This is a genomic window from Paenibacillus vandeheii (genome assembly GCF_030433635.1).
Taxonomy (GTDB): Bacteria; Bacillota; Bacilli; order Paenibacillales; family Paenibacillaceae; genus Paenibacillus; species Paenibacillus vandeheii.
On record NZ_JAROCD010000010.1, the window covers coordinates 230,686 to 288,356 of the forward strand.

Here is a 57,671-nt window from a genome sequence, read left to right on the forward strand (position 1 = left end):
CTATTCACATCGGAGTCTGTAACTGAAGGACATCCGGATAAAATTTGCGATCAGATTTCGGACGCCGTGTTGGACGCGTTCCTGGCGAATGATCCAAACGCTCGTGTAGCGTGCGAAGTTTCCGTAGCTACAGGCCTTGTGCTTGTCATCGGTGAGATCAGTTCAGCGTCTGAATACGTGGACATACCGTCCATCGTTCGTAATACGATTAAGGAAATTGGGTACACTCGTGCCAAGTTTGGTTTCGATTATAATACTTGTGCAGTCCTGACTTCTTTGAATGAGCAGTCTGCTGACATCGCACAAGGCGTTAACGCAGCTCTGGAGAACCGTGACCCTGAACAAATGGCTCGCGAGACAGAGAACATTGGTGCTGGAGACCAAGGTCTGATGTTTGGTTTTGCAACCAACGAAACACCTGAACTCATGCCTTTGCCAATTGCATTATCCCACCGTATCGCTCGCCGTTTGGCTGAAGTGCGTAAAAACGGTACATTGGAATATCTTCGTCCGGATGGTAAAACTCAAGTAACGATTGAATACGACGGTGACAAACCGGTACGTGTTGATACAATCGTCGTGTCTACTCAGCATGCTGAAGAGACTACATTGGAGCAAATTCAAAAAGACATCAAAGAACATGTAATCCTGCCGGTCGTTCCAGCTGAATTGCTGGATGAGCAGACTAAATATTTCATCAACCCAACAGGGCGTTTCGTTATTGGCGGACCTCAAGGAGATGCGGGCTTGACTGGACGTAAAATCATCGTAGATACCTACGGCGGTTATGCACGTCACGGCGGTGGCGCGTTCTCCGGTAAAGATCCAACAAAAGTAGACCGTTCCGCAGCTTATGCAGCTCGTTATGTAGCGAAAAACCTTATTGCTGCAGGTCTTGCCGACAAAGTGGAAATCCAGCTCGCTTACGCGATTGGTGTGGCCAACCCGGTATCGATCAACGTAGATACATACGGAACAGGCAAAGTCAGCGAAGAGAAATTGGTTGAGCTTGTGCGTAACAACTTCGATCTTCGTCCGGCTGGTATTATCCGTATGCTGGATCTGCGTCGTCCAATTTACAAACAAACGGCTGCTTACGGTCACTTCGGCCGAACAGACCTGGATGTTCCTTGGGAACAAGTGGACAAAGCAGACGTTTTGAAAGAGCAAGCAGGTCTATAATTTAACAGTAATACCTGAGTGTGAATATGATATACATGAAGCCTTTGGTTCCTCCATGGAACCAGAGGCTTTTTTTGCATCTTTAACCAAAATAAACAACCTATAATTACCAAATGATTAAACGAAATCCCTTCTCTGACCGACATACATATAGAGGTCTGTATATCAGATATGTGGATAATGAAATGAGGAGGAAGGATGGGTGTTTGTGAATAAATGGGCCCGTAAGGGATTGGTTAGTCTTATGATTGTTATGTTAGTTGCACAAGGTTGGTTGACCGGATGGGTAGGAGGCAGTATTGCTTTTGCAGCTGACGATCTTACAGGGAAGGGAATTAGAGCGACGACTCCTGCTTTAAACGAACAACAGGCGAGTGGATCAGCACCACTAACAATTGAATTCATCAAACCGGTGAAAAAAGTCGCTGCTACGATAGAGAAAATCTCTGTACGCCGGGTACAGGATGACTCCATCGTTACAGAAGTTCCCGTAACGGATGCAGCAGTTACAGTCTTAGCAGATGATGCGGTTGCCGATGCAGATTTGGGGAGAAATGTACGTATTCAGCTTCCCGCATCTCTGCCTGGTGGATCATTCTATGTCATGATTGGCAGCCAATCGTTTGTTTACGGCGATGGTCAGCCGGTGGAGGGATTAAACAAGGAGTGGACATTTCGAACGGCTGGAGTTGGTTCTGCACAGGTAAAAGCTCAGTCTCCTCTTAATGCGGCTACGAATGTAACTGCCTCAGCTAATATTCAGCTCACATTTGACCGGGCGATGAAGGTCGGAGCAGGTAAGATGCAAATCTATCGTGGCAGTACACTAGTAGAAGAGATCGATGCCAATTCGTCACGGATTAGCTTCAATACGGACAGAAAGACGGTAACCGTCGATCCTGTGAACAATTGGGCGAGCAACAGTACGATTTACATAGAAGTGCCGGAAGGATTTTTGCGTGATGATCTGAACAATGATATGAGCACCATTCAGCGGACGACTTGGGGATTCAATGTCATATCTGACCCGACAGTACTAACAGTATCCAGCCTTTCGCCTTCGAATGGAGCAACGGGAGTATCGCTGTCCGGTGAATTCACCTTAACGTTCAACAAGGAGCTGGACCGAAATTTTACAAGCTCGGCTACGGTGAAAAACGCGAATGGCGGAATTGTGGCTTCCACTACGTTAATTAATACGTCCAACCTTAGACAATTGCGTATTATCCCGCAAACGAGTCTCACCAGCAATACAACGTATACCATTGATATTCCTGCCAATGTATTCCGGGATCAAGCGGGCAACCTGTTTACAGGCTTGAATGGAGCAGCATCGTGGACATTCAGAACTCTGACGGTAGATACAACGGCTCCTGTACTCAAGACAGCGAAAATGTATAGCAATTCAATCATTCGATTGACATATGATGAATTGCTCTCAAGCCTTGATCCGTTTGCTTCCAGCTTCACGGTTACAGTAAATGGGGAGAACCGGAATGTGAGTACCTCTTACGTTTCAGGAGATAGCGTTTATGTCGTATTGGATACCGGTGTAGCAGTTGGACAAGTGGTTAGAATTGCGTACGCTCCGGGAACAGGAACACGCAAAATTCAGGATTTATCTCTCAATGCAGCAGCAGCATTTTCAGCTAGAGATGTGGAGAATAGTCTAGATTCCATCATGTCCAAGCCTCGTGAAGGTAACGCTTATTACAATACCATTACCCTTTACTATCCAGAGACAGTCTATATAAGCTCCAGCGATGCGGTAAGACAATTCAGTGTGACAGCAGATGGATCAGGGGTGGGTATTAGCAGTATTTCTACCAATAACAGTTCGATAGTAACGCTAAATCTCAGCCGTTCGATCCAAAATGGTGAAGTGGTTCAAGTATCCTATGCACCAGGAACGTGGCCAGTGAAAGACAGTCGTGGTCAGGCCTTTGCTGGATTCAACGGGTTCTATGTACGCAACAGTATCGACACGAAACCACCTGAATTCAAGAGTGCAGAAGTAAGTGGTACGAAGATGTGGATCAGATACAACGAGCCGCTGAGCCGGAACAACAAACCGCTCAAGAGCCAATATTCGGTTTTGGTAGACGGAAAAGCCGTCTATGTCAATGATACAGATATAGAAGATGACCTGATAACTTTGACGCTGGCAAACACGGTTTCAAGTACTCAGAACGTTACGTTTTCTTATGTACCGGGTACCTTGCGGTTAACCGATCTGAACGGCAACCCTGCCGGCTATGTTAACTTGGCTCCGGTTACTTTCACCTATGGAAATGGCAAAATACTTTCGGCTACCCTGCAGGGAGACAAAGTATATATTAACTTCCGGGATACGCTTCAGGCACAAACAGCATTAACTGCTTCCCAGTTTAGCGTGCAGCTTGGAGGAACAACAACGAATGTTCTGAACGCTTCCATATCGGGTTCAATTGTGACTTTGAGCCTTTCGAGCTCGGCGACAGCGGGCCAGACAGGCACCGTCAGCTATACTCCAGGTGCCGTGCCATTACGGGATGCGTTAAATAACACGATTGCAGCATTTGGACCGCTTGCATTGCAGCAAAATGGCAGTTCCACAGGTAGCCAGACGACAAATAGTCGCCCTTCTTGGCTAACTGAACAGGATGCATCAAGCTATGGACAGGCATTGCTCGTCATGAGCAGTGATACGGCTGCTACTGCCTCCATGATGTCACGAAATAACCGTTCCACTCGTCAATTTAATGTGGATGCGACCAAGCTTTTGCAGGCCTTCCAGTACGCAGCAACATCTGGAAAAACGGCACAGCCTGTTGTATTTGAGGTCCCTGCCAGCGAATCTTCCGCCTATGTAGGATTTCCACTCAATACACTGGCTCAGGCTGCAACAAGTAATCGGACTGGTTCAATCGGTATCAAGTATGGGGATCGTCTGTGGACAGTTCCTTTGAACAATTTGAATGTATCCACAATGAGTCAAAGTGTAGGTGGGAATACAACCAGCACAGATGCCTCCTACTTGTATGTGCAGCTCGAAACCGTACCTGTATCAAATTCAGGAACCATAGATGGGATGTTGGCAAGTGCAGGGGCGCAGAAACTTGGAAATGTTACAGATATCTACCTATCTGCGTTTAACGGGAATACGAATCAGCGGGCAGAACAGAATTTTAAAAGCCAACTGTTGATGCAGCTACCTGTGAACACACCTACTGTGACATCCGGGTTTACTTATATTGATCCGATTACACTAATTCTCGCAAATGTACCTCATACGTTCGCAAATACGACAACAGGAGTAGTCATTAAAGGACAGATAAACGGTAATCAAACCGTGGTCCCTGTAACTCATGCCGTAAGCTATCAGGATACGGCCAGTCATTGGGCCGGTGCTGTTATTAAAGAGTTGTCGTCCAAATGGATTATCGGTGCAACGAATGGTTCCTTCTACGGACCCAATCAAACGATTACGCGTGCAGAATTTGCTGAATTGGTAGCCAAAGGACTTGGGTTAAAGGGAGATCAGACAGCTGCACGTCGTTTCCGCGATATTCGTGGTGGTGATCTTACAAGTGCCTATATAGGTGCTGCGGCAGAAGCAGGTATTATTACAGGAAATACCGATGGTACCTTCAAGCCGGATAGTGCGATTACCCGTGAACAGATGTCCATTATGATGGTTCGGGCCATGAATTATGGTGGAAAAACGGTATCACTGCAATCTTCAGCTGCCACCACATTATCGAAGTTCAAAGATAGCAACAAAATCCAATCCAAGGATTCTGTCGCCAAAGCAGTGCAAGAAGGAATCATTCAAGGTATGACGTCCAAAACATTTGTCCCTCAAGGTAATGCTACTCGTGCACAAGCAGCGGTGATGTTGAAGCGTGTACTGAACAAGTTGGGCTATCTATAAGAGACATTGTTGTTATAAGGAATTTATAAATAATTGAAGGACTTCAATAGTACAGGGCAACCTTGTGCTTCTGAAGTCTTTTTTCTATTGAAATGAGAAATTACACGTAAAACATAATCAGATACTCAACCAATAAATACCTGAATTCAGGCCCGGGGCGTAACTTTTCCCACTAAAAGTAGTCTATTAATAGAAGAGTATACTAGAAATCTCGCTATCTGCTGCCACGTGGTAGAGATCGTGATATCTAAGATTGATATACAAGATGGGAGAGACGTTTCAAACATGCTGGGGAAACAAGGGAAACGGCTGAACGACGTTAAGGGTAGCAAGGCGAAGAAATGGGCGATTGTGACGCTGGCGGGCGTGATCTGGATTGCACCGGTTCTGGGAGCGGGACAACAGGTCTGGTCGGGAAGTTCATGGCAGTCGGTGGCTGCAGCTGCCTCTACAACAACAAGCAAATTAAGTGAAGAAATTCTGACTTCGGGTGCGAAGTTGATGAAATACAGTTATACAACGACACGTTCCGGCTCAAAGGTGAACGTATTGGCTGACGTCATTCAAGTGGATTTGCAGAATCCCTATGTGAAGCTGGACGTCATGACAGGCAAGGGCGGCAATCTGAACAGTAAACAAAGCACGGGTGGCATGGCAAAGGAAAACGGAGCAGTAGCCGCCGTGAACGGCGACTATTTCAATGTATCCGGTGAGCTTGCTCCTATCGGTGGACAGGTCTCTGACGGGGTCCTCGTGTCTACACCATCGGAATTGTCAGGCATGTATGCTCTCACCGTGACCAAGGACGGCAAGCCGATGATTGATGAATATTCATTTGATGGCACGGTGAAGGCAGACGATGGTTCAACTTTTGCTTTGCGTGGGATAAATAAGGAGGATTACACGGTCGAATCGGGCTCGGTGAAGTACAGCCATGCCAATTCGATGTATATTTATACACCGGCTTGGACGTCCACGAAGCGGCCTAATGATCCTTCTACCACACCAACTGAGGTACTTGTGCAGAACGGTGTAATTACCCAGATTTCCGATAAAAAGGCGTTAGACATGACGGTGCCGGAAGATGGGTATATTTTGCGTGCGCATGGAACGGCAGCGACATGGATTATGACTCACCTCGCAGTTGGGCAGACGCTGAATGCGGATTACAAACTGAAAGCCAAAACAACTGGAGAATCCGTTGATCCGAGCAACCTGCAGATGATGATTGGTGGTCATACCATTCTGGTGAATGGTGGCAAGGCGGCTACGTTTTCCCGCGATATTGTAGCTTCCGGGATCGGTGGTGTTCGTGCCAGAACGGCAGTAGGGTATTCTCAGGATGGTCGATATGTCTACATTATTGCAGCGGAGAAAAACAGTAATAGCAGCGGCATGTCGCTGACTGAACTGCAATCCTTCATGACCAGCATTGGTGTATGGAAAGGCATGAATCTGGACGGAGGCGGCTCCACAACGATGGTAACTCGTCCGCTCGGCGAGGAGACAGCAGGACTTACGTTCAATACGGAGTACGGTACAGAGCAGCGTCAGGTCGTAAACACGCTGGGCGTGTTCTCTACGGCGCCAGAAGGTAAGCTGAAGGGCTTTGCCGTGAGTGGTAGCCAAACGTTGCTGGTAGGGCAAGAGGGCAAGTATACAGCCAAAGGATATGACACTTACTACAACCCGATTGCGACAGGCGATATCAAGATGACGTGGAAATCGAGCAACAACGGCATCGTGAGCGTGAGCAATGGAACGATCAAAGGCGTGAAGCCGGGTACGGCGACGCTGACTGCAACAAGCAATGGGGCTTCATCTTCTATTAAAGTTACCGTGCTGGGTGGCAGTGAACTGGCTTCACTGACAGCAGGATCTGGCTTGGGATCGCTCCAAGCGGGCACAACGATCTCCATTCCGGTGACGGCGAAGACCAAAGACGGACAAAGTGTAACGGTTCCTGCGGACTCGCTGACATGGGAATTTATCGGTTTCAAAGGTAAAGTGGCTGCAGACCAATTAACTGTATCCTCCGTGAATTCCGGTGCTCAAGTTGGTTATGCAATTGGTCGTTATGACGGCTACAGCACGGTGGTTGTGCTCTCCGCTGCGGCAAGTGAAACGATATGGGAGAATTTCGAAAATGTAAGCTACCCGGTCAACTTCACCACCAACGCAGCAGGTGTAACCGGATCGGCTTCCTTGACAGCTGGAACAGGTGAAAAAGCGGGCTCCAAGGTGCTGCAGCTGAGCTATGACATGACCGCGGGAATAGGTAAAATGTATGCTTATGCCCAACTGAACGGTTCCACTGGCAAAGAGGTATCTGCAACAGCAACATCCATGTCGATGGATGTTATGGGAGATAAGAGCTTGAACTGGCTGCGTGCTGAATTTACTGATGCCAGTGGCAAAACAGTTTATGCCGACCTCGCTAAAGCGATTGATTGGGACGGTTGGAAAAAGCTGAACGTGGACCTGAATGGGCTGAACATTGCTTATCCGGCGAAGCTGAAACGGGTTTATGTGGTGAATGTGGAAGAAGGTCAGGATGAGCGTGCGAAGACAGGCACGGTTGCTTTTGACAACATTGCTTTCACCATGCCATCCAAATCCAGTGAAGTAGGGTTGTCTTCAGGGACTGCTTCGCTGGTGCTTGGACAGAAATCCATGACGGTGAACGGAACGAAAAAGGCAATCGACGCCGCACCTGTACTGAAAAATGGAACAACTTATGTTCCAATCAAGCATGTATTGGATGCTTTTGGCGGACAGGCGAGTTGGGACAGCAAAAATCAACGGATTACTGTTGTGCGTGGCGGCAAGCTGATTGATCTGGTTGTAGGTCAGAAAGAATTCATTATAAATGGCAAAAGACAAAGTGCAACAGTCGCACCTTACGTATCTGGTGGTAGGACTTTAGTCCCTCTCAGACTCGTTTCGGAGCAGCTTGGACTGACTGTAAAATGGGAACAGAACACGAAGACCGTTACCATCTCATCGTGATATGGTATGATATATACCGGAAACGATAGAAATGGAGTCGAACAAACGTGGATTTACAAGCCGATGCCATAGACCGCGTCATAAAAAACGCCATTCAAGTCATGGAAAACAGTAAATATCAAATGTTTGAGATTATGGACTCAACCCGTAATGAGCTGAAAACGCTGAACGAGGAGTTGAAGTCGGTTCTGAAGGAGACGGCGGAAACGATCGAGAAAGTAGATCAATTGGAGCTGAACTACCGCCGCTCCCGGATCCGGCTAACTGAGGTTAGCCGTGACTTCGTCCGTTATTCCGAGCATGATATCAAGCAGGCGTATGAAAAAGCGACGCAGTTACAGCTGGATCTGATGATTTACCGTGAAAAGGAAATGTATCTGAAAGCCCGTCGGGATGATCTGCAGAAGCGTGCCAAAAATGTGGAAGCTTCGGTGGAGCGCGCCGAGACGATCGGTTCCCAGATGGGGGTTGTACTGGAGTATCTGTCGGGTGAGTTGGGTCAAGTGACCCGTATTATCGAATCCGCCAAAAATCGACAAATGATTGGTTTGAAAATAATTTTGGCCCAGGAAGAAGAGCGGAAACGCATTGCCCGTGAGATCCATGACGGACCTGCACAGATGCTCGCAAATCTAGTGCTTAGGACGGAAATTGTAGAAAGAATGCTCATAAAGCAGGATTTTAAGATGGTCCAGGCCGAAATAGTAGATTTGAAAGGCCAGGTTCGTTCGAGTCTTGGAGAAATGAGAAAAGTTATTTTCAATTTGCGTCCTATGGCACTGGATGACCTGGGATTGATTCCGACGCTTCGGAAGTACGTGCAGGATTTTGAAGAAAAAACAAAAATCCGCTCGCTTTTTGAAACGAGAGGCAAGGAACACCGTTTGTCTTCCGCAATGGAGGCAGCGATTTACCGCCTCGTGCAGGAAGGTCTGTCCAATGCTGCAAAGCATGCTTATCCCACTTATGTTGTAGTGGAAATTACATACCAGGCTCAGCTCGTCAAAATTGTCGTGCAGGACAATGGGCTTGGATTCAAACCGGAGCTTCTTGCGAAGAAGAGCAAGGATCATACCCACTTCGGTCTGATTGGGATGAGAGAGCGGGTTGAACTGTTAGAAGGAAGAATAGAGATCGAATCCGCGGAAAATCAAGGAACCAAAATAGTGATTCATATCCCGACAAACGTGGATAAGGGAAAGGAGTAGCAGGATGGAAAACCGTGATACTGGTAAAGCATCAATTAAAGTTCTTTTGGCTGATGATCATCAGCTGTTCCGTGAAGGTCTGAAACGCATTTTAAATATGGAGGACGACATTGAGGTCATCGGCGAATGCGGCGATGGAATTCAGGTGCTCGAATTCTGTAATCAGGATAAACCGGATATCGTATTGATGGACATCAACATGCCGGTAGAGAACGGGGTTGAGGCAACGGAGAAATTGCGTGAGCTGTTCCCGGATGTCAAAGTGATTATCTTGTCTATTCATGATGATGAGAGCTACGTGTTCGAGACGCTGCGCAAAGGCGCTAATGGATACTTGCTGAAAGATATGGAGGCCGAGTCACTGATTAATGCGATTCGTTCCGTTCATGAAGGGCATGCATTCATCCACCCTAAAGTAACGGGCAAACTGATCATGCAGCTGCGTCGGATGACGTATCTTAATGAGACAGGGGCAATGAGCGAGGGGGCTTCGAAAGAGGCAGGCGTTAAATTTGTCGCTGGCGACAACAATCCACTTACTCGTCGTGAGGCTGAGGTTTTGCGTCTGATGGCTGAAGGTAAGAGCAATAAAATGATTGGTGAGTTCCTGTTCATCAGTGAAAAGACAGTAAAAAACCATGTCAGCAGTATTCTGCAGAAGATGGAAGTGGACGATCGTACGCAAGCGGTTATCAACTCGATCAAATATGGTTGGGTTACGCTCTAATATACAATTGTAATTATGTAGTGTGTTGTTAACAAATATAGGCTTCTGTTTACTCGCGCCCATTCCAAGATATTGGACTGGTTAGCGGGTTAATGGACTTTATTACAGCAAATGATCAAAGTGTGAAGCTGTGTAGAACTTACGTTAGCTTCGGCATGAATGAGTGAACGACCTGGCCTGTCTTCTTCGTCCAGTGTCGATCAGAATGGAATATGAGCGTTCGGGATTTGCAAGTGTAACCCTTCAGGGGATGCAGCATATACTGCTGTATACAGGGATGTTCGCCATGGGTGAGCATGACCTTCCGAGGAGGTGCAGTTGCCATGGTTGCTCATCTGACTATGATTCTGCTCATATACTTCCTGGCGGCAATGGCCGTTCATGCCATGCACCAGCGCCATCTTTCTCGTCCGGACCCCGAAGGCTACGAGCAGATTTTGCTCATTCCTTCCAATCAGGAGCAGCGGATTGAAGGTATTGTAAGAGCGCTTTGCCGGGAATTATTTTACCGTGGAAAGAGCTTCACATTGACGGTTGTTGCTGATCGTACGGAAGCCGAAACGGTTCGAATCATTGAAAAGCTTATGCATAGGCAAGGAATGGAGTTATCCTACTTGTCTGCTGTCCCTTCCGATATAGAGCAGGGGAATCAGACAGGGAATCGTTCTATTCGCCTTATCGATTTGCGTGAGCCGAAGCAGTAGTGTTGCTTTTTTTACACCTATTGGATCATTAATCGTGCAAGCTGCTGAGACAGACTGGCTAAAGCATGTCATCAGTCAGAATGCACTTTAATGAAGTCATGCCAGCTTGCCAAGTTGAGCTTGGATTTCATAAGTTAGAGGTGGTTAAAGATTACAGCGTATGCTGTAGTCTTTTTTTGTCATTGTAGCCAAGCTTGCTGATAAATTAAATATGGGTTTTTATGCAATGTATGGTTATTGCAGGGTTTCTGTGCTTCTTTAGTTAACAATCAGAAGCTTTTTGAAATCAGAACTCTTAAGTTAAAAGTATAGACGGTACGGATTGGAAAAAGTTTCGCGGTTCAAAGAAAGATTATCGTTAATAAGAGAATTGGTAAAATGGTATGATGAGGAGGATTTGGAATTACAATAACTTGTAACACAACTCCACGATTGATATAGTGGTAGTACAAATGGATATGATTTGATTGGGATGAACATGAAGCACATGCTCCGACGAAAAGTCGGGTTGGCATGTGCTTTTTTTGCGTTTCGGGATATTGAAGCTGAGGGAGGAGAGCAGATGAAGGTTGGTTTATATGTGTGTCAAGTGAGAGAAGGGTGGAAGATGATTCTATCATTGGATATCCGAGTGGATGCGGCGTGGTGGCTAGAGGGTGTAAGCGGACAGCAGGTGTTGAGGTGGTTGCTGCTAGGCAGGGAGTTACCTTTAAGTCAGGCTTCATGGATGGTAGAGAATTTTGAATCGGAGAAGGAAATGAATCAGTGGGGCGAGCGTTATTGGCAGGCATATTTGCGGCGGAAACTGGAAGAGTACGAGCGGGCCTCCGGGGAACAGGATGCTAGGGGAGAGATGGCGGGCAATGTAGGGATTGCCGCTGAAAGAGGCGCGGGGGTGGGCGGGATGCCAGAGCCGTATCCCGCCGACGAGTGGGCTCAGCTGGAGCGGGGCGCGGCCCTGCTGGCTGAGCGGCTTCGCGGCCGCCAATTGCTGGCGGCCGAGGCAGAGGCGCTGCTGGCGGATACGGCGCCGCAGCTTGCCTCGGTTTGGCGCGCGGCTGCGCAGCTCGCGCACCTATGGGGGCGGCTGAGCATAGCAGCCGCCCTGGAGGGGCCTGCCAGGCGGCGGCGAAGCATCGCGTGGCTTGGTCGCGCGCACAGCGCGCCCCGCTGCCGCCGATGCGGCAGCTTTGCCGGGCATCGCGTGCCCTGCGCTGCCTGCGGCCTGGCGGCGTGCGCCTACTGCGAGGCTTGCCTCGCGCTCGGGCGCAGCCGTGCCTGTGCGCTGCTGCTGCGCAGCGCAGCGCCATGGGCCGTGCCACGACGCGGCGAAGCATCGCGTGGCACGGCCGTTGTCCCCACCGAGGGCGGACTTGCCCGGTGGGGGTTGAGCCCTGCGCAGAGCGCGGCGGCTGCCGCGGCGCTGGCGTTTTTGGCCCAGCCATCCGATGGGGATGGGCCGGGGCGGTTTTTGCTATGGGCTGTGACCGGGGCCGGTAAAACCGAGATGATATTTCCTTTGCTCCACTACATATTGGAGCGGGGTGGACGAGCACTTGTCGCTACGCCGAGGCGGGATGTCGTACTGGAGCTGGCTCCTCGTTTAGCGAAGGCGTTTCCCGACATCTCACTCGCTACGCTATACGGAGGCAGCACCGAGCGCTGGAAAGACGCGCAGCTCACACTCGCGACCACGCACCAACTGATGCGTTTTTATCAGGGATTCGATCTGGTCATTATTGACGAACTCGATGCCTTTCCCTATCACAACGATCCTATGCTCGCTCATGCCGCCGCGTCCTCGTGCAAGCCTGATGGACACTTTGTATACCTGTCTGCTACGCCGCCAGCTCGGCTGCAGAAGGAAGCCGCTCAGGGGAGGCTCACTCACGCCAGAGTGCCGGTGCGTTTTCATCGCCATCCTCTGCCTGTGCCGCACCTGATGAAAATGCCTACAGTCGCTGAATGTATTCGGAAGCAGGAGCTGCCCGCTCCATTAAAAAAGAGCATTCAGACTTCCTTGCTACGGGAAGCTCAGGTGTTTGTATTTGTGACACGGATCGCTCAGATTGAGGCGTTTATAACCCTCATGCGTCGCATGTATCCACAAATCCGTATTGAAGGTACTTCATCCCAAGATCCCGATCGTGCAAGCAAAGTTACATCCTTCCGTGAACGCAACATTCGATTGCTCGTGACCACCACTATCTTGGAGCGGGGAGTGACCATTCCGCGCAGCGATGTTTTTATTTTGGATGCGGATAACGGCCTCTTCGATGAAGCTTCTCTGGTACAGATGGCGGGTAGAGCAGGTCGCTCCATGGATGATCCGGCAGGAAGAGTCGTCTTTGCATCATCCCGTCGTACACGTTCTCAGGTCCGAGCATTGGCACAGATCCGAAAGATGAATACCATCGCCCGCCGCAAAGGATACCTGCACCCACCGTCTCATCCATAAATTCAACTTTGGAGGCTCACACTTATGACCATCTGGCTAAACGATTTAACCGATTATTTGCACCAGCTTACCCATCGTCTGCATAACCTGCTCGCCCCACCAGGAGCAACTTGCCTGACCTGTGGAACCCGAGCGATCCTTTCAACAATTTATCCAGAGGTATGTACCCGATGTGTGCAGCGAATTCCGTGGATTCGTACCATTCGCTGCTTGCGCTGTGGTCGAGGAATCGGCTGCCCGGACTGCGTCCGTCCACACATGCAAAACCGTTCTTTCATCCTCAACCGCAGCGCCGTTCAGTACAATGCTTTAATGAAGGAATGGATTGGCATGTACAAATTCAAAGGTCACGCGCGCTACGCGCCGCTACTAACATCTCTTCTGATTCAAGCATTTCAAGCAATGAGTGAGGAACTTAACCCTGTTTTGGCAAAAGAAACCCTGGCCCTCGCGGCTCATCCCGCCACCCCTGCTCAATCTCATATGGATACCAGTTCACATCCATGTAATTCGAGTGCGTCAACAAACGCACTCGTTCACCGACCAGGCGGGGGCGATTTAAACAACAATGCGCCCGTTCACCGACTTGGCTCGCGTCAATCAATCAGCACGCCTGTTCACTCACCAAACTTGTTTGCGCCCGCACATACACACGCGCAACTCAATAGCCACAGCCCCTTCGCGAGCTATACGCATGCTCATCCAGGAGCAGCACCACGCAACCGCCAGTCGCTGCTCCAAAACAACAAGCCGCGATGGCGGCCAGACGTGGTGACCTATGTCCCCGTCAGCAACGAACGCCTTGCCGAGCGCGGCTTCAATCAGGCCGAGCGGCTCGCATCAGGACTCGCCGCAGCCTGCCGGCTACCAGTTGTTGATCTTCTACAGCGCCGGATCAACACCACCAAACAAAGCTTCAAAACACGCGGCGAGCGCATCCAGACCATGCAGGATGCTTTCTCAATGCAGCCGGGTGGAACGGAGATGATGATTAAACTCTACCAAGCCAATTCTCAATTTACACACAACGATATGCATTCACAGCCAGCAAATTCATACACGATTGGCCAAGGAGCCTCTTCACATATCACACCTACAACACAAGGCTGGCCAATTTCTCCCTTACGCTTGCTGTTGATCGATGATATTTACACAACCGGTAGCACCTTGGATGCATGTGGACAGGTGATTTTAAAAGCTGGATTTTCTATGAACCTCCCAATTGAGATTTACACGCTGACTTTGGCCAGATCCTGAACCAAATATATGCATATTCAATTAATAGATGGCTATCTAAATGACTATTACAAGCAATATCGTGATAATATTTAATAGCTTTTATATACAAAAGGGAAAGTACGTTCTTGTATGTACAGAGTTATCACTTTTGTGGATTTTCATATACATACATATGATTTGTGTGTTGGTTGTTTAACGAAACTATAAACATAAATTAGACAAGAATATTTTTACATGTAAAAAAGAGGAATTTCTTCTGCCATGTAGAATAGATAGTTCTGCCGTTCATCATAGGTGACAGCATAGGGAGTGGCAAAACATATCTTTTTAAGGGGAGAACAACGGTGGTTGCAGGAAAAAGAAAAAATGGGTTTTACTTATGGACCGTCCGTTTACTGGTGCTGATGCTGGTATTCGGACAGTTTGGCGTGTACGGGGGGAACCGGGCGAATGCCGCAACAGGTAGTGGTATTGTCTCATCGAGTAATGACTTTCAGTATGTAATGACAAACAACAACGGTAAATTACAGGTGAACCAGAGGGATGTTAACCTCAGTTGGGTTAGATCCTACAACATTTCAACAACAGGTTACTCTTTTACAAGAAGGCAGTCTATCTTGGGATTTACCAGTGATATTACGAATATAAGCTTTGGATCGTATACCTCTAAATATACGGGGCAAATCGATAATGCATTTCTTATTGATTTAAGTAAAATTCGTGAATACTTCACTGAGATGACGTATAGGCAATCCGGCATGGAAGTGGGGCAATGGACCATTTCGAACTATAATGTTTTGGGTCAGCTTACACCGGTTGATGTATACAATTATGATGTAAGGCAGTTAAGTTTGGTTGTTAATGCGGATACGGGGGAGGTCGTAGATTTCTATTCTGAACTGAACCCATATTATACACGCAAAGCGGAACCAGCCTCTTTTACCAAACAGTTGGTGGCCCCAGTAACGATTGACAACATGCCAGCTATTCCAGCTGGGATCACAGGAAAACAAAGTGAAAATACAGTTAACTTGAACTGGCAGCATGCACAGCAGGCCGTGCAATATGAAATTGAGGAGAATGGAATCATTAAGGGACCTTATTATGGGACAACCTTTGTCAGCAACGGATTATTGCCAGATACGTTGTATTCCTATAGAGTGCGTTCTCTTAATTCAATAGGTACAAGTGAATGGAGCTCTTTGTACGAGATCAAAACCTTGCTCCAACAACCGGTGATTTCGGCAAGCTCCCAGGAAGGTAAAAATATTATCCAATGGAACGCGGTTGATCAAGCTAGTCATTATCAATTAAAGATTGATGATCAAACGCCTATTGAGCTTGGCAATGTGACATCGTATGAGCACGAGGGTCTCGCAGCAAACTCAAGTCATACGTATACGCTAAAAGCTCTGTCTTCGAACAATGAGAGCGATTGGAGTAAAACCATAACGCAACTGGTAGTTCCGGACTCCGTCAGTGGTTTGAAAGTAACAGAAGCAACATTTAATAAAGTTGCACTATCCTGGACCGCTGTAAAAGGTGCGACAGGTTACGATTTAGAGATTGACGGTAACATCGTCGCTGTGACAGGTACCACATACAGCAAAACAGGACTCATTCCTAATACAGAACATACTTTCCGGTTGAGACCAAAAAATACAGGCGGGGCAGGCAGTTGGTCTGATCTGTTAACCGTGTCCACTCAATTGAGTACACCCGTACTGAAATCAAGCCCTTCACAGGAAGAAATTATTCTCGTTTGGCCTTCTATTGAGGGTGCTATTTCATATGAAGTGGAAGCCGATGGAGTAATTGTTGGTAATGTTGTAGATCCGACATTTACGCATACCGGACTCACACCAGCTACAGCTCATAAATACCGTGTGCGTGCTTTGACAGATACCAATACAAGTGCGTGGACAGCCGTACTGACTCAAAATACGTTACCAGGTGCTGTTGCGGGATTAACAGTGAATTCTGTAACCAATACGGCTATAGCGTTAAAATGGACAACTGTAACTGGAGCCACCGGATACGATCTGGAAATCGACGGCACAGTTGTCGCTGTCACCGGCGTTGCCTACACGAAGAGTGGTCTTGTAGCAAACACGGATCACACTTTCCGCATCCGCTCGAAGAATGCAGCAGGAGTAGGGACATGGAGTGATTTGGTCAGCGGAACAACGCAATTGAACACACCAGTGTTGAAAGCGACCTCGGAAGAAACGACTATTAACCTGACATGGGCTGAAGTCGCCGACGCTACGAAATATGAAGTAGAAGCCGATGGCTTGGTAGTAGGGACAGTGGACGAACCTTCGTACATGCACAGCAGCTTGCTCACAGGTACAGCGCATAAGTACCGCGTACGTGCTTTGACTGAGACAAACACAAGTGCATGGACAGCCATTTTAACGCAAAGCACGTTGCCTGCTTCCGTTAGCGGATTGGCTCTTACCTCCGTAACGAATGTGTCGATTGCACTAAAATGGAACGCAGTAACCGGGGCTAGCGGATACGATCTGGAGATTGATGGCACCACAGTATCCACAACTGCTACTGCCTACACGAAGAGTGGTCTCGCAGCAAACACAGATCACACCTTCCGCATCCGCTCCAAGAATGCCGCGGGAGTGGGACCATGGAGTGATTCGATTAGTGGAACTACGCAATTGAATACCCCAGTGTTGAAAGCCACATCGGAAGAAACGGCTGTTAACCTGACATGGGCAGAAATTGCCGACGCTACGAAATATGAAGTAGAGGCTGATGGTGTGGTAGTGGCGACAGTGAACGAACCTTCATACACGCACAGCAGTCTACTCGCTGGAACAGCTCATAAATATCGCATGCGCGCTTTGACCGACACCAATACAAGTGCGTGGACAGCGATTTTAACGCAAAGTACAATTCCAGCTTCCGTCAGCGGACTGACTATTAACTCGGTAACGAATGTAGCAATAGCTTTGAAATGGAACGCAGTAACCGGAGCGACAGGTTACGATTTGGAGATCGACGGTACAGTCGTCGCTGCTACTGGCGTTGCCTACACGAAAAGTGGTCTTGCAGCAAACACTGATCACACATTCCGCATCCGCTCGAAGAATGCCGCAGGTGTAGGAACATGGAGTGAATTGATCAGCGGAACTACGCAATTGAACACTCCTGTATTGAAAGCGACGTCTGAAGAAACGGCTATTAACCTGACGTGGGCAGAAATCGCCGACGCTACGAAATATGAGGTGGAAGCCGATGGTGTGGTAGTAGCGACAGTGAACGAACCTTCGTACACGCACAGCAGCTTGCTCGCAGGAACAGCACATAAATATCGCGTACGTGCTCTGACCGACACCAACACCAGTGCGTGGACAGCCATTTTGACGCAAAGCACGTTGCCTGCTTCCGTTAGTGGATTGACTATTAGCTCGGTAACGAATGTGGCGATTGCACTAAAATGGAACGCAGTAACCGGAGCTACCGGATATGATCTGGAGATAGATGGCACCGTAGTATCCACAACTGTTACTGCCTACACGAAAAGTGGTTTTGCAGCCAACACAGATCACACCTTCCGCATCCGTTCTAAGAATGCCGCGGGAGTAGGAACATGGAGTGATTTAATCAGCGGAACCACGCAATTGAACACCCCAGTATTGAAAGCCACATCGGAAGAGACGGCTATTAATCTGACATGGGTAGAAATCGCCGACGCTACGAAATACGAAGTGGAAGCCGATGGTGTGGTAGTAGCAGTGAACGATCCTTCATACTCGCATAGTAGTCTGTTCGCAGGAACAGCACATAAATATCGCGTACGTGCTCTGACAGACACCAACACAAGTGCATGGACAGCCATTTTGACGCAAAGCACACTGCCTGCTTCCGTTACAGGATTAACAGTGAACTCCGTAACCAATGCGGCAATAGCCCTGAAATGGAACGCAGTAACTGGAGCTACTGGTTACGACCTGGAGATCGACGGTACAGTTGTCGCCGTTACTGGCGTTGCCTACACGAAGAGTGGTCTCGTAGCAAACACAGAGCATACCTTCCGTATTCGTTCCAAGAACGCCGCAGGAGTAGGGACATGGAGTGATTTGATTAGCGGAACCACGCAATTGAATACCCCAGTGTTGAAAGCCACATCGGAAGAAACGGCTATCAACCTGACATGGGCAGAAATCGCCGACGCTACCAAATATGAAGTAGAGGCTGATGGTGTGGTAGTAGGAACAGTGAACGAACCTTTATACACACACAGCAGTCTGCTCGCAGGAACATCACATAAATATCGTGTACGGGCTTTGACTGAGACCAACACAAGTGCATGGACAGCCATTTTAACGCAAAGCACACTGCCTGCTTCCGTTACAGGATTAACAGTGAACTCCGTAATCAATGCGGCAATAGCCCTGAAATGGAACGCAGTAACTGGAGCTACTGGTTACGACCTGGAGATCGACGGTACAGTTGTCGCCGTTACTGGCGTTGCCTACACGAAGAGTGGTCTTGCAGCCAACACAGATCACACCTTCCGTATTCGTTCCAAGAATGCAGCAGGAGTAGGGACATGGAGTGACTTAATCAGAGGAACAACACAATTGAATACACCTGTATTGAAAGCCACATCGGAAGAAACAGCTATTGACCTGACATGGGCAGAAATCGCCGACGCTACGAAATATGAAGTGGAAGCCGATGGTGTGGTAGTAGCGACAGTGAACGAACCTTCATACACGCATGGAAGCCAACTTCCTGGAACAGCACATAAATATCGCGTACGTGCTTTGACGGATACGAATACAAGTGCGTGGACCACCATTATAACGCAAAGCACACTGCCTGCTTCCGTTACAGGATTAACAGTGAACTCCGTAACGAATGTGGCGATTGCTTTAAAATGGAACGCGGTAACTGGAGCTACGGGTTACGATCTGGAGATCGACGGTACAGTGGTCGCTGTTACTGGCGTTGCCTACACGAAGAGTGGTCTTGCAGCCAACACAGATCACACCTTCCGCATCCGCTCGAAGAATGCTGCAGGAGTAGGAGCATGGAGTGATTTGATTAAAGGAACAACACAATTGAGCACCCCTGTATTGAAAGGGACCTCAGACAGAACCAATATTTTATTAACATGGGATGCAGTCATTGGTGCCTCTCTATATGAAATTGAAGCAGATGGTCAAGTCGTAGCGACTTTAAATGATACGACCTTTATTCATTCGGATCTGCTTCCATCAAGTCTTCATAAATATCGCATTCGTGCATTGAATGATCAAAATATAAGTGCATGGACTTCTGTATTAAGCATCAAAACATTGAATTAAGGATGTAGATCAGGGGTATAGGTTGCGCATACATGCACCCTATAGCCCTTTTTTATTCGCAAACAGGCTATGGACTTAAAGTGAGAAAATAAGGTAATGTATAGTTATTATCCATTCGGAATAGGAAGTTTGAGAGGGGCGTTTTAGCGATGAATCTGGGTAATTGTCCGCGTTGTGGCAAATTATATGCGTTGAATTTTCGGGATGTATGCTCGAACTGTATCAAGGAAATTGAACTGGAATACCAGACTTGTGTGGAATATCTGCGCGAAAACAAGGGCACTAACATACAGGAACTATCTGATGCAACAGACGTTTCAATTAAAAATATTACCAAGTTCATTCGTGAGGGACGGATTTCCATCGAAAACGCCCCAAATATGATGTATCCTTGTGAAGTGTGCGGAACCCTGATTCGTGAAGGACATATGTGCGACTCTTGCCGGAATCGTTTGACGAAAGATTTGGCTGGAGCGGCTCGAGAAGTAGGTCAGAAGGATAACGGCAGCATAGGCGGACGAACCTATAATGCTGTCGACAAACTACGGGATCTATAGGAACGAGGGCTTAAATACAAGTTTTGCTATAACAAATGTTTTGGAACGTACCGATAAACTTATTAAAGATTATCGGTTTTTTTTATTATCCTAATCGTTCGAGAACATAAAGATAATGTAAAAATCCTAAGGTGGAAGGAAGTGCAATTCGTATGAAAATCAATGAACCGAGTAGAATTGGTGCAATCAATTCATATCAGAGGAACGTTGAATCCAATCAGCAGGCTGATGCCAAAAAGAGCCGCCGTAAGGACGAGGTATCCATTTCTCCGGAGGCGATGAAGATGCTTGAGGAACAAGGTCGTACACAGGATGCAGGACGTATACAACGGATACAGGAACTGAAAGAACAGGTAAGTTCGGGAACTTACCAAGTGGACAGCAGCAAGCTTGCTGACAAGTTACTGCCGTACTTTAAGTCTTTTGATAAGGAATAGGTGATCACGTAATGGCAGCACTGGACAGATTAATTGCAGTTTTGCAGCAAATGGAACAAAGTCACTGCGAGATGCTGGCACTCAGCGAGATCAAGAGACAGGTCATTGTCAAAAACGATGTGGATCAACTCATTGCTGTAATGAATAAGGAATCCAAGTTTATGAAACAGCAGGAGCCACTTGAGAGCGAACGATTGAGTGCAGTTCATGAACTGCTTCAGGAGCGGGGCATCAAGTCGATGCTTAACCTGAATATCACAGAAATCTCCAAGCTGATCTTTGATCCGGCTGATAAACAGCGATTGCTTGAAGTCCAGAAGAAGCTTGCGGGAACATTGCAGGAATTGAAAGAAATTAATCAATTGAATCAAAAACTGATCGAGCAATCATTGATGTTTATTGATCTCTCAATGGACATATTTGCTTCTCGGCCGGAACAGGATGCCACATATCAGCATCCTGCTGATAAGAACGGTAATCCAGGGCGAATCGGTCTTTTTGATACACGTGCCTGATTAATAGGGGGAAACAAGGTGACATCTACTTTTCATTCAATCGAAACGGCTAAACGCAGCTTGTTCACGCAGACGACAGCGCTTAGCACAACAGGACATAACGTGGCAAATGCCAACACCGAAGGGTACTCCCGGCAAAAGGTAAACATGCAGGCGTCCATTCCTATGGAGCCGTTTGCATTTTTACATAGTACAACACCGGGACAACTAGGAACAGGGGTAGAGTTTGACTCCATTACCCGTGTTCGGGAGAAGTTCCTGGACGACCAATATCGTAATGAAAACACCAACTTCGGAAGCTGGTCCATTCAACGAGACACGCTTGAGAAACTTGAAGCTATTGTGAATGAACCATCCGACACCGGATTTCGGACCGTAATGGATAATTTCTATAAATCCTGGTCCGATCTGAGCAAAAATCCTGAGGATGTAACGGCACGTCGTATCGTAAAAGAGACAACACTGGCTCTGACAGATGCGATGAATCAGATTAGCCGCCAACTGGACAATCTTAGTCAGGATTTGGACAACAATATTGAAGTGAAAGCTAATGAAATCCAGGGTTATCTTGGTAATATCGCTAATCTCAATAGCGCTATTGTTAAAGTCGAATCGCTAGGCGATAATGCCAACGATTTGCGTGACCAACGGGATCTGATGGCGGACAAATTGTCTAAGATAATGAACATTACTGTAACAGATTCTCCGCAAGGATACTCCGTTCAGATGAACGGACAAGCGCTGGTTACAGGTGGTGCTGTGCAAGCAACGGTAGATTCTGCTTTTCTGAATACGGCTTACACTTCGGGCGATCTTACCAATGGCGAAGTCCACGGTATGATTAAGTCCAGAGACACCTTGGTGAGTGATTATCAGAAACAAATGAATGAACTTGCCAATACGCTTGCGAATGGTGATATTGAAATCACGATTCCAGCGGGCTCTGTCTTGCCGGATAACACCGTCCTAGATGGTGTTACATACACAGGTACATCACGTACACTAACTGCGGATCTTAAGGTTACGGTTAAAGGCTTGAACGGTCTGCATCAGCTTGGGTACAGCATGGACGGAACCAATTCACCAGGAGTGCCGTTCTTTACAGCAGCTGGTGGCGGAACCGCGATTACAGCTGGGAATATCTCATTGAATGCAGAAATTCTGGCTGACCCTAACAAAATTGCAACTTCTCTGCGTACAGTTACTGATGCTTCCGGAGCAGAGACTGTGGTTAAAGGGAATAACACCCTAGCACTTTTACTTGCTAATCTGAAGGATACTCCTATGAAATCCTCGGATGGATTGCGTAATGCAACCATTGGTGCACAATTCAGTGCAATCGTAGGTCAACTGGGGGTTCAGTCTCAAGAAGCTGCACGTCAGACGTCTAACTCTGAGTTTCTTGTGGAGCAAGTAGACACGCGTCGTCAATCGGTAAGTGGTGTATCGTTGGATGAAGAGATGTCAAATATGATCAAGTTCCAGCATGCATATAACGCATCTGCTCGATTTATGACCACATATGATGAATTACTTGATAAGTTGATTAATTCTACTGGGACAGTAGGTAGATAATAGAAAGGAGTGACTTAACAGACCATGAGAATAACCAATAATATGCTCAGTTCACAGTTGCTTTTGAACCTGAACCGGAATGCCCAACAGATGAATAACACTCAGACCCAACTCGCGACAGGTCGTAAAATTAACAAGCCCTCTGACGATCCAGTAGGAATAACATACTCCCTTCGTTATCGAGCAGAGCTTTCATCTAATGAGCAGTATCAGAAAAACGTAGACAGTGCTATATCCTGGCTGGAATTTAACGATACCGTTATGAACCAAGCTGGGGAAGTCGTTCAGCGTCTACGTGAATTGACGGTGAAGGGTTCAACAGGAACTAACCCTCAGTCAGCACTCGATAGTATTAATGAAGAAGTGAAACAGCTCAAGGAGCAGCTGATTGATATTTCTAACAGTAAGCTAAACGGTAAGTATATCTTCAGTGGTGAAACCTATGATGTGAAGCCATATGATTTTCCTGCCAATCCAGATGGATCTTTCGATACATCCAATGCTGCCTCCGTTTTAACGGATAAAGGTAAAATCAATTTTATTGTTGGTGAAAGCGTACAACTGCCTATTAACGTCAATGGCAATGAGGTATTTGGTACTGAAACGGAAGAGGATAATTTGTTCGTAACAGTTAACAACATTATGAAGGCTTTAACAGACGGGAACATTGAAGAATTATCGAAGCAATTGGATAACATAGATAGCCGTATGGACAAAATGCTGGCGATCCGTTCCGAACTTGGTGCCAAAACCAACCGTGTTGATCTAATGATGGGGCGTCTCGATGATCTCAATATCAATTTGACAGATTTGCAAGCCAAAGTTGAGGATGCAGACTATGCTGAACTGGCGATGAAATCCAAAATACAGGAAAATATCTATAACGCTTCCTTGTCTGCAGGTGCCAAAATCATTTCTCCATCTCTGGTAGACTTTCTGAGATAAAGAGGAGGGGTAATTAGTGAAGACTCTTCCTGTCGTCCAGATTCGAACAACGCCATCTATTCTCAATATTGATGCTGATCCTGGTCAGTACTCTATTCGTCAGCCTAAGGCAGAAGTGCAGCTAAACACTAGACCTGCCAAGCTAACGGTAGAGAGTCATCCTATCACTCTTCGTGTAGATCAAAGTAAGGCTTTCTCTGCTTACAATGGCGGGAATATGATCGATATGAACGCACGAATATATTCTGGAATACAGCAACAATTTCTGCAAAACATGGCTGAACGCGTTCAACAGGGGAATCAATTGGCAGCGATTCATAAGTCAGGTAATACGATTGCCAATATAGTGGGCATGGACTGGAAACCACATCCATTCCCTGAAACGCGCACTCCGGCTTCATTTGATAATGTTGAGACACGTGTTGATACAAGGCCACCGGATATTAACTTTCAACCCGCCGTTTCTGAAATGAACGTTATTGTTAACAAACCCGAGATTGAATATCAACGGGGCAAGCTTGATATTTATGTGAAACAGTATGCGTCAGTTCAATATACTCCACCTGACATAGATATCGGGTTGTAAGTTATAATGTAGAGCTATAGACGGTCTCGATATGCAGCCATCTATGGCTCTTTTTGTATAAATTCTTCGCCAAGGAGGCGTTTACCATTCATATTCAGACAAGCATGTGGGGAGAACTAGAGGTCAAAGAGGAAGATGTGTATCAATTTCCCAAAGGGTTACCAGGATTTGAAGAAGAGACGGAGTACGCGTTAATTCCATGGGAAGATACACCGTTCAGTTATTTACAATCAGTACAAGAACCTGGCTTATCGTTCTTGTTGGTTAGTCCATTTATGTTTGTACCTGATTATAGTTTTGAATTGGGTGAGGTGGATAAGGAAGAGTTAGGGATTGAAGAGCAGGTTTCGGTTTTCTCTATGGTAACTATTCATTCTGACACCAATAAATCTACCATGAACTTACTGGCTCCAGTTGTACTTAATCCAGAGCAACGTCTGGGAAAACAAGTGGTACTCCATCATTCCAGCTATGAGACACGTCATCTCATTTGGGCCGAAGATGAAGCAAACTCAGTGAAGGGTGGAGTCTAACATGCTGGTATTATCACGAAAAAAGGGTGAATCCATTGTTATTCAGGATCATATTGAGGTGACCGTACTTGCTGTAGAAGGGGATACCGTGCGAATTGGTATTTCTGCACCTAAGCATATAGATATTTTTCGGCAGGAGATCTACGCGTCCATTCAGGAAGCGAATCGGGAGTCTGCTACACCTCTCGCAGCCAATATTGAAGCGTTTATGGAACGTTTAAGAAAAACAGAAAATAAAAAAGATTAAAAATATTCCAATTTGCTATAAACAGTTGCTCACCTTCCGTCGATATATAATTTAGACGCTGCTTCGGCAGGGCGGCCGACCTTAATGTCGCGGCGTTTACCACATGGATGTGGAACTAATTTATTTTCAGGGAGGAAATACTCTAATGATTATCAACCATAATATCGCGGCATTGAACACACACCGTCAACTGTCTGCAAACACTGCTAACACTAACAAAAATATCGAAAAATTGTCTTCCGGTCTTCGTATCAACCGTGCTGGTGACGATGCTGCTGGTCTGGCAATTTCCGAAAAAATGCGCGGTCAAATCCGTGGTTTGGACCAAGCTTCCCGTAACGCTCAAGATGGTATCTCTTTGATCCAAACAGCTGAGGGTGCTTTGAACGAAACTCACTCCATCCTGCAACGTCAACGCGAGATTGCTAACCAATCCGCTAACGGAACGAACACGGATTCCGACCGTCAAGCATTGCAAGATGAAATGAACCAATTGACTTCCGAAATCAACCGTATCGGTAACACTACTGAGTTCAATACTCAAAAATTGTTGCAAGGTGATGGCAAAACTAACCTTACTGGAACTGGTGTTGCTAAAGACGGATTTGCAAGTGGTGGTTTGACAAACCGTACTCAGGCAACTCAAGTAATTGACTTTGCTAACAATACAGACCTGGCTGCTGCTGGTGATTCTGTTACATTCACAATCAATGGGCAAGACCTGAAAGTATCTTTCACTGCTAGTGCTTCGAACGGTGGAGCAACGGCAAATGATTCTATTGGTTACGATGTTACTTCCAATTCTGCAAATGTTGCAGTAGATGCAGCGGCAGATAATATTACGACTGGCGATGGTTTGGCCAATGCTCTCCAAAAAATTATCGATAACAACGAAACATTGAAAGGAAGCTACACAGTTGCTTCTGACGGTGCAGGTAAAGTTACGATTACTGCAGTAACAACAGAAAATGGTGGTAAGTTTGATGGCGCAGCTGGAAATATCGCTACATCAAGCGCTACAGGAGCAGGAGCGTTTACTGCTGTTGCAGATGCAGCAGCTGCTTCGGTAGGTACTACAACATATACCGCTGCAAAAGGAACTCTTGACTTTACTAGCGTAACTTCTCCAGCAGCAGCAGAAAAACTGCTTGGTACTGGTGTAACAATTAATGGTCAACAAGTTGAGTTCTACGATGCAACAAAAGGTGAGTACAAAGGTAGCGCATTAGGAGTTAACATTAGTGCTTTGACTAAAACTGGTGCTACTGTAAATGCTGGTGATGTTGCACAAGCTATTGTTGACACTCTTGCTACTAAGATTGAAGGTGTAACACTTTCCGTAGGCACAGGTGCTGATGCTAATAAATTGGTGATTACTGCCAATGCTAAAGGTGAAGCTGGAAATGGAATCACTTTGAAAGATGGCGGAGTTCAAAAGAACTTTGAAACTTCTTTCCAAATCGGTGCTAACACAGGCCAGTCCATGAGCTTGTCCATTGGTGATATGCGTTCTTCCGCTCTGGGTATCACTGGTAAAGCTGGCGATGCTGGTTTCACTAAAGAAAACACAGTAACTGATGGAACTAACGATGTTAAAGGCGAAGCTGCCCTGAACATCTCCACTAAAGAAGGCGCAGCTGCTGCAATCGCAGTTTTGGATAAAGCAACTGCAACTGTATCCAGTGAACGTTCTAAACTGGGTGCTGTTCAAAACCGTCTGGAGCACACAATCAACAACTTGGGAACAGCTTCTGAGAACCTGACAGCTGCTGAATCCCGTATCCGTGACGTTGATATGGCTAAAGAAATGATGCAACAAACGAAAAACAACATCTTGGCTCAAGCAGCTCAAGCAATGTTGGCGCAAGCAAACCAACAGCCGCAAGGCGTGCTGCAATTGCTTCGTTAATTTTATCAGGCTCTACACTAAACCTTGGATCTTTGATCCAAGGTTTTTTTGTTGGATTTTACATATTTCCTAAAGCTGGGGACTTGCTTGACCGATATATATTATAAATGCGAACATGTTGGAGGTCGTTTAAGGGTGAACATTCAATTTTCTTTATCTGCTGCCTCATCCGTAAGTAGTGCTGGGCTTGAGGTACAGAACCCGGCAAGCGCTTCACAAGCGGGACAAGAAACAACTACCATCAAGACAGCTAAGGAAGCTTATAACAAGGAAAAGCAAGGTATACACTTATCGATCGGGGAAGAGCAGTTGATTCGTAATATCGATCGTGCAGTCAAGGCTCTACAGGGGCCGGAGACTACGCTGGACATCAGCATTCATGAGAAGACCCATGAGATCTTGGTAAAAGTACTGAATAAGGATACAGGAGAATTAATCCGTGAGGTTCCTCCAGAGAAGACGTTGGATCTGGTAGCCAAGATGATGGAAATTGCAGGGATACTCGTTGACGAAAAAATATAGTTGGTGGAGGTGCTGTTGTGGTTACACGTATTAATGGATTTTCCGGAATGGATATCGAAAGTATGGTTAAAAGTATGATGGCGACCAAGCGCGTGCCATTAGACAAGCTTAACCAGGAAAAACAACTTTTGCAGTGGCAACGGGAAAGTTACCGTGAATTAAGTAGTAAATTATATGATTTCAGATCCAATAAATTAATTACGAAATATGGAAGTTCTACAGCGATGAACGCGAATAAAGCAACAGTTACAGGGAACACCGATGCGGTCAAAGCAGAAGCGTCAGCAACTGCTAACGGAGTTGAAATGAAGGTAAGTGTCACCCAACTCGCTAAAAGTGCAACGGTGTCCACGTCTGGTTTGGGACAAGGCGTAAGTGGTTCTACGTCATTAGCAGCTCTGGAAGGTGTAGATTTGTCCAAGATGGGCTCCGCAGATATGGCAAAGTATTTGCAAAAAGGTTTTGATATTACGATCAATGGTGTAAGTTTTACTGATAAAGACGGAAAGTCTTTGTTTAATGGAATGACATCGATCTCTACGCTGGTATCTACGATTAATACGAATGCTCAGGCGAATGCTATTGCGAGTTATGATGAAATTACAGGTAAGTTATCAATAGCTTCAAAAACAGGCGGACTGGATAGTAAAGTGGTTGTTGAGACCCCCACTGGCGGAAATTCTGTTTTGGCACTCTTTTCTAAAAAAACAGTGATTGAAACAAATGGTGCAGGTACAGGGGTTACCAATGATAAAACACTGGCTGATCTGTACAAGTTAAGTGGTGGTAAAGATCCAGAATCGGGTGCGCCTGCGAAAACATACAGCTTTGTTTTGAATGGGAAAACTCTTAATTTCAACGAAAATGATAAAATATCTGATGTGCTTAATAAAATCAATTCTTCGGGGGCTGATGCAACGGCTGAGTTCACGGACGGGAAATTGACCATTACTGCTCAACCGGGTAAAGAGCTGAAGATGAGTGGCGGCTCATATGAATTTATGAATTTGTTTAAAGGAATCAAATCGTATGGGGATGTTGCAGATCAACTTACGTCTACCTCAGGTCAAGACGCAATCGTTAGTGTAAACGGTGAACCTTTGAAAGATATTAAGAGTAATACATTTTCTCTTAATGGCGTACAAATTACCCTGATGGATGTAACGATAAAGAATGATGTAGATACTCCAACCATCATTAAAAACCAAAGTGATCCAGACAAAGCTTTGGAATCCATCAAGGGTTTTATTGAAGATTACAATAGCCTAATTAAAGCTCTGAATTCAAAGGTTGAAGAGACGAAGTATCGTGATTTCAAACCATTAACAGACGAGCAAAAGAAAGAGCTGAAGGAATCCGAGATTGATACCTGGACCGAAAAAGCAAAAAGTGGTTTACTTAAAAATGATGATATCATTAAATCCGTATTGTCCGAGATGCGTGCAGTAATTACGGATAAACTTGGTCCTCTAAGCGCTTTGGGGATTACAACAGGTAACTATTCGGAGAATGGTAAACTGGTTATCGAGAACGAGACAAAACTGAAGAATATGATTAGTACGAATCCACAACTCGCATTGGATCTATTTCAAGGTCCTGCCAACGCTCCAAACGAAGGTATATTCGATAAATTGGCAGATAAGGTATCTAATGCGATTGAGAAAGTCTATCAGCGTGCAGGTACCAACAGATATACAACTGATATAACCAGTGCATTCCGAGATGAGAACATCATGGGACGCAAAATGAAAGACTACAATAGCAGAATCCTGATGATGCAAACCAACTTGCAACGAACAGAAGATAGATACTACAAACAATTTGCTGCGATGGAAGCGGCAATGAACAAGATGCAAACACAGTCGTCCAGTCTCTTTTCCAGTTTAGGACAATCTTAATATAAAGGGTGAGACTTTTGATTACATCTCCTTATGATAAATACCGCCAATCTTCGGTCCAGACTTCAAACCCGGCACAATTGGTCATTATGCTGTATGATGGGGCAATCCGTTTTGTGAAGACAGCTATAGACGGCTTAGCGCAAAAGGACAATGAGAAGACAAGCTTGAATTTGGGAAAAGCCCAAACCATTATCAGTGAGTTGATGAGTACGTTAGATCGTTCTTATGATATCGCCAAAAACTTGCATTCGCTTTACGAGTATACTAACTATTTGCTTGTAGAAGCTAACATTCGTAAGGATGTTGCTAAAGCTGAAGAGGCAGTGGGTTATCTAACGGATCTTCGTGAAACGTGGCTGCAAGCATCCAAAATTGCTGCAGGGCAGGAAGCACCACCTGTAACTACTGAAAGTGCTCATGGATAGATTGACGTATATGACTCAACTGCAGCAGCTAACCAGCACTATTATGGAAGAGTTATATGAAGCCGATTATGAGAAGCTTGAAGCTTTTGTTGAGGAACGTCAGGTTATTATTGACGGACTCGTGAAGCAGTTCTCATCACAATCTGCAAGTTTATCTGAGAAGATGGAGATAGAACAACTTCTAGGTAATGATAACGAGATTGTAGCGCGTATGAACGTTCTTCGATTGGAAGCTCAGGACTGGCTCCATAAGCGTGGACAGGCCAAGACACAACGAAATGCTTATGAGTCCGGCTATACGCCAGATAGTTTTTTGATGGACAAGAAAAAATAAGAACTTGATAAGAAACCTTCATGCATTACTTGACCGAGATTTAGTCAGGGTAATCGCAAGAAGGTTTCTTATTATTATTTGTAGATATTTGTTACCAAAAAAAGGTATACACCTATTCTTGTTGAATAACATTATTGTTAATAAAATACATAAAAGGAGAATTGATATGAGGAAAATGTTTTTAGTAGCATCGAAGTGTTTACTGGGCCTCACATTAGTAAGTGGACTGTTTAGTGGAACAACATGGGCAGAATCTAATGGAGAGAGCCTGCAGGCAGTTCAGATTGAGCTACCCAACAATTTATCTAAACTAGAGCTTCCTGATATCGTCTATTCAACTAAAGGAATTGCTAGAGGTAAGAAAATTGAGGTTGATCGTCCTGGAATTTCTATTTTATCTAATTTTAACGTGACGGGGGATCGCATAAGTTTTAGTGACAGTTTAACTGCAGCTGATCCAACAGACTTCTGGTTTTTTAGTGTTCCAACCGATCGCACAATTTTGACTCAGTTACGATCTGCTAACGCTAATTATAGAGTTGATTTGTATTCAATAGATTGGAACACAGGAACTGCAACTCCAACACCATTTTGGGGTAAGGCAGGCGAGATCAAATTTGCAACCGATTTGGCAGCAGGGGATTGGGGACTTCGAGTTACCTCCACAGGTACGGTAGGCGACTCCTATAGTATTCATGCTAACATGGCTAATCCTTCAGTAGTTCCTGATCCAAGTAATCCTTCCAAAACAGCGAAACTCACTTCGTATTCTGAAAACCTAATCTCGGCAGTAATGGAGTATCCTAATGGTGATATTACTGTAAACGGAGCAAAAATTGGGAATACGTCCGCAGTGAGTAATATTAATGCACATCTTGCTTGGGCTAGGGAATACACCTTTACAAACGGAGGAGCACATTCATCCATAAATCATGATGTTGACGATGTAAGGATTAAAAGTGTCACAATTCCATTGAAGTATACGTCTCAATATGCGCAGTCGGACAATGCGGTGTTTATAACTTTGGATAAAGGGACTTTATTCACTTCATTCCGTTCTAATTTCGTTTCTGGCGTTCCCACTTCAAGCTGGAGTACTTTTGATGATGTACAAGGCAGAACGACACCTCGTAGACTTGATGACATTGATATGTTTGGTGATCCAGATCTCTTGGTTTATGATTTGGATAAGAAAAGAGTTATTGATTTTGCGAGTAGCTTGAACTATTGGTATGCAAAGGGGATAGAGGCTTTCCCTTCTGTTGTTTATTATAGATAATTTAGTAATCATTTGTACTTAGAATCGAATGTTGAAAAATAATGATCCAAATAAAAAGAAGCCCATCGTACAATGAGCTTCTTTTTATATTTATACTTTAGCTAAAGTTAGATTTCGTTACGTGCTATCGTTTTCGTATCTAAATCCAAAATGAGGTCTCGGAACCACAACTTTTTAACTACCCTGTGACGTGACTACGATTTTTGGGCGTGCCTAACTGACATGTTATATCTCGAATAACACTTGAGTCAAGAGATGGATGTCTGCGCAGAGCACGTGGCTGGTACTAAATTCTGATTTAAGAAGGAAATGATAGGTTTTCAAAACTTATTTAAATGCAATTCTAATCAATTGGAAAAGAACAACGGGCTATTTAGGAAAAATACTTAAATTAATTTTGTATGGTATTTTTTTGCTGGTATGGATTGCTTGGAAACGAATTAACTCTTATTGGAAATTGAAAAATCTTAAAAAAACCTTAAAATTTTTGTAATTAAATAGAATTTTAATTATGTTTTTTACAGGAATATTATAGGTTAATATGATATTATAATCATGGTGTTTCCATAAACATACATAGTAGAATCTGGGAGGATGGCATGTTGCAAAGAAAAAAGGATAAAATCACGAAATATGTTCTTTCATCAACTCTATTGGCGACTTCTTTCGCCGGGCAAGCATCTGTTTATGCTGCAGATGAAAAAGTAGCACCTGATGCAACTCAGGCTATAGTTAAAGAACTCATGGATAAGGGTGTCTTAACGGGGAATCAAAATGGAGATATGAATCTGGACGGGAAACTAACTCGGATTCAAGTAGCGGCTATCTTAGCTAGATCTTTAAATCTTAAATTGTCGGATAGTCCTAGCATTAGTTTCAGGGATGTAAGTTCTGATAGTTGGGGACTGAAGTATATTGACGCTCTGGAGAAACTTGGAGTAATCACAGGCTCCTCTGGTAAATTCAGACCTAATGACGTAATCACTAAAGAAGAGTTAGCAGTAATTTTGGTTCGTGTTACTCAAACAAGCATTGTTGGAAAAGGTGACAATCTTACTTTCTCGGATAAAGAAAGTGTTAGTTCATGGGCTAGAGCTTATGTCCAAGCAGCAATCGATGCTAAGTTGCTATCTGCTGATAATGGCCAGTTCAATCCGAAAAAACAGGTGACTCGTAAAGAAGTAGCAATCTTCACAGATAGTTTCATAAAAAGTGAAAAATATGAAACTTACAAACAATCCGCTAATGATCTGTTAGACAAAGGCGGAAAAATCTCCAACAGCGACCCGTCTATTTAATTTAATCACCCCAAAGTTGCTACAATGTGTAGCGACTTTGGGGTGATCCTGAAATATAGGGGGAACATATGTTTATTTCTGCTTGTATACTTACAAAGAATAACGAAGATACAATAGGTCTGGCTATAAGTAGTTTGAAAAATCATGTAGACAGAGTAATTGTTGCAGATACAGGTTCGGATGATTCTACGGTTTTAATTGCTTCAGAACTAGGAGCAGAAATTCATTCTTTTTCTTGGTGTGATGATTTTTCGAAAGCAAGAAATTTTTGCCTTCAAATAGTCCGAAATGACAACTGGGTTTTATGGTTAGATTCAGATGAAGAATTTGTCTGGTCAAATGACGTTAGTTTTAAAGGTTGGTTACAAGAAAAGTTCTTTAATTCCACGGATGTACTTTTGCTTGAAGTAAGACATATACGAACTGGAGAGCCACAGGAAGTGATGGCTCTTACTCATGCGGAAAGATTGTTTTCACCTATGTTCTTTCGGTATACAGGAAGCGTACATGAAAATATAACTTGTGTTTCAGAAGATGGTTTTCAGAAAACAATTCAGTACTGTCCATATGCTTGGATAATACATTCTGGATACTCCCCCGAATTTCAAGAGCGAAAGCATCAAAGAAATATGGCACTTTTAAAAAATGAATTAACTGAGAATCCCTCTAATCCATTAACTTTCAGATACATAGCCAATGAGGCTTATAATTTTGGTGATTATACTCAGAGTCTCCTGAACGCTTCAAAGGCCTTGGAGTTGATCCCACTAACTGGAACATACAGTAGAGCACAATCCTACTTTTATAGTATCATGTCCAACGTACACCTAAACAAAACAAATGAAGCTCAGGAAATGATAGAACGTTGTGTTGCTGAACTCCCTCATTACTCGGACCCGTATTGTATTGCTGGAGAATTATGCTTTAGTCAGTCGCTTTGGGAAGAAGCTCTGAAATGGTATGACGCATGGTTTGATTCAGTAAAACAGGAAAAAGAAATGTTTCCTGACTATTTTATATCACAAAGAAAACAAATATATAAACGAAGACAAGAGTTATATAGAAATTTAAATGGGAGTATATCTATGAAAGAGGTAAAGGATATGAATCTGTCAATTTTGATTACTTACCCTGAGCTAGAATTTGATTGGGAAGAGTTAATCCTTCACATTAAGGAGAAGCTAAGAGATGTAAATTTTCATATTGGGGTATGGTGTGATCAGAAATTCCAAGTCGATCAAAAGATTAAGTTGTTATGGAGAGAAAATAAAATTCAAACTTTTTATGAAGCGGACTGGCAAAAAACAGTTTCCAGTTTTGTGAAAAAGAATAACACTCAGTACTTATGGAAATGGGAAGCTAACGAACGATTAACATCAGATTTTAACTTAGAAACATTTATCCATCATATTAATAATTATAAAAATGAGGTCGTTATAAATAGATTTTCTGAACGAGTAGGCTGTACGTGGCAGGAAAAACGTATATGGGATGTAAGCCATACAGAATATAACGATTTTCGAGTTGAAACAAACTCCTTGTATAATGGAGATAACTATCACGAAAACATGATTACTTTAGAAAAACCCCTCATGGTTCCGAAGGAGCGACAGAAGGATTATAGTGAGAGAGTCTCAATGGAGTCTGGATTCAATAGAATGTTGACAAACTTTGGGTGTCAGAGATATGAAGAAGTGATTAAACAATCAACTGCTAGTGAAGAGGATTTTTGGATATCCTCTCAATTTTTCAAAGCACTTGCTTATATTTGTCTGGAGCAAATTGATCAAGCAGCAAATATTGTTTATGACATGATCGATAATGATTTAACAGATAAAGATGTCTTTGATTTTATTTATCTACACAGTAAGCTTGCGCAGAATGTAACTGTTGATGAAATGAAAAAGGAGTCAATACAATTATTAACAGACGTGCTTGAATCGAACCCTATTATTGAGACAAAGCACCTAAAGATTCTGGAGACTCATTGGTGGGCCCAGATGGGAGAGCTCTATTGGCAAATAGGTGACGCGGATCAAGCCATTAAGTCCTTTCGTCAAAGTTTGGAAGTTTCTTCGTTTAAAAACTTGGAGTGCGCATATCGTTTAGTCGAGGTAATCCAAATGCAATTCAAAGATGAGGGTATTGATACGATTGTACGAACCATATTAGGGGTGTTCCAAGATTCTCCTAATGGTAAGTCAGTTTTAGGACTCATGTTTGAACATTTAAATCTCCAAGATTGGGCTTTATTGTTTAAGAGGGAAGATATCACAACCGCTTTGGATATCTCCGCTATTGAAAAAGATAACTTGGTGAGTATCATTCTACCTGTTTACAATGATACCCAGTACTTGTCAGAAAGCATTAGGAGTATACTCTCGCAAAGTTACGTTAATTTGGAGTTGATTATCATTGATGATGGATCAACTGTTGATGTCAAGAAATATGTTGATAGATATAAATATGATAGTAGAATTAAATACTTTAGAACAAAGAATAATTCAGGAATTCCTAGCGCAATAAATTACGGGATCACTAAAGCTGTTGGATCCATTATGGCATGGACATCAGCTGACAATTTCACTCACTCAAGATGGGTGGAAAAAATGGTTTTAAGACTGGAAAGTGAGCCGACGGCAGTGGCTGCTTACTCTTCATATTATCATGTGGATGAAGATGGAATCATTATTGGTACTAAAAAGGAACCCTACTATAAACTTAATGGATTACAGAATAGTGGGCCTTCATTTTTTTGGAGAACGAACATACTACGTAAGTCAGGGGTTTTTGACGAATCACTATTTGGAATAGAAGATAGAGATTTTGCAATCAGAATTGCATTACAAGGTAAAATTATTTATCATTCCGAACCCCTTTATTACTACAGAATTCATGAAGGATCTCTTTCGTCCAAAATTGAATTGGGCAGTCATGGTGGTTGGAACGAGTTACATGAGAAGTTGAAGAAAAAGTGGATATATCTGAGTTTTGTTTAACCAGGGGGTAAGTTAGTTGATTAATCAAATGATTATCGATGCTATCGGAGATGGACGTTCAAATCAGGAACATTTGGAGATTCAATTAGAAAATTTGAAATCAGTATATAAAAAAAAGACATTCGATATTTTTAAACTAGAAAAGAAAATGGAAGCGGTTCTTGAGAATTTAACCAGCATTGATCTGAAAATTAATGGTTATATGCAGGAATTGCAGATATTACAAGTTCAGATTGACGGTATGGAAATTCCTTTAAATAATGCAAGATCCCAGGTCCCATTCGAAAACGATTATTTAAATAGAAAGAGTTATTATCAAGCAGCATACGAATCTGTTGACCCTGAATGTTTTAACCTAATTGGATTAGAAAATGAAAAGCTTATGAAGGTCATTATCTCATTGGATGGATTGGATTTCCAAATAAAGAGAGCTAGTGAACTAATGGAGGATTTGGCTGAGAGAGAGTATGTATGTTTTCATTTTGAAAGGGATATAGAAAATGATGTTGAGCGCATTTCAAAAAATAACTATGCATATAAGAGCGAAGTTCAACTATTAAGTTGGTTAAAATCAATAGACATCGTACCACTAATATTGGTGAATTCTGTACAGCAAACAGCGTTGCTAGATTTGATTGACAAAAAGTATATTTGGTATGACATATGTAACGATGGCGACTTATTGTGGGGGGAACAAGCAACTTCAAAAATGAAACATTTTGAGTTGCTCGAAGCTGCGGATATGGTTACGTACTCTGATCGAAGGTGGAAGAGATACACGCTCTCAAGAAATGATTCAATGGTATGGAAACCTTGTGAAGGATCCTATGAAGTGTTGACTAAAATGATTTTTGGGGAGTCCTTCAATCATGATAAATAAAAACAGTGCTAAACCATACTCAATCATTCGTCAGGAAATTAACAGTGTGCAAGCAGCTTTACAGCAGATGGAACTTATTAAAGAAAATCAGCAGATGAAACTGGAAAGCTTGAATTCGGAATTTTTAAACCGTGAAATAACGGTTATTGAAAAGAAAGCAGCTATCGAGCAGCTTAATGAAAGAGTGACTACTCAAAATTATGAGTTAGCAAAATATGATTTGTTATATTTTACAGAGTATAACGCGCAGTATAAATATTATAAAACAGTTGTTGAGTCTCCCATATCTGAAGAAGCAATTCAAATAATTAAAATTATACAGAAATATGAATATACTGGGATTGTAGTGTACCCTAATGCTGTACATTGGAATCCAGTACAAAGACCACAGCAAATGATGTTGGATTTGGCTAAGCGAGGATACCTTTGTTTCTTTTGCGATACATCGCAAAGTGTTGACATACATAAGGAGCAAGAGGGGATGTATGTTATATCCAATCAGAGTCATCTGCTTCAAGCGCTACAAACGTATCATGTGTTAGTGTTGAATTCTTGGTTGATGCAAAATGCCTGGATTGAGCATTTGCCTCATAAAACAATTTGGTATGACGTTTTAGATCGGGTTGATTTTTTCTCGTTCTATGATAAAGGTATGTTAGCGGCACATTATCAAAATCTATATGAAGCCGATATTGTTACGTACTCAGCACAAGCCTTATCAGAATATGTCTCTAAACGCAAAGATGCAGTGTATCTACCAAACGCTGTGAATTTTGAAGATTTTGTTATAATAAATCAAAAAAATGATATGCCTGAAGATCTATCACCTTTAATAGATGGAACAAGTAAGATCATTGGTTATTATGGTGCAATTGAAGAATGGTTTGACGTTGAACTCATATCAAAATTGGCGAATCAGAAAAATATTAAAATTATTTTGATTGGTTATTGCGGCCTGACTGAGATCGAATTCCCGGAAAATGTACATCTATTGGGACCAAAACCATATTCAGAACTGAAGCAATATACTACATTTTTTGATGCAATGATTATACCTTTTTTGGTAAATGATCTTACAAATGCGGTTTCCCCTGTAAAGTTTTTTGAATACTGTGCAATAGGTAAACCTATTATTACTACCCCTATTGCGGAAGTATTGCAGTACGAGGGACCTGGTATCACTTTAGTGAATACGGATGAGTTTGTATCTTTGGAACCCTCGTTTTGGAGAATGGAATCGAACGCAATCCATCACTTGCGCAAGATTGCCCGAGAAAATCAGTGGAACCAAAGAACGTCGACTGTTTTGGATGTTTTAGAAAAAATACCAGCATTTCTACCCGTTCTTGCTAATAGGGTTTATGACAAAACACAAGTTAATGTATTTGCAGCTACATTTTTGGATTACAAAGGAGAAAACTATTATTCAGGTGGAGCGGAACGCTATCTAGTAGACCTTCATGAGGTATGTGAAGATTTGGGGTTGAAACTGAATATTTATCAATATGGGGACTTTTCATGGTACCGTAAATACAAGGATATAGATGTCTATAGCTTAGGCCATGAAACGCTTGATATGGATGAATTCACCATGGAAAATCTCTTATCTTTTAGTCGGAGATTTGATTATATGGCTAAAGGGCATTCCATGTTGAATATTTATTCTGCTTTTTTTCAATCCTATCCTAATGTAGCACATCCTAGTATAGGGATTAGTCACGGGGTTGCGTGGGACTCTCCGCATAGCCAGTTTGAGAATGGTACTCAGTTCTGGAATGTTAATGAGAGATATATTCAGAGTGCAGATGATCTGCAAAAAGTTGTATCAGTGGATACTAATACAGCTAATTGGTTCCAAACCGTTTCATATGGCACCTCATTAAAAATAGAAACAATACCTAATTACGTGGATCGAACTGAATTCTTTCCGGTGCAGAGGAAAGAAGATGGGAAAATAAGAATTGTATATCCGCGAAGGCTTTATAGACCACGAGGGTTATATATCACTCTTGATATCGTTGATAACATATTAAATGATTATCCTAATGCAGAGTTTCATTTCGTAGGAAAAGGATTTCCGGAAGACTTACAAGCAATATATGACAAGATGGAGCAATGGACGGGAAGAATATATTGTTATCATAGTGAACCTGAGGATATGCACGCTGTGTATAAGAATGCAGATATTGTATTGATCCCCACCCTATACAGTGAAGGTACCAGTCTTTCTTGTTTAGAAGCTTGTGCAACGGGGAATGCAGTAATTGCTACCCGGGTAGGTGGGCTTACAGATATCATTATTGACCATCATAACGGGTTGCTAATTCACCCAGACCAAGCTTCACTTGAGAAAGCTGTAAGAACTTGTTTGGATAACCCTGAACTAATGAAAAAAATTGGTGAGAATGCTATTGAAGTCTCCAAAGCGTTTAATAAAGATATTTGGAAAAAACGTTGGAAAGATGTAGTTAAAGAGTTGCTTCAGGAACAAGGAGTGGAATGGGATTATAATTCAGCAGGTAATTCAAAAAATGAGATAATTGAGATTGTAATCGGTCCAAATGTAAGACAAAGTAAATGGCTTCCATATGTTATACAGTGCTTGAAGCAAGGGATGAAAGTCTTTATAAGATCGGGACAAAAACCGGAGTTGGATCTTAATTTTGCAAGAATACAGTGGCTACCTCTGGATGCTGAAGTTTATTTTGAGCCAGACGTTGTGAAGAAGTTTGTTTAGAGAAAGGGAATGTATATGTCCTCTTTGATCGTTTCTGTTTTAGTGTTTGTTTGGCATTTTTCTTGGAATTTAACGATTAATAAAGCGTTGGGCAGCAAAACTCTATCATGGGCTCATATACTACTTATGAGCCTCCTGGTGGGGCTGTTATCTGAACCGATTCACCAACAGAGTAAAGTGTTACTGCTGGTGGGAATATCATTTTTCAGCCTTCTTTACTATATCAATTTAATTCATGTTCGTTTTTTTGGACACTTGGTTCCTTGGGTCCAGATTAAGGAATTTTTTTCGAAGAAAAAAACTACCGCCGCAGGCGGCGATATGTTAGTGCAAGCGCTTAAAGGATTAGTAAGATCTGTAGATTTGATTCTTCTACTAGTTTACCTTGTCACCACAATAGGTATCTTATTTTTAAAGACAGAGCCCCTTAATTCCATTTATAGCATTGTGGCGCTTAATATTGTTTTATTATCACTTATCATCGTTACATGTTTTAAATACAGGGAGATAAAAGAAGGACGGGTTAATCCCTATCTATTTGGTGTGTTCTTTTCTTATTATTTCGTATATTTGAATGAGCAGAAGAGGAAGGAGCAACACGAAGAACTATTTAAAATGTTTGAAAAAGAACAGGATCATGATACGAAGCTCGAAGAATCGAAAAAGGAAGTAAGACAAAAAGATGAGTTTTTCGGAAAATGGAAGGGTAAAAATGTTATTCTTATTCAATTAGAATCGTTTCAACATTTCCTTATTAATCACAAGGTTGACGGTCAAGAGGTGACACCTTTTCTTAATCGTATGGCTCGTGAAAATATACAATTCACAGAAGTTTACAGCCAGTTTGCTATAGGACACACTGTTGATGCAGAGTTTGCAGCGTTACATTCGTTATATCCATTGAAAGACGAAATTATTAACTTTAAACACTTTGACAAAAATTATCGTGGATTAGCTCAAATTCTTAAAGAGAATAATTATGAGACCGCAGCTTTCCACGGGTATAAGGGTGATTTTTATAATCGGAGAATTATGATGAAAACTCACGGGTTTGACTCTTTCTATGCGGAAGAGGATTTTGATTCTTCTGAACGAGCTTCAAATTGGATGTCGGACAGGTCATTCTTTGAACAGTCTATTGATAGAATTAAAAACATGAAAGAACCGTTTTTTTCATTCATGATAACCCTGACATCGCATTTTCCGTTTGAATTGGAACAGAAGTACTGGGGATTAGATATAGAAAAGGATCAAACTGATTTTATGTCCGGATATTATCAAAGTGCTAACTATACTGACCGTGCACTAGAATATTTCTATAATCAGTTGGTAGAAGAAGGCCTTCACAAAAACACGGTCCTTGCATTTTACGGAGATCATGAAGGAGTGACACTGGAGAATCTTCCTGCTTTATTCAATATTTTAGGACTTGAGCAAGATAATATTCTTAAAGCAATTAACCAACAGAGAGTGGCAAAGATCCCATTTATCCTGGCTTCGGCTGATGAGGAACAGTCTGTTAAATTGTCTTCATCTAATATTGGTAGTACTTTGGATATAAGTGAAACTTTACTGCATTTAATGGGACTTCCGGCGATTTCTTATGCGATGGGCGAGAGTTTATTCACATTTTCTCCCGATAGAACTGTCCCTTTGACGCAGTACCCTCTAGGATCCTTTGTGTCTAAAAAAATGTTTTGCTATGCTTCTTCAACGGGAAATTATAGTGAAAGTACCTTTTTTGATCGCGAGAAAAATAGAATGGTATTGCCGGTTTTTGGGGAAAATAAAAAGTGTTTTGATTTTAGCAAGCAGCAAATTATTAAGTCAGAATATTTAATCACTGGTAATCAACTTATCGATATCAGAGCTGAGAAAGACAAGAATTATAAAGACGTTATAGATATTAATCCAAAGTTAGAAGAACTCCTTTTTGTTGCTGAACGAGATGCTATTATCATTCCCATAGCAAAGAGTTTCGAGCAGGAGTACAAGAAACAGACACAAGATAATCTTTTGATTTTAGATAATCTTCAAAAGTATTACTGTGAACAGACTAAACGAAATATCAAATTCTTCTCTATGATAGATTTCGACATTAATAGACAGAGAATATATTTTGAAGATCCTCAATATGTTGATGATATAGTTAATAAAGGTTACTCTGTTTCTGACGCAATATCGGACTCGTTAGAAGTTTTCTTGGACAGTTTGCCAGATGATGTTTGTATCATAATCACTTCCAAGGACGATGCTTCTAATCAGTTTGATGAGCTATATTATAATGAAATTCAAAAGTATGGATTTGAAAAGCTGAAAAAAGGCTCTAATTACCGATTTAGTTATATTAACTTAATTTATAAGAATAAGGGGTTTACTTCATTTTATGAAGTGAGTTCAAGTTTTGCGTTAGAACTCCACTTGAATAAAAACCAGTTCTTTAATGGATTGTATATTCCTTTTAAACTTGGTGCTATAAGTAAGGGGGCCCTTGTTGGAAATCATTCTGAAATCAATGTTAATGGTTTCCCATATAGTTTAAATAAGCGAGGTCTGAATATTGTTGTAGTAAGTATGCAGACATCAAAAGTACTTCAATCGGTCTGGGCAGATACGTATTTAAATACGAAAGTCAATAATGGAATGTACAAAGCTACAAAAAGTGATGTTACAAATGGGGGGTAAGTATTGTGCTTAGTTTAAATATAACTGCAACAGCACTTGCTCTCTTATGGATTTCCTTACTTGCATCCTTAGCTTTAAAGAGAGAAAAAAAGCAATTTACGGTACAGTTAGAAGAACAAGAAGAACAGCCATTAGTTGTGAAAGATATATCTGAACGATACAACCCAGTTAGTTTTTCATTGTGGTATGAATTTTTAGAGAGTGTTCTTGAGGTACGAACTAAAATTATTTTTAACCCACAATGGTATCGCGCTTCGGAGGAGTACAAAAAATTTGACGAATATTGTAAGGATAGAGGTGTTACTGTGCTTAAAGAACACAATCTTGATTTTCAAAGGGATCGATCTGCAATTCACTTTGATGATCCACTTTTGATGCCGTTACTATGGAATAAAGGATACAATATCAAATTTGTAAAAGGGAAAAGTTTTACAGACTTATTAAAAGAGGTTGCTCCATTCACACTAATATTTCTATCAGTCAAGGACGACGGTTCTCAAGCGCTGAATCATAAATGGCAAGAGAAACTTGCGGACTACGGTGTACAAAAGTTGACTCGTGAATTTTTGCGTTCGAGTTACATTAACGTAATCTGGAAGAAGGGAGAGAGGGAATATATCAGTCTTCATGAAGAAGTTTCAGACAAAGCAATATCTAAGACAATCGAGTCAGGATATAAGGTTAAAGAATTTATTATGCCAATCCATTTGGAAGTCAAAAGTGCCGGGTATAACAGTGGAAATGTTTCGAGTGTTAAGATAGAGGGATTAGAATATTCGCCTAATTTACGTGGTATGAATATTATAGTTTACGATCTAATAGATTCAAAGGTTAAAAGTGTTCATAGAGTGGATACGTTTGTGAGTATTTTTGAAGATAATACGATATATTGTGCATATCCTGAGGAGGAGAAAATGTGAATAGCGAACTAGACCTATCACTATTGGATTATGGGGCAATTTACATTCCTCTTTCTAATTATTCTAGAAGTCAAAATGATTTGGCTTATGCTGCATATCGTAGTATGTTTTATAGAAAAAATGATATTTGGATCGAAGATATTTCCAAGATCGATTTGGATCTGAATCGAAAAAGTATATACTTCCACACAAGCATCTATATACCTCAGTTTAGTCAACATAATTATTCTGTTGAGCTTACACAAGGAAAATCCTTGGTACAATATCTTATGGAAACTGAAGTAGGATCTTATGTTGTAATTTCAATAAAAGATGACGGGAGTCAACAAATTAAAGATGATGTCTTAGAAGAAGTTAAAGCTCTAGGTATTACACTTCTGGATAGCAGTAAACTTCGATATAGCTATATATGGTTGGCGCGCAAAACGAATGAAATTAGTTATGAAGTAATATACCAAGAATGTTCTTCTGAAGAATTAAGCTGGGAAGGCCAACTGGATGGTAACCACATACTGATAAAAAGTAGCGGAGCAAACGGAGGCAATTATAGTAGCGTCATGATTGACGGTGTTGAGGAGAGTAAGAATTCCCGAGGGATGAACATTGTAAGTTGGAAAGAATCGCATAAGGTAGTTTCAACTAATTTCGACACATTCTCTACAATTTATATGCAAGGTAGTTTATTCAAGGCCACTCCTTCTAACTTAAAAAGAAATGATACCCAATTCAGCGTTGTTAGCCATGCTGCTGGTATGTTTCAAGGTCTCAGCTGTACTAACTGCAGAGAAGCGGTGGAATGGAATTACCGGGTTAAAGGACATCGTATTTTTGAAATAGATTTTGAGTTGACTTCAGATGGCGAAATGGTTGCTAGACATAATTGGCAAACATACCTCTACGATTATTTACAGCAGAAACCGCCCGAAGGAGTAAAAGAAGATGAGCCTCTAACTTTGGCTCAATTTAAGGAACTTAAAATATTAAATAAGTATACTCCACTCACAATCACAGATATTTACGAACTTATGGTCAACTATCCCGATTTATATATCGTAACTGACACCAAATATCTGAAAGCTGACATAGTGAAGACTCAATTCAAGAGGATCATATCAGCGGTTGAACCGTATGGTTATGAATTACTTTTACGCATTGTACCACAGATATATTGGGAAGATATGTACTCAATCATCGAAGAGATATTTCCGTTTCCTAGTTATATCTATACACTATATGCGACCCATTCTTCTGATGAACAGATCCTTCAATTTGTTGAAGGGAAACCTATTGGTGCTGTGACTACATATCCAGACAGATATACTTCTAATTTTGGTAGAGAGTTAAAATCACTTGGTGTTGAAGTTGCACTTCATACAATTAATGATATGGAGCAGGTCAAGAAATATGTGGGTATGAATGTTGATGGGTTTTATACGGATAGTTTATCTTCTAGTGATATTGAGAGTGAGATTACTAGATTTCAATCTGAGGTAAATGCAAGCAGGGACATGTTACTATTATATATCGAAAAACGTTTTGGAACGGTTACTTCAAGTATATTAAATAGGTTTCAGCAATTTAGCAAACAGGAACTTGAAGAATTTGCTCCCAAGTTGTTTCTTATCAACACCTTAGAGGAGTTCTATCAGCTATGTGAAGAAGTGAAATTCCAATTAAATGCATAATTATTTTATAGAATTAAGTTAAGGTGACAGCATTATTAAAATAACGCCATTTTCCAACAAAAAATTCCAAGAAAACATTTACTTTACCAATTGACAATGGATAACTTTGGATGGTATTATCTGAGTTGTGGGCAAGGGTCTTTGACACAACCTCACTTCATTTGATGACGAAGGGAATGTTAGTGCATGCAAGGTAAAGTAAAATGGTTCAACGCAGAAAAAGGTTACGGTTTCATTGAAACTGAAGACGGCGGCGACGTATTCGTACATTTCTCCGCAATTCAATCCGAAGGATTCAAAACTTTGGAAGAAGGTCAATCCGTAGAATTCGACATCGTCGAAGGCGCGCGTGGACCGCAAGCAGCTAACGTAATCAAATTATAATCATCCGGACAATCCGACCTACATATATGGTTAGATGGTTACCAATTGAATTATCGCTAGCATCAGACTCCGGTTTTTCCGGGGTCTTTTTTTGTTTTAATAGATTCGAAATTTGATAATCGCCGAAGAACATTATTCTCATGAATTCGATAGATTCAAGTTATAGTTTTGATTCATTTTACATAATAGATTGAAGGAGCTCGGAAACGGTTAATTACATCATCAAGCGCTTAATAAGACCATCCATGTTAATTAACGATTATGCCTCAAAATGGTGAAATATCGTGAAATATGGCGGTAAGCCTATATTGGCTGATGTGGCTTGAACAGATGTCATTATTCGGTCACCTGGAGTTTTTACATGGCGCTTACATTCGTGTTATAATGAAGTGGCAAAGGAAAAGGAGGAGTGCCCTATGAATTTAAGTATTCGAGGTCAACAAATCGAGGTTACCGATGCTTTGAAGGATTATGTCGACAAAAAGTTGAGTAGACTCGAGAAGTATTTCGATGCACCCCTTAACTCTGACGGTGCTGTTACCCTGAGCACGACGAGAGGCTTGCATACAGTAGAGGTGACGATCCCCTTGAAAGGCATTGTGCTCCGCGCCGAGGATGAGAGTGACGATATGTACGCTTCCATTGACTCCGTGGTAGACAAGCTGGAACGTCAGATCCGTAAACACAAAACGAAAATTAACCGTAAGTTCCGCCAGGAAGGCAGCCTGAAAACGCTCTTCGTGGAAGATCCGACAGGCACAGTAGCTACTGCTGAACTGGATACGGATACGGACGATGATGATTTTGAAGTGGTGCGTACAAAACGGTTTATGTTGAAACCAATGGACGTGGAAGAGGCGATCCTCCAAATGAACATGGTCGGCCACAATTTCTTCGTATTCTCCAACATTGAGAACGAAGAAGTTAGCGTTGTGTACAAACGGAACGATGGTAAATACGGTTTGATTGAACAAGGTTAATGAAGTCAGTGTAATTGACTGACCTGATGCACTGATTTAGCACACTAACCTAGTTTAGTAACTAAACTATTGAATTGAAAAATGATTTTTTAACGATAACGAATGAAGACAGGGACATCTTAGCTTCCTGTATTGGACTTAAACTACCAAGAGCCTCCATCCTTTATGGGATGGGGCTCTTTTGTGCGTGGTGAAGCTGGGAAAAAAGTCGCTGGAGCAAGATAGTGAAACTATTTCCCATGCCACTGCGTCTAATATATAGTAGGAATGAGACAAATCCGTGCAATGAAGAATACCAAATTTCAAATACTCCCGGAAATGTTACTGAGGATATATTCTTTTTCTCAACATTGAGATTTCCATCCAAATTTACCACTAAAACTCGTTAACATGGCTTATCTTCCTGGGCAATGAAACGGCATAAATTCAGGCTTCCGCTAACGACTATGATTTTTTGCACTTATTCTCCTTCCGAGAGGCTTCAGAAGTTCAAAGAAGTGTACCATGGCTTGTTGCGGGGACCCTTACAAACTGTTACAATTTATACAAAGAGAATCATTGTCCTGATGAGGAATTGTCAACGAATGATCACTAATCATAATCAATGACAGGCACAGCACCATGAACATGATTCATAAGGCTCGGTATTCGGTTGTTTCTAATAACCGGATCCGGATGAATTACCGAATCAGCTTCATGAGGGAACCTTGGCAAGCCTGGAGTTGATTCACTTATATTATTATCGTTTGTCACCCCCGGGCAAGTGGATACCTATCCATCCGATGGTGTCGCGTGGCGGCAGCAGGGGGTCTATTCTGTTTTGCACGAAAGGGGTATACCATGCTAGGACTTGTCAAAAAGATCTTCGGCGACATGAACGAACGTGATGTTAAACGTCTGATGAAGACAGTCGATGTGATCAATAAACTGGAACCACAATTTCAGGCTCTGTCTGATGAACAACTGAAATCCAAAACGGATGAATTCCGTGCCCGTATTGAAAAGGGAGAAACAACAGATGAACTTCTTCCTGAGGCATTTGCAACCGTACGTGAGGCATCGCGTCGTGTATTGGGCAAACGTCATTATGACGTACAGATGCTCGGAGGCATTGCTTTGCATGAAGGCCGGATTTCAGAAATGAAAACGGGTGAAGGTAAGACACTGGTAGGAACACTCCCGGTATACCTGAATGCATTGATGTCCAAAGGTGTACACGTGGTAACGGTCAATGATTATTTGGCTCAGCGGGATAGCCAGGAAATGGGACAAATTTATGAATTCATGGGCATGACGGTTGGGGTTAACCTGAGCGGTATGGACCATGCTTTGAAACAACATGCTTATGCATGTGATATTACGTACGGAACCAATAACGAATTTGGCTTTGACTATCTGCGTGACAACATGGTGCTCTACAAAGAGCAGATGGTACAACGTCCATTGTTCTTCTGTATCATTGATGAAGTGGACTCCATTCTGGTCGATGAGGCACGTACGCCTTTGATCATTTCCGGACAAGCTCAGAAATCAACGGACCTGTATTATGCAGCTGACCGTTTCGTGAAACGTTTGGTTCCAGAAGAAGACTTTACGGTGGACATCAAGGTGAAATCCGTAGCGCTGACTGAAGCGGGTGTGGCAAAAGCGGAGAAAGCATTTGGTATCGAAAACTTGTATGATCATGCCAATGTTACACTCAACCATCACATCGTGCAGGGATTGAAAGCGAACGTAATCATGCGTCGTGACGTTGACTACGTGGTGAGTGATGAAGAAGTACTGATCGTCGATGAGTTCACAGGCCGTTTGATGGCAGGACGTCGTTACAGCGATGGATTGCACCAAGCGATTGAAGCCAAAGAAGGCATTGAAGTACAGAACGAGAGCATGACCCTTGCTACGATTACATTCCAGAACTATTTCCGTATGTACCGCAAGCTTGCGGGAATGACGGGTACAGCGAAGACCGAGGAAGAAGAATTCAAAAAAATCTACGGTCTCGAAGTATTGCAGATCCCAACCAACCGTCCGAACAAACGGGATGATATGGCTGATGTGGTGTACAAGAGCATTGATGGCAAGTTCAAAGCGGTTGTGGAAGAAATCGTGGAACGTCACAGCAAGAACCAGCCAGTTCTGGTTGGTACGGTATCGATTGAGAACTCCGAGCGTCTTTCTGACATGCTGAAACGCCGTGGAATCAGACACCAGGTATTGAATGCCAAGTACCACGCTGAAGAAGCAGAAATCATCTCAGGTGCAGGTCAAGCAGGAGCGGTGACGATTGCAACTAACATGGCTGGACGGGGTACAGATATTATCCTGGGCGAAGGTGTCGCTGAAGTGGGCGGTCTTCACATCATCGGTACAGAGCGTCATGAATCTCGCCGGATTGATAACCAGCTGCGTGGACGTGCAGGACGTCAGGGTGACCCGGGTTCCACACAGTTCTACCTGTCACTGGGTGATGAGCTGATGAAACGTTTCGGTGCAGACAATGTACTGAACATGATGGAGCGTCTTGGTTTTGAAGAAGACCAACCGATTGAGAGCCGGATGATTACCCGTGCGGTAGAGTCGGCACAAAAACGGGTTGAAGGGAATAACTTTGACGTACGTAAAGTCGTTCTGCAGTATGATGATGTCATGAACCAACAACGTGAAATTATATATAAACAACGCCGTGAGGTGCTTGAGTCCGAGAATATCAAACAGATCGTTATGGATATGATCAAACCTTCCATTGAACGTATCGTGGAAGCTCATTGCAGTGATGATATTCCGGAAAACTGGGAGCTTCAAGAAGTTGCCGACTACATGAACAGCAAATTGCTGGATGAAGGCTCAGTAACGAAAGATGACCTGTGGGGCAAGGAAGCCGAAGAGATTATCGACTACCTGTTTGAGAAAGTTCAGAACAAGTACAATGCACGTGAAGAGCGAATCGGTGAAGAGATGGTTCGTGAATTCGAGAAAGTGGTTGTGCTCCGCGCAGTAGACAGCAAATGGATGGATCATATTGATGCGATGGATCAATTGCGTCAAGGTATCCACCTTCGTGCCTACGGCGGTACGGATCCGCTGCGTGAGTACCAGTTCGAAGGCTTCGAAATGTTCCATCAGATGATTGCGTCGATTCAGGAAGAAGTGGCAACCTATGTGATGAGAGCGCAAATCGAGAGCAATCAAGAGCGTCAGGCGGTTGTTGACGAAAGTCAGATCTCGACAAGCGGCGAACCTACGGAGAAACGTCCGGTAAAAGTGTCTGACCAAATCGGACGCAACGATGCTTGTCCATGTGGCAGCGGCAAAAAGTTCAAACACTGCCACGGTCAAGAGTAGTACAAAGCTCCTCTTATATACCCTGTGTATAAGTTGGATCTGAATTTTTTACACCATAACGGAGAGTGCAGAAGCAATCTGGAGAAGCAAAGCGTTCGCATTTATCACCGGATTTTTCCCTTGTGAGAGGGAATGAAGAAAATCTGGGGATAACAGCGATCGGAAGATGCTACTGCAATCGGAGTGTAAGGTGTAACGAAGGCTGGCTCAACTTAAATAGAATGACATGAACGGCTCCTTGCAGCCGGGTATTCCAAATGATCAAGTGAAGGATGCATAACCTGTAATTGGTGCATAGTTATAACTATGTGACCATGATCATGGAGTAGAGGATTGCCGATATAAAGGTGACCGAGACTCCGAGGTGAAGCATCAGATACTTGATCTGGAGGAATGCCCTGGATGCGGGGAGCTTATCTTAATGAAAAGAGGAATTGCACATGATCGATCCAAGCGTGAAGCAGGACCTGCGTGAAATAGGCAAGAAACTAACAAATCTTAGGGGGTCTCTTTGACTTAGATCTCAAGCAAGAGATGATTGAGAACTTCGAAGTGAAGATGTCCGTCCCGGATTTCTGGGATGATAATGATAAGGCACAATCTTTAATCGCCGAGCTGAATGCGGTAAAGGGATCTGTGGATCAATACACCAAGCTGCAGCAGGATTATGACGATGCGGTCATGATGGCAGAACTGGCTGACGAAGAAGGCGACGATGATCTGGCTGTGGAGATCGGCAACAGCGTAACAGCCATCGTGAGTAAAGTAGAAGAGTTCGAGCTACAGCTTCTGCTGAATCAGCCGTATGACAAGATGAATGCGATTCTGGAGCTTCACCCGGGTGCTGGTGGTACCGAGTCCCAGGACTGGGGACAGATGCTGATGCGGATGTACACACGCTGGGCCGAGAAGCGTGGCTTCAAGGTTGAGGTGCTGGATTATCTGGCAGGAGATGAAGCAGGAATCAAGAGTGTCACGCTATCCATTAAGGGGCACAATGCTTATGGGTATCTGAAAGCCGAAAAAGGTGTACACCGATTGGTGCGAATCTCACCTTTTGACTCCTCAGGACGCAGACATACATCCTTCGTATCCTGTGATGTGGTTCCGGAGATTGATGACACGATTGAATTGGATATTCGAACAGAAGATCTTAAGATCGATACGTATCGTGCGAGCGGTGCGGGTGGACAGCATATCAATACCACCGACTCAGCCGTACGGATCACTCACCTTCCAACTGGTGTGGTGGTAACGTGTCAGAATGAACGTTCACAGATCAAGAACCGTGAGCGGGCGATGACGATGCTTCGTTCCAAATTGTATGAACGTAAAATTGAAGAACAAAAACAGCATCTGGACGAAATCCGAGGAGAACAGTCGGATATTGCGTGGGGTAGCCAGATTCGCTCCTATGTATTCCATCCCTATAGTATGGTAAAGGATCACCGTACGAGCGTAGAGACGGGAAACACTGGTGCAGTAATGGATGGCGACCTCGATGGATTCATCGACGGTTATTTGCGCAGCCAGATTAAAGTAGATACCGATTAATCAAAAGTTCCTGTATAGACCCGATACGTGTAGGCGTATGCTGGGTATATACAGGGGCTTTTTTTTGAGCATATATACAAAAAAAGGAGAGCACGATGACATGCAGCAGCAACAGCATTTACACAATAACCGCAAGAAGAGGCTAACTACCCTCATTCCCCTGAACGGTCCATGGAGAAACGTCGTGGATACCGTATCCATCATATTAGGTTCTTTTTTGATTGCCGTGGCCTTTAATTTATTTTTACTTCCGAATCAGATTGCGTCAGGTGGGGTATCCGGGTTATCAATATTAGGCAAACAATGGCTGGGGCTTGAGCCGGCATACACCCAGTGGGCTATTAATATTCCACTTCTGATCGCGGGTTTTCTCCTGATTGGCAAGCAGTATGGTATCCGTTCAGTGCTTGGCAGTATCGTTCTGCCTTTGTTCGTATTTCTCACGAAAGATTGGGCGATTCCAACAACGAATCCACTGCTCGGTTCACTCTATGGAGGAATTGGGGTTGGTCTCGGGATTGGGATTGTCTATCGGGGGAGAGGTTCAACAGGGGGCATGAGCATTCTTGCCAGGATCGTACAAAAATACAGTGGGTTGAGTTATTCCCTTTGCGTTGTTATGATGGATGCTACAGTTATTATTATGGCTGCCTTTGTACTGTCATTGGAACAGTCGCTCTTTGCTCTGATCGGGTTATACGTTACCGGAAAAGTCATTGATGCCATCGAGATGGGGCTTGGTTATTCGAAGGTAGCTTACATTATATCCAACCAGACCGAACCGATTACGAAGGTGATTCTGGATGATCTGGATCGCGGATTGACGAAGCTGGAGGCAAAAGGTGGCTACACCGACGATCAGCGAACCGTACTGATGGTGGTCGTTGGACAGAATGAGGTGCCGAGACTGAAAGCCTTGATACGGTCCGTTGACCCGGGGGCTTTTGTCATTATTAGTAATGCGCATGAAGTATTGGGCGAAGGCTTTAAGCGCGAGGAAGTGTAAGGTACAGCGAGTAGGCATCTATAAATTAAACTTAACATTCACGTGAAAACAGAGAGCGGTTTAAGCGGTTCGTTTAACTAAAAAGAAAGTAAGCATATAATCTAAAAAAAAGCAGGTACTCCTCCACCAGACATAGCTGGAAAGGAAGTACCTGCTTTTTGTTTTGTCTTTTGAACGAAAATCACTGTACTACTTACTGTATATCTACTATCACTACTATATCTACAGAATCGGAGACAGCAGACGAGAAATCGCTTCTTTAAATTTGATCTTCACACTGCGTTTATTGTACTCCTCAAGCGTCATCTCACGGGATACAAGAAGATCATGCTCAAACGTCTGCACAAGAGCAGTCGCAATCGCTTCATCATACATAAATGCATTTACCTCAAAGTTCAGTCGGAAGCTGCGGTAATCAATATTAGCGGTTCCCACAGATGCGACCATACTGTCGATAATGAGTGTTTTGGCATGAATAAAGCCGTTATCGTATATAAATACAGTTGCCCCTACTTTTAACAATTCACCGATGTAAGACAGCGTAGCCCAATATACGAAGGCGTGATCCGGTTTATTGGGAATCATGATGCGAACATCAATCCCTGACAGGCACGCAAGACGAATGGCTTCGAATACACTGGCGTCCGGGATAAAATAAGGCGTCTGTATGAGAATGGAGTGTTTGGCACCATTGATCATTTTCAGATAACTGTTTTTGATGTGCTCTGTCTCAGCATCCGGTCCGCTGGATACAATCTGCATCGCTGTCGTTCCTGTACCCTCAATATGAGGGAAATGCGCCGGAACATAAGGGGTATCATGCTGCTTGGACGCTTCATTCCAATCGAGAAGAAAACGGGTCTGAAGAGCATGAACAGCATTACCCTGAATACGCAAATGCGTATCGCGCCAGTAACCGAACTTGGAATTCAAACCGAGATATTCATCCCCTACATTAAACCCGCCTGTATAACCTAGGTTGCCGTCAATTATGACGATTTTGCGGTGATTTCGGTAGTTCATACGCAGGTTGATCAGACTGAATTTGGATGGGAAAAAGACTTCAACCAAACCGCCAGCTTCGCGTAATTCTTTGAAAAATCGTTTGGATACCCTCCGCGAGCCCAGCGCGTCATACAGCAAACGAACTTTGACACCTTCCCGCGCTTTGCGGATGAGTGCATCCCGGATTCTTTTGCCGAGTCGGTCGCCTCTATAAATGTAATATTGCACATGAACATGATCCTGCGCTGCTTCGATATCATCAAGCAACCGCTGGAATTTGTCTGTCCCGTCCGTGATAATTTCGACCGCATTGTCTTCAGTCAACAGAGCATCGTTCTGCTTCAGGTTCATATAAATCATGTCCTGACTGCTCTCTGTGGCCTGATTACGGAACGGTGTTCGGTTGTCTTGCAGCTGTTCAAGCTGGGCGGCAATACGTTCTTCAAGCCCGAGCTTCTTGCGCTCTTTCCACTGGAAAAGCCGGTAGCGCGTCAGGTTTTGCCCTGTTAATAGATAGAGTACAAACCCGAAAACCGGAATAAAGTTCAAGACGAGCAGCCAAGCCCAGGATGCACTTGCATCCTTTCGTTCGAAGAAAACGACCGCTGCTGCGAAAATAATATTCAGGCCCAGGAGTACAACAAGTAAAATGGATTCGATATGCACTGTAGTCCCCCATGTCTCATAATGACCATCATGAATCCATTCATAAACCCTTCCTCGTATAGATTGATTATGAAATAGACCCTGGTTGTAATGTTTCCTATAATACGTATTTTAGCAGAAGTATACGGGTTCGTCCGCAGATGTTGGAAAGATATGTTCAGGATACAACATTATCCGTGTTAAATTGATGGTAGAGTGTTGTATTTATATAACTAGAGTTGTATAATAATACACAAATATGCATAGAAGCGACGGAAATGCTGTATGAACGTCCCTTGAGGGCAGGAGAACAGTTACAAGTAGCGCATACAACAGGATTGGGGGAGCGAGAGTGAATAACAAATTAAAAGTGGCAATCGTCGGTTCCACCGGCTACGGCGGGGTGGAACTGATTCGTTTTTTCCAGAACCATCCGCAGGTTGAAATTACTTCGGTAATCTCTTCATCCAGCAGTGGTGAGTCCATCGCAGATGGATTCCCGCATTTGACGGACGTGATTCATAGGCCACTCGACGGCGTAGATCCGGCCGAGATCGCAAGTCGTGCAGATCTGGTGTTCACAGCAACCCCGTCTGGTGTAAGTGCGAAGCTCGTTCCAAGCCTGCTTGAGGCTGGTCTTAAGGTCATTGATCTCTCTGGAGATTTCAGACTCAAGGATGGAATGGTGTATGAAGAGTGGTATAAACATCCGGCACCATCTGCTTCATTGTTGGAACAAGCGGTATATGGCATGGCAGAGGTGTATGGAGACGAAGTGGAGGGGAAGAACTTTATTTCCAACCCAGGCTGCTACCCAACGGCGACGTTACTTGGATTAATTCCAGCTGTTGAGGCAGGATGGATTGATCCTTCCAGTATCATCATTGATGCCAAATCCGGCGTGTCGGGTGCGGGACGGGGAACAAGTCTGACGAATCATTATGCAGAAATGAACGAGAATTTCAAAGCATACAAACTCAATAAACATCAGCATATTCCCGAAATCGAGCAAGTGCTGGGCAATATCACAGGAACTCCAGTCACAGTAACATTCACAACGCAGCTGGTGCCGATGACGCGTGGGATAATGAGTACGATGTATGCCAATCTAGTAGGCGAACACAGTGACCGTGAAATCGTTGATTTGTACCGCAAATATTATGAGAATCGGCCTTTTGTGCGTGTGCGTGAGCCGGGGATATGGCCTTCAACGAAGGAAGTGTACGGATCGAACTATTGTGATATCGGATTTGCAGCTGACCCTCGTACAGGTCGTTTGACGATTATTTCGGTCATTGACAACCTGGTGAAAGGTGCATCCGGGCAAGCCATTCAAAATATGAACCTGATGATGGGATGGGAGGAGAACCTCGGGCTGAACATGACGCCGGTATATCCATAAGGTTTGAGGAGCGTCCAGACGCAATTCCGAAACCATGTGGGGAAGACGGATCAGGCAAAGCAAGCGGACAATCGGCATGCAGCCGAACGCATAACGGGGGATAACATATGGAAACGAATGTGGAGCAAAAGGCTTTTACGATAGTTGAGAACGGAACGATTGTAACCCCGCGCGGGTTCACTGCTGGCGGATTGCATTGTGGTTTGAAAAAAACATCTCGCAACGACATCGGAGCGATCCGCTGTGACGTGCCGGCAACTGCAGCTGCGGTGTATACAACGAACGTATTCCAGGCCGCACCTTTGAAAGTCACGCGTGAGAGCTTGAGCAATGGACGCCTTCAGGCAGTCATCGTGAACAGCGGGAATGCCAATGCCTGTACCGGACAACAGGGGGAAGAGGATGCCTACGCCATGCGTACGGCGGCTGCACGTGAATTGGGCGTAGCGGAAGAGGATGTTGCTGTCGCTTCCACAGGTGTTATTGGTGAATTGCTGAAGATGGACGCTGTTCACTCGGGGATCATTGGACTTCCGGCACGGATGGGCAAGGAGGCAGCAGAAGCGGAGCATTTTTCCCAAGCTATTCTGACTACTGATTTGGTGAAAAAAGAAGCCTGCGTCGCCGTTGAGGTGAACGGCAAAACGATTACGATTGCAGGGGCCGCCAAAGGATCGGGAATGATTCATCCGAATATGGCGACCATGCTGGCTTTTATGACCTCTGATGCGGTCATTGGCGCAGAAGCGTTGCAGCGCCTGCTGCGCCAGGCGACCAATCATACATTCAACATGATTACGGTAGATGGAGATACGAGCACCAACGACATGCTCGTAGCAATGTCCAGCGGTCTGGCAGGCAACGAAGAGCTGACCACGGAGCATCCGGATTGGGAAGCTTTTGCTGCTGGATTTACCTATGTGTGCGAAGTACTCGCCAAAGCCATTGCGCGTGATGGCGAAGGAGCAACCAAGCTGGTTGAGGTACAGGTAACAGGTGCAGTAAGTGATGAATCCGCGCAAGCGATTGCGAAGACTGTCATTGGATCGAGTCTCGTGAAATCCGCCATGTTTGGTGCGGATGCCAACTGGGGACGAATTATTGCAGCTGTAGGGCGCGCAGGACAGCCGGTGAACCCGGAGACGGTGGATATCCGTCTGGGAGACATTTCTGTACTTGCTCAATCCCGTCCTGTTGTATTTGACGAAGAAGCGGCACTGGCCTACTTGCAGACCGATACCGTACGCATTGTGGTCGATCTGCACCACGGCGAGGGAACGGCTATTGCTTGGGGCTGTGACTTAACGTATGACTATGTACGAATCAACGCGGCATACCGCACGTAATAAATATTTTGCATTAATTTTATTGAAGCTAACAGCTTCCCTATGAAAAGCTGTTTCGTAAATATGTAGAAAATGTATAAGGATTAAACTTTAATTGGTAGTTGATAACTGGCGAAGGCAGTGGAGAAGACGGAATCGATTCTGTAGAAGCGAAGCGTTCGCCTAAAAGCTTTCTGAAAGAAAGCTGCATCGGAAGCATAAGCTGTCTCCGAGTTTTCCCACTAGAGAAGGGGAATCCCAAAAACTTGGAGACAACAGCGATCGAAAGAACGATCCGGATTCGGAACGGTCAGCCACCGAATATCGCATTAATTAAGTGTTAAGCCCTTTAGAACTTTTTAAATGAAAGGAGTGCCCTCATGAATTCAACATTGCAAAATGAGAGTACCGGAACTGAGGCAGGTGCCGAGAAGCAGACGTTTGTCATGAAATGCGGAGGCAGCACGCTGGCGGCGTTGCCTGACTCCTTTTTTGCAGATCTGCGTGACTTGCAAACCCAAGGAACTCAGGCGGTTATCGTGCATGGCGGCGGCCCTGCAATCTCGAATAATTTGGCGAAGCTGGGCATTGAGACCGAGTTTGTGAACGGATTGCGCAAAACAACGGAACCCGTGCTGGACGTCGTGGAGATGGTTCTTGCAGGGAGTATTAACAAACAGATCGTACGCCTGATCCAACGTGTCGGTGGGCGTGCGCTGGGTTTATCCGGTGTGGACGGTAGTTTAATTCAGGCAAAACCTGTCAGCAACCATGCAGAGATTGGCTGGGTAGGTGACGTAACGGGCGTTAACGCGGAGATTATTCAAGGAATTGTAAATATGGGCTATATGCCAGTTATCGCGCCAGTTGGTGTAGATGCATCTGGCCAGCGCTATAACATCAATGCGGATACCGCCGCCGGAGCGGTAGCTTCCCATCTCGGGGTGAGTCGGATGATCGTCGTAACTGATGTTCCTGGCATCATGAAGACTATAGGCGGCGAGAAAAAAGTAATGCCTTCTGTCTCGGTACAGGAGATTGAAGATATGATCCATACCGGAGAAATCTATGGCGGCATGATTCCAAAGGTTCGTGCAGCGATCGCTTGTATTCACGGCAAAGTGCGTGAGGTCATCATCGTAGACGGCAGCGAACCACAGATCCTGAGCCGTGTGCTTGGCGGAGAAACGATCGGAACCCGAATCATCCGTATGCAGTAGGGCTCACATAGCTCTTATACAAGATATAAAAAATGTGTACACGGCTTTTTTATAAGAAGTCCA

Annotated in this window: 40 protein-coding genes (1 of these 40 running past the window's edge); 38 read left to right on the forward strand and 2 right to left on the reverse strand. The window is 43.7% G+C overall.

Features of this window, described 5'->3' with window-relative positions; all coding sequences use genetic code 11:
• The 7 genes from metK to P5G61_RS32070 all read left to right on the forward strand — a co-directional run.
• Positions 1–1,182, forward strand: partial view of a methionine adenosyltransferase gene (gene metK, locus P5G61_RS20910; RefSeq protein WP_094939255.1) — the 3' portion only. The gene continues 21 nt to the left of window position 1, outside the view; 1,182 of the gene's 1,203 nt are visible here — the last part of the coding sequence; its start codon lies off the left edge, out of view; its stop codon occupies positions 1,180–1,182.
• Between the two features lie 202 nt (positions 1,183–1,384).
• Positions 1,385–5,095, forward strand: coding sequence for a SwmB domain-containing protein (locus P5G61_RS20915; protein WP_301248332.1), 3,711 nt, complete (start codon positions 1,385–1,387; stop codon positions 5,093–5,095).
• Positions 5,096–5,380: 285 nt separating this feature from the next.
• Positions 5,381–8,104 (forward strand): stalk domain-containing protein, encoded by a 2,724-nt coding sequence (locus tag P5G61_RS20920; protein ID WP_301248333.1) that lies wholly within the window; start codon positions 5,381–5,383, stop codon positions 8,102–8,104.
• Between the two features lie 47 nt (positions 8,105–8,151).
• Entirely contained in the window at positions 8,152–9,312 is a 1,161-nt protein-coding gene (locus tag P5G61_RS20925) for a sensor histidine kinase (protein ID WP_024631628.1), read from the forward strand.
• Between the two features lie 4 nt (positions 9,313–9,316).
• Positions 9,317–10,039 (forward strand): response regulator transcription factor, encoded by a 723-nt coding sequence (locus P5G61_RS20930; RefSeq protein ID WP_024631627.1) that lies wholly within the window; start codon positions 9,317–9,319, stop codon positions 10,037–10,039.
• A gap of 323 nt (positions 10,040–10,362) precedes the next feature.
• Positions 10,363–10,743, forward strand: a complete 381-nt coding sequence (locus P5G61_RS20935; RefSeq protein ID WP_301248334.1) for a hypothetical protein — start codon at positions 10,363–10,365, stop codon at positions 10,741–10,743.
• Positions 10,744–11,305: 562 nt separating this feature from the next.
• Entirely contained in the window at positions 11,306–13,201 is a 1,896-nt protein-coding gene (locus P5G61_RS32070) for a helicase-related protein (protein ID WP_301248335.1), read from the forward strand.
• Between the two features lie 67 nt (positions 13,202–13,268).
• On the opposite strand, the gene P5G61_RS20945 is transcribed toward P5G61_RS32070, so the two are convergent.
• Complete coding sequence (locus P5G61_RS20945) at positions 13,269–13,457, reverse strand: hypothetical protein (protein ID WP_301248336.1); 189 nt, start codon at positions 13,455–13,457, stop codon at positions 13,269–13,271.
• Between the two features lie 2 nt (positions 13,458–13,459).
• On the opposite strand from P5G61_RS20945, the gene P5G61_RS20950 reads away from it, so the two are divergent.
• From P5G61_RS20950 to P5G61_RS21085, 28 genes are all read left to right on the forward strand, one after another.
• Positions 13,460–14,458: a ComF family protein gene (locus P5G61_RS20950; RefSeq protein WP_301248337.1), complete on the forward strand. Its 999-nt coding sequence runs from the start codon at positions 13,460–13,462 to the stop codon at positions 14,456–14,458.
• A gap of 326 nt (positions 14,459–14,784) precedes the next feature.
• Positions 14,785–19,773 carry a fibronectin type III domain-containing protein gene (locus P5G61_RS20955; protein ID WP_301248339.1) on the forward strand — a complete coding sequence of 1,663 codons (4,989 nt, stop codon included), beginning with the start codon at positions 14,785–14,787 and terminating at the stop codon, positions 19,771–19,773.
• Between the two features lie 149 nt (positions 19,774–19,922).
• Positions 19,923–20,330, forward strand: coding sequence for a TIGR03826 family flagellar region protein (locus tag P5G61_RS20960; RefSeq protein ID WP_079695652.1), 408 nt, complete (start codon positions 19,923–19,925; stop codon positions 20,328–20,330).
• A gap of 152 nt (positions 20,331–20,482) precedes the next feature.
• Positions 20,483–20,767: a flagellar biosynthesis anti-sigma factor FlgM gene (flgM, locus tag P5G61_RS20965; RefSeq protein WP_053779526.1), complete on the forward strand. Its 285-nt coding sequence runs from the start codon at positions 20,483–20,485 to the stop codon at positions 20,765–20,767.
• Between the two features lie 11 nt (positions 20,768–20,778).
• Entirely contained in the window at positions 20,779–21,282 is a 504-nt protein-coding gene (locus tag P5G61_RS20970) for a flagellar protein FlgN (RefSeq protein ID WP_301248342.1), read from the forward strand.
• 18 nt (positions 21,283–21,300) lie between these two features.
• Positions 21,301–22,857, forward strand: a complete 1,557-nt coding sequence (flgK, locus tag P5G61_RS20975; RefSeq protein WP_301248343.1) for a flagellar hook-associated protein FlgK — start codon at positions 21,301–21,303, stop codon at positions 22,855–22,857.
• A 24-nt stretch (positions 22,858–22,881) separates the two neighbouring features.
• Positions 22,882–23,802 (forward strand): flagellar hook-associated protein FlgL, encoded by a 921-nt coding sequence (gene flgL, locus P5G61_RS20980; RefSeq protein ID WP_301248344.1) that lies wholly within the window; start codon positions 22,882–22,884, stop codon positions 23,800–23,802.
• Between the two features lie 16 nt (positions 23,803–23,818).
• The gene (locus P5G61_RS20985) at positions 23,819–24,388 is read left to right on the forward strand and encodes a DUF6470 family protein (RefSeq protein WP_301248345.1); all 570 of its coding nucleotides are present in this window, start codon (positions 23,819–23,821) and stop codon (positions 24,386–24,388) included.
• Between the two features lie 104 nt (positions 24,389–24,492).
• Positions 24,493–24,921, forward strand: coding sequence for a flagellar assembly protein FliW (gene fliW, locus P5G61_RS20990; RefSeq protein WP_301248346.1), 429 nt, complete (start codon positions 24,493–24,495; stop codon positions 24,919–24,921).
• 1 nt (position 24,922) lies between these two features.
• The gene (csrA, locus tag P5G61_RS20995; protein WP_074096614.1) at positions 24,923–25,168 is read left to right on the forward strand and encodes a carbon storage regulator CsrA; all 246 of its coding nucleotides are present in this window, start codon (positions 24,923–24,925) and stop codon (positions 25,166–25,168) included.
• Between the two features lie 145 nt (positions 25,169–25,313).
• Positions 25,314–27,077, forward strand: a complete 1,764-nt coding sequence (locus tag P5G61_RS21000) for a flagellin N-terminal helical domain-containing protein (protein WP_301248347.1) — start codon at positions 25,314–25,316, stop codon at positions 27,075–27,077.
• 135 nt (positions 27,078–27,212) lie between these two features.
• Entirely contained in the window at positions 27,213–27,599 is a 387-nt protein-coding gene (locus P5G61_RS21005; RefSeq protein ID WP_301248348.1) for a flagellar protein FlaG, read from the forward strand.
• 17 nt (positions 27,600–27,616) lie between these two features.
• Positions 27,617–29,497: a flagellar filament capping protein FliD gene (gene fliD / locus P5G61_RS21010; RefSeq protein ID WP_301248350.1), complete on the forward strand. Its 1,881-nt coding sequence runs from the start codon at positions 27,617–27,619 to the stop codon at positions 29,495–29,497.
• Positions 29,498–29,514: 17 nt separating this feature from the next.
• The gene (gene fliS / locus P5G61_RS21015; RefSeq protein ID WP_301248351.1) at positions 29,515–29,925 is read left to right on the forward strand and encodes a flagellar export chaperone FliS; all 411 of its coding nucleotides are present in this window, start codon (positions 29,515–29,517) and stop codon (positions 29,923–29,925) included.
• Positions 29,918–30,259: a flagellar protein FliT gene (locus P5G61_RS21020; protein ID WP_301248353.1), complete on the forward strand. Its 342-nt coding sequence runs from the start codon at positions 29,918–29,920 to the stop codon at positions 30,257–30,259. The genes fliS and P5G61_RS21020 overlap by 8 nt, the downstream gene beginning before the upstream one ends.
• Positions 30,260–30,425: 166 nt before the next feature.
• Entirely contained in the window at positions 30,426–31,538 is a 1,113-nt protein-coding gene (locus P5G61_RS21025) for a hypothetical protein (RefSeq protein ID WP_301248354.1), read from the forward strand.
• A 599-nt stretch (positions 31,539–32,137) separates the two neighbouring features.
• On the forward strand, positions 32,138–32,836 hold the full coding sequence (locus tag P5G61_RS21030) for an S-layer homology domain-containing protein (RefSeq protein ID WP_285080584.1): 699 nt from the start codon (positions 32,138–32,140) through the stop codon (positions 32,834–32,836).
• 68 nt (positions 32,837–32,904) lie between these two features.
• The gene (locus P5G61_RS21035) at positions 32,905–35,835 is read left to right on the forward strand and encodes a glycosyltransferase (RefSeq protein WP_301248356.1); all 2,931 of its coding nucleotides are present in this window, start codon (positions 32,905–32,907) and stop codon (positions 35,833–35,835) included.
• A 16-nt stretch (positions 35,836–35,851) separates the two neighbouring features.
• The gene (locus P5G61_RS21040) at positions 35,852–36,715 is read left to right on the forward strand and encodes a hypothetical protein (RefSeq protein WP_285080582.1); all 864 of its coding nucleotides are present in this window, start codon (positions 35,852–35,854) and stop codon (positions 36,713–36,715) included.
• Positions 36,705–39,452 carry a glycosyltransferase gene (locus P5G61_RS21045; RefSeq protein ID WP_301248358.1) on the forward strand — a complete coding sequence of 916 codons (2,748 nt, stop codon included), beginning with the start codon at positions 36,705–36,707 and terminating at the stop codon, positions 39,450–39,452. Before P5G61_RS21040 ends, P5G61_RS21045 begins: the two co-directional genes overlap by 11 nt.
• A gap of 24 nt (positions 39,453–39,476) precedes the next feature.
• Positions 39,477–42,137, forward strand: coding sequence for an LTA synthase family protein (locus P5G61_RS21050; RefSeq protein WP_301248359.1), 2,661 nt, complete (start codon positions 39,477–39,479; stop codon positions 42,135–42,137).
• A gap of 5 nt (positions 42,138–42,142) precedes the next feature.
• A complete protein-coding gene (locus P5G61_RS21055; RefSeq protein WP_301248360.1) occupies positions 42,143–43,057 on the forward strand; it encodes an interleukin-like EMT inducer domain-containing protein in 915 nt (304 codons plus the stop codon).
• Positions 43,054–44,742: an interleukin-like EMT inducer domain-containing protein gene (locus P5G61_RS21060; RefSeq protein WP_301248362.1), complete on the forward strand. Its 1,689-nt coding sequence runs from the start codon at positions 43,054–43,056 to the stop codon at positions 44,740–44,742. Before P5G61_RS21055 ends, P5G61_RS21060 begins: the two co-directional genes overlap by 4 nt.
• Positions 44,743–44,928: 186 nt before the next feature.
• Positions 44,929–45,126, forward strand: a complete 198-nt coding sequence (locus P5G61_RS21065; RefSeq protein WP_024631599.1) for a cold shock domain-containing protein — start codon at positions 44,929–44,931, stop codon at positions 45,124–45,126.
• Between the two features lie 416 nt (positions 45,127–45,542).
• Positions 45,543–46,106 carry a ribosome hibernation-promoting factor, HPF/YfiA family gene (gene hpf, locus P5G61_RS21070; RefSeq protein WP_024631598.1) on the forward strand — a complete coding sequence of 188 codons (564 nt, stop codon included), beginning with the start codon at positions 45,543–45,545 and terminating at the stop codon, positions 46,104–46,106.
• Positions 46,107–46,946: 840 nt separating this feature from the next.
• Entirely contained in the window at positions 46,947–49,451 is a 2,505-nt protein-coding gene (secA, locus tag P5G61_RS21075; RefSeq protein WP_094939473.1) for a preprotein translocase subunit SecA, read from the forward strand.
• Between the two features lie 440 nt (positions 49,452–49,891).
• Positions 49,892–51,005, forward strand: a protein-coding gene (gene prfB / locus P5G61_RS21080) for a peptide chain release factor 2 (RefSeq protein ID WP_301248363.1) whose coding sequence is annotated in 2 segments (ribosomal slippage) — positions 49,892–49,963 and positions 49,965–51,005 — 1,113 coding nt in all. Because the reading frame shifts where the segments join, the coding sequence is not laid out codon by codon here.
• Positions 51,006–51,105: 100 nt separating this feature from the next.
• Complete coding sequence (locus P5G61_RS21085; RefSeq protein WP_301248364.1) at positions 51,106–52,011, forward strand: YitT family protein; 906 nt, start codon at positions 51,106–51,108, stop codon at positions 52,009–52,011.
• A gap of 222 nt (positions 52,012–52,233) precedes the next feature.
• Here the strand turns inward: P5G61_RS21085 and cls are convergent, their stop codons facing one another.
• Entirely contained in the window at positions 52,234–53,682 is a 1,449-nt protein-coding gene (gene cls, locus P5G61_RS21090; protein ID WP_301248366.1) for a cardiolipin synthase, read from the reverse strand.
• Between the two features lie 331 nt (positions 53,683–54,013).
• Here cls and argC point away from each other — a divergent pair, with 331 nt between their 5' ends.
• From argC to argB, 3 genes are all read left to right on the forward strand, one after another.
• Entirely contained in the window at positions 54,014–55,063 is a 1,050-nt protein-coding gene (argC, locus tag P5G61_RS21095; RefSeq protein ID WP_301248367.1) for an N-acetyl-gamma-glutamyl-phosphate reductase, read from the forward strand.
• Positions 55,064–55,170: 107 nt separating this feature from the next.
• A complete protein-coding gene (gene argJ, locus P5G61_RS21100; RefSeq protein WP_435874254.1) occupies positions 55,171–56,409 on the forward strand; it encodes a bifunctional glutamate N-acetyltransferase/amino-acid acetyltransferase ArgJ in 1,239 nt (412 codons plus the stop codon).
• 359 nt (positions 56,410–56,768) lie between these two features.
• Positions 56,769–57,608, forward strand: coding sequence for an acetylglutamate kinase (gene argB, locus P5G61_RS21105; RefSeq protein ID WP_301248368.1), 840 nt, complete (start codon positions 56,769–56,771; stop codon positions 57,606–57,608).
• The last annotated feature ends 63 nt before the right edge of the window (positions 57,609–57,671 follow it).

Coding starts and splice junctions, on each gene's coding strand:
- P5G61_RS20920 (WP_301248333.1), top strand. CDS start 5,381: ATGCTGGGGAAACAAGGGAAACGGCTGAACGACGTTAAGGGTAGCAAG.
- P5G61_RS20930 (WP_024631627.1), top strand. CDS start 9,317: ATGGAAAACCGTGATACTGGTAAAGCATCAATTAAAGTTCTTTTGGCT.
- P5G61_RS20935 (WP_301248334.1), top strand. CDS start 10,363: ATGGTTGCTCATCTGACTATGATTCTGCTCATATACTTCCTGGCGGCA.
- P5G61_RS32070 (WP_301248335.1), top strand. CDS start 11,306: ATGAAGGTTGGTTTATATGTGTGTCAAGTGAGAGAAGGGTGGAAGATG.
- P5G61_RS20950 (WP_301248337.1), top strand. CDS start 13,460: ATGCAAAACCGTTCTTTCATCCTCAACCGCAGCGCCGTTCAGTACAAT.
- P5G61_RS20960 (WP_079695652.1), top strand. CDS start 19,923: ATGAATCTGGGTAATTGTCCGCGTTGTGGCAAATTATATGCGTTGAAT.
- flgM (WP_053779526.1), top strand. CDS start 20,483: ATGAAAATCAATGAACCGAGTAGAATTGGTGCAATCAATTCATATCAG.
- P5G61_RS20970 (WP_301248342.1), top strand. CDS start 20,779: ATGGCAGCACTGGACAGATTAATTGCAGTTTTGCAGCAAATGGAACAA.
- flgL (WP_301248344.1), top strand. CDS start 22,882: ATGAGAATAACCAATAATATGCTCAGTTCACAGTTGCTTTTGAACCTG.
- fliW (WP_301248346.1), top strand. CDS start 24,493: ATGTGGGGAGAACTAGAGGTCAAAGAGGAAGATGTGTATCAATTTCCC.
- csrA (WP_074096614.1), top strand. CDS start 24,923: ATGCTGGTATTATCACGAAAAAAGGGTGAATCCATTGTTATTCAGGAT.
- P5G61_RS21000 (WP_301248347.1), top strand. CDS start 25,314: ATGATTATCAACCATAATATCGCGGCATTGAACACACACCGTCAACTG.
- P5G61_RS21020 (WP_301248353.1), top strand. CDS start 29,918: ATGGATAGATTGACGTATATGACTCAACTGCAGCAGCTAACCAGCACT.
- P5G61_RS21025 (WP_301248354.1), top strand. CDS start 30,426: ATGAGGAAAATGTTTTTAGTAGCATCGAAGTGTTTACTGGGCCTCACA.
- P5G61_RS21030 (WP_285080584.1), top strand. CDS start 32,138: ATGTTGCAAAGAAAAAAGGATAAAATCACGAAATATGTTCTTTCATCA.
- P5G61_RS21035 (WP_301248356.1), top strand. CDS start 32,905: ATGTTTATTTCTGCTTGTATACTTACAAAGAATAACGAAGATACAATA.
- P5G61_RS21045 (WP_301248358.1), top strand. CDS start 36,705: ATGATAAATAAAAACAGTGCTAAACCATACTCAATCATTCGTCAGGAA.
- P5G61_RS21065 (WP_024631599.1), top strand. CDS start 44,929: ATGCAAGGTAAAGTAAAATGGTTCAACGCAGAAAAAGGTTACGGTTTC.
- hpf (WP_024631598.1), top strand. CDS start 45,543: ATGAATTTAAGTATTCGAGGTCAACAAATCGAGGTTACCGATGCTTTG.
- secA (WP_094939473.1), top strand. CDS start 46,947: ATGCTAGGACTTGTCAAAAAGATCTTCGGCGACATGAACGAACGTGAT.
- P5G61_RS21085 (WP_301248364.1), top strand. CDS start 51,106: ATGCAGCAGCAACAGCATTTACACAATAACCGCAAGAAGAGGCTAACT.
- argJ (WP_435874254.1), top strand. CDS start 55,171: ATGGAAACGAATGTGGAGCAAAAGGCTTTTACGATAGTTGAGAACGGA.
- argB (WP_301248368.1), top strand. CDS start 56,769: ATGAATTCAACATTGCAAAATGAGAGTACCGGAACTGAGGCAGGTGCC.